Raw genomic sequence first — 51,276 nt, forward strand, 5'->3', positions numbered from 1 at the left:
CGACGCCGCGAGCACGCAGGGCCAGGCACACGTCGCGGCCGTCGGCGTCCGGGAGCCCGAGATCCAGGACGACCAGATGGGGCGCCGGTGCGAGCTGCCGCAGCAGGCTGTCGGCCGTGGCGGCGACGGAGACGGTGTGCCCGTCGTGCTCCAGAGCGCGCTTGAGGACGTCGCGGACCGCCGCGTCGTCTTCGCACACCATGATGAAAGCCACGGGCCGACCCTAGATACTCCCGGCCCAGTTCTCCATCTTCGCTGGTCAACCGTTGACGGTGGGGGAGCAGGCCGCCGCTGTTCTGGCCGTGGCCGCCCTGGTCTGCCTGCTCTCCTTCGTCCTCGGCCGGGTCGCCGCCCACCTCCTGCGGCTGGAGGCGGCTACCGCCTCGTCGCTGACGCTCGCCTGCGGCATGAACAACAGCAGCGCGAGCGCGGTGCTGATCACCGCGTCCCTGCCCGAGAAACCGCGCCAGCTGCTGCCGGTCCTCGCCTACGGGCTGCTGCAGAAGACCGCCGCGAACCGGATCGTCACCCGGCTGCGACCGGCTCCCACCGCGGCAGCCACCTGAACCTTCTTCAGCTGTCGCCCTCGGATCCGGGCTCTTCGCGGCGTACGGGGATGAGCAGGGTGAAGGCGGCTGGACGGCGGCCGGTCAGGGAGAGTCTGCCGCCCAGGGACACGGCTAGGTCGCGGGCGAGGGACAGGCCGATGCCGGAGCCCTCCCCCGCGCCGGTGCGGCCGTGGTCGAACAGCCGGGACGCCTCGCCGTCCACCGCGCCCTCGTCGGTCACATCGAAGGCGACGGCCTCCCCGAGATCGCGGGCCGTGAGGCGCACGGTGCCGCGCCCGTGGACGCGCGCGTTCTCCAGCAGGACGCCGAGGATCTCGGTGACCGGGGCGCCGAGGACGCGAACGTCGTCCCCCGTCTCAAGGGCCGCTGCCTCCACGCGTCTGCCGTCGCGGGCGAACGGTCCGTGCCAGCGCTCCTCGGTCTCGCGCAGCAGCTGTGACACGGGCGTGTCCGGGGCGGGCTGGCGCGGCAGGTCGTGGAAGCGGGTCAGGCGCAGCACCTCCTCCACCGTGCGGTGCAGGCGGCGCGTGGTGGCCAGGGCTTCCTCCAGGGCGGGCCGCAGCCGGGCGTCGTCGTCCTGGGCGAGCCCCGCCTCCAGGGTGAGCTGCAGCCCGGTGAGCGGGGTGCGTAGCTGGTGGGAGGCGTTGGCGGTGAAGTCGCGCTCGTGGCGCAGGAGTTCGGTCAGGCTGTGCAGCATCTCGTTGTGGGTGCGCGCGACCTGGTCGATCTCGGCGACGCTGCTGGGTTCGGCCCGGGCGCTCAGGTCGCCGGCGGTGACGGCCCGGCAGTGCCGGGAGAGGTCCTCCAGCGGCGCGGCCAGCACCCGCGCCTGCCTGCGGGCGACGAGGACGGCCACGGTCAGCGCGAGGGCGCAGACCCCGGCGAGGACCCCCCAGGCGATCAGGACACGGTCGCGTACGGCGGCCGCGGGCGAGGAGGCCCGTACGACGCCGATCACGTGCTCGGCGTGCGACACGGGCACCGCGACGACCAGGTCACCGCCCGGTCGGCCGCGCACCACCTCCGCGGCCAGCGCCCGTCGCACGGCCGTGTCGCCGGTGTGAGGGCCTGTGCCGGCCCGCAGCCGCAGCGAGGGGTCGTAGAGACCGAGACGGCCGTCGGGTGGTGGCGCGGGCAGTTCCACGGGGTCGCCGGTCGCGTAGTCCGGGCTGACGTGTACCGCCCCGGACAGCGCCGCCCGCTCCAGGGTGTCGCGCTGGTCGGCGTACAGGGACGACCTGATCGCCAGGCCCAGCGGGACGGCGAGGAGGACGACGGCGACCAGGGCGGCGGTGAGGGCGACTCGCACCACGCGCTGTCTCATGCCCCCATCCTGCGGGCCCCCGGCCGGTCCGTGAGCGGTCCGCCACGCGCTTTTGCCGTCGTCTAACCGTCGGCGTGCGGGGCGTTAACCGACTGCTCTCTAGCGTCGGTGACATGGCAGGAGAGCAGGACCCGGCAGTTTCTCGGGAGGGCAGTGGCATGCCGTACAAACGTACCTCCGCCGGCCTCGTCGCGGTGACGGTGGTCGCGGCGGTGATCTCGGGGTGTTCCGGATCGTCGTCCGGGGCGCATTCCGGCTCGGGTTCAACGGCCCCAGTGCGTGCGAACCCGGCCCCCACCGAGTCGAACCCGCCCGGGGACATCCCCGACAACCAGGTGTTCGTGGCCTACCGTCCCACCGGCGGCTTCACCGGGTTCACGGTGAAGGTGCCGGAGGGCTGGGCCCGCACCGACAAGGGCGGTACGACCGTCTTCACGGACAAGCTGAACAGCGTCACCATCGCTACGGCCAGCGCCTCCACCGCCCCGACCGTCACCTCCGTCAAGAACACGGTGGTACCTGAACTACGCCGGCAAGTGGCGAAGTTCGCATCGCCGAAGGTGTCGCAGGTGACCCGTAAGGCGGGCCCCGTCGTCCTTCTCACCTACCAGGGCGACTCGGCCAAGGACCCGGTCACCGGCAAGGTGGTGCGGGACGCGTTCGAGCGGTACGCCTTCTACCGGCAGGGCCATGAGGTGGACCTGACGCTGTCCGGCCCGGTCAAAGCCGACAATGTCGATCCGTGGCGGATCGTCAGCGACTCGTTCGCGTGGCGGTGAGTGCGATGCCCGCCGAACCGTCCGACGACGTGGTGCTGGCCGCCCGGGAGCTCTACCGCTTCTACCGGGCCGGTGAGGAGGAGACGCTCGCGTTGCGCGGAGTGTCACTGCGGGTGCGGCGCGGGGAGACGGTCGCCGTCGTCGGCCCGTCGGGGGCGGGCAAGTCGACCCTGCTGGCGTGCCTGGCCGGGCTCGACGAGCCGTCGGGCGGCGAAGTCCGGGTGGCGGGCGTGCGCATCAGCCACCGGCCCGAGACCGAACGCGCACGGCTGCGGGCGCGTCATGTGGGGGTGCTTCTGCAGTCCCGCAACCTGCTGCCGCATCTGACCGTGCGCGACAACATCCGGCTCGCCCAGCACGCGGTGCGCGGCCGTCCCACGGTGCGGGCCGGGGCGCTGCTGGAACAGGTGGGGCTCGGGCGGCGGGCGGGCGCGCTGCCGCGGCAACTGTCCGGCGGTGAGCTGGCCCGGGCCGGGCTCGCCGTCGCGCTGGCCAACTCCCCGGCCGTGCTGCTGGCCGACGAGCCGACCGGCGAACTCGACGGTGCGACCGAGGAGTTGGTGCTGCGGATGCTGCGGGACCGGGCTGCGGACGGTTGCGCGGTGCTGATCGTGACGCACAGCGCGGAAGCGGTGCGGGGCGCCGACCGAGTGATCACACTGGACGACGGGCGGGCGCACGAGGGTCGCGAGGGAACCGCTCGGACCGAGGAGAGCAGCCATGTCCTCCGCTGACCTGCTCGTCTCCTGCCGGGGCGTCGCGCTCACCTTCGGCCGGGGCCCCACCGCCGTGGTGGCGGTGCATGGCGCCGACCTGGACGTCCGCTCCGGCGACCGGCTGGCGATCGTGGGACCGTCCGGGTCGGGGAAGTCGTCCCTGCTCCATCTGCTGGCGGGGCTCGAGCTGCCCACCAGCGGCACGATCACCCGGCCCGGAGTGCGCGGGCCGCGGGACATCGGCCTGGTCTTCCAGGCCGACAGCCTCATCCCCGCCCTCGACGTCACGGAGAACACCGCGCTGCCGCTCGTCCTGGCGGGACGTCCGCAGCAGGAGACCCGCCGTCCGGTCGCCGAGGCGCTCGGCGTGGTCGGCGCGGCCGGGCTGGCCGACCGGCTGCCCGACGAGATCTCCGGCGGCCAGGCCCAGCGGGTGGCCGTTGCCCGCGTGTTGGCGCAGGCGCCGCGGCTGATCCTCGCGGACGAGCCCACCGGCCGCCTCGACCACGCCACCGGCGCCCGTGTCCTGGACGCCCTGCTCGCGGCGGCCGACCGGACGGGCGCGGCCCTCGTCGTCACCACCCACGACGCCGCCGTCGCTGCCCGGCTCACCGTTCGGCAGGGCATGCGCGACGGCCGGCTGCTTGCACCCGAAGCAACGCAAGCGCCGGAGCCACGAGGGAGCCTGTCGTGATCACCGCCTGGGCGGGCGGACTGGCCCGCCACCGCATCGGACGGCTACTGGCCGCCGTCGCCGGGATCGCTCTGGCCGTCGCCCTGGTCGCCGCGCTCGGCTCCTTCCTCACCGCGTCCAAGGCGACCATGACCGGGCGGGCGGTCCGCTCGGTCGCCGTGGACTGGCAGGTCGAGGTACAGCCGGGTGCCGACCCGAACGCCGTCCGGTCGCTGGTGCAGGCCGCCGGCGGCACCCGGGCCGCGCTGCCCGTCGGCTTCGCCCGCACCACCGGCTTCACCGCCACCGTGGGAGGCAGCACCCAGACCACCGGCCCCGGCGTCGCGCTCGGGCTGCCGGCCGGCTACCGCAGTCACTTCCCCGACGAACTTCGCATGCTCTCCGGCTCCGGCACCGGCGTCCTGCTCGCCCAGCAGACCGCATCCAACCTGCACGCCGCCCCCGGCGACACCATCGGCGTGCGGCTGCCCGGCGCCGGACTGCGGCAGGTGCGGGTGGACGGCGTGGTCGACCTGCCCCAGGCCGACTCGCTGTTCCAGATGATCGGCGCGCCCCCGCAGTCCCAGCCGACCGCTCCCCCGGACAACGTCGTCCTCCTGCCCGCCGCCCGGTTCGCCTCCCTCACCCACGGAGCCACCGGCGTCACCACCCAGATCCACGTGGCCCGCGACGCGAGACTGCCGGCCGACCCGGCCGCCGCCTTCTCCTCCGTGACGGGTGCCGCACACAACCTGGAGGCCAAGTCGGCCGGTTCCGCGCTCGTCGGCAACAACCTCGGCGCGGCCCTGGACTCCGCCCGCCAGGACGCCCTCTACGCCCAGATCCTCTTCCTCTTCCTCGGCGTCCCCGGCGCCGTCCTGGCCGCCGCCCTGACCGTGGCGGTCGCCTCGGCCGGCGGCGAACGGCGCTGCAGGGAGCAGGGTCTGCTGCGGCTGCGCGGGCTGCGTCCCGGCCAGATCACCGCGCTCGCGGGCCTGGAGGCCGCACTGGTAGGCGCCGGCGGCGGCCTCGCGGGTCTCGGGCTCGCCGCTCTGACCGGCCGCCTCGCCTTCGGTGCCGAATCCTTCGGCGCGGGCGCGGGCACCTGGGCCCTCTGGTACGCCGTCGCCTTCGTCCTCGGCGTGGCCGTGGCCGCCGCTGCCGTGCTCGTGCCCGCCCTGCGGGATCTGCGCACGGTGACCGTCGCCGACACCAGGCGGGAGCCGCGCGGGTCGCGTTCGCCCTGGTGGCTGCGGTACGGCCTGGACTTCACGCTGCTGATCGGCTCCTGGCTGGTCTTCCGCGCCTCCTCCAACAACCAGTACGCCCTCGTACTCGCCCCGGAGGGCGTGCCCAGCGTCTCCGTCTCCTACTGGGCGTTCCTCGGCCCGGCCCTGCTGTGGCTGGGTGCGGCCCTGCTGCTGTGGCGGCTGACCCTGCTGGTCCTCGCCCACGGCCGACCGGCTCTGGCCCGCCTTGCCCGACCGCTGACCGCGACCCTGTCCGGAACCACGGCGGCCGTGCTGTCCCGCCGCCGGCGGCCGCTGGCCCGCTCCGTGGTACTCCTCGCCCTCGCCGTGTCGTTCGCGATCTCCACGGCCGTCTTCAACTCCACCTACCGTCAGCAGTCCGAGGTCGACGCCCGCCTCACCAACGGCGCGGACGTCACCGTCACCGAACCGCCCGGCGCCCAGGTCCGGGCGAGCGCGGCCGACACGCTGAAGGTCTCCGGTGTCCGGCACGTCGAGCCTCTCCAGCACCGGTATGCCTACGTCGGCGCCGACCTCCAGGACCTCTACGGTGTCCGGCCCGCCACCGTCGCCAGGGCGACCTCGCTCCAGGACGCCTACTTCTCGGGCGGCACGGCCGCGCAACTGATGCGCCGGCTCGCCCAGCGCCCCGACAACCTGCTGGTCAGCGCGGAGACCGTGCACGACTTCCAGCTCTCCCCCGGCGACAACGTCAACCTCCGGATCCAGGACGCCCGTACGAAGGCCCTGCGCACTGTGCCCTTCCACTATGCCGGGATCGTCAAGGAGTTCCCGACCGCGCCGAAGGACAGCTTCTTCGTCGCCAATGCCGCCTATGTGGCGAGGGCGACCGGCAGCGACGCAGTCGGCGCCTTCCTGCTCGACACGGGCGGAAGCCACCAGCAGCAGATCGCCGCCCATCTGCGTCGGCAACTGGGCACCGGTGCCACGGTCACCGACCTGACGCAGACACGCGGCACGGTCGGCACCAGTCTGACCTCCGTCGACCTGGCCGGACTCACCCGGATCGAGCTTGCCTTCGCGGTGCTGCTGGCCGCCGGGGCGGGAGGGCTCGTCCTCGCCCTGGGCCTCGCCGAACGCCGCCGTACCTTCGCCGTGGCCACCGTCCTCGGCGCGAAGAGCGGCCAACTGCGCGGCATGGTCCTCACCGAGGCCCTGCTGCTGGCCGCCGGCGGCCTGGCGGGCGGCGCCCTCATCGGCTGGGCCCTGTCCGAGATGCTCGTGAAGGTCCTGACGGGTGTCTTCGATCCGCCGCCCGCGAGCCTGGCGGTGCCGGGCGGCTACCTGGCCCTGACCGCGGGCGCGGCCGTCGTCGCCGTACTGGCGGCCGCGCTGAACGGCATCCGCAGCGCCGGCCGGCCCGCCGTGGAGGAGCTGCGTGACCTGTGAGCGGACGGAAGCAAACGGGCCGCGCGTGTCGCCCGCTCCTACGCTGTCCAGCATGCGTACGCACGCGACCGCCGACCCGAGCCGTCACCGCGTCCTCGTCGTCGAGGACGACGACACCATCGGCCGCCACCTGGAGACCGGCCTGCGCGGCAACGGCTACGCACCGACCTGGAGCCGGACGGGCTCCGCAGCGCTGGCCGAGGCCACGCGGGCGCCGTACGACGTGCTGCTGCTCGACCTGGGACTGCCCGACATGGACGGTCTGGACGTCGCGCGCGCCGTGCGCGCCCGGCACCCGGACCTGCTGATCGTCATCCTGACGGCCCGCACGGACGACATCGACGTCATCGCTGGGCTGGACGCAGGGGCCGACGACTACCTCGTCAAGCCCTTCAGCCTGACCGTGCTACTCGCCCGGCTCCGCGCCCATCTGCGCCGCCGGGTCGTCGCCACGCCGCCGCAGGAACCCGTCCGGCTGGCCGACCTCGTCCTCGACGTCGTGGCCCGCCGCTGCACACTGCGCGACGCGGACGTCGACCTGCGTCCCAAGGAGTTCGACCTGCTCGCCGTCCTGGCCCGGCACGCCGGGGAGGCCGTCTCCCGGGAGACCCTGATGGCCGAGGTCTGGGACGAGAACTGGTTCGGATCCACCAAGACCCTCGACGTCACCATGGCCGGCCTGCGCCGACGCCTCGCGCAGGCCGCCGGCGCCTCGGTCCCGCCCGTCAGCCTGCCCCGCATCACCACCCTGCGCGGGCACGGCTACCGCCTGGAACTCTGACGGGCCCCGCGGCGCGGCAGCAGCGAGCAGGCCGCCGGTCTTCCCGGCCGCCGCTCATCAGGTTCAGTCCGCGTGGGGCCGGGCGAGGCCGTGGTCGTAGGCGAAGATCACGGCCTGGATCCGGTCGCGGGCCCCGATCTTGGCCAGGACGCGGCCGACGTGGGTCTTGACGGTCGACTCGGAGAGCACGAACCGGGCGGCGATCTCGCCATTGGTCCAGCCCTTGCCGACGGCGACGAGGATCTCCCGCTCGCGGTCGGTGAGGGAGACGAGCCTCGGGTCCTCGGCCGCGTCACCCCGGTGGGCGGGGACGTACTGAGTGAACTCGTGCAGGAGGCGGCGAGTGAGGGCGGGCGCGATCACGGCGTCGCCAGAGGCGACGGCGCGGATCCCCGCGAGGAACTCGTCGGGGCGCGCGTCCTTGAGGAGGAAACCGCTGGCCCCTGCCCGGATCGCGGCGTGGACGTACTCGTCGAGGTCGAACGTCGTGAGCACGAGGACGCGTGAGCGGCCGCCGGCGGCGACGATGCGGCGGGTGGCCTCGATGCCGTCCATGCCGGGCATGCGGACGTCCATCAGGACGACGTCCGGGCGCAGTTCGGCGGCCTTGCGGACGGCCTCCGCGCCGTGGGCGGCCTCCCCGACGACGTCGGTCTCGGGCACGGAGTCCAGGAGCAGGTGGAAGCCGTAGCGTTGCAGCGGCTGGTCGTCCACGATGAGGACGGTGGTCACCGGTCACCGCCCCGGGGCGTGAGGTCGAGGACGGCTTCCACGCTCCATCCTCCGCCGCCCGTCGGCCCCGCGCTGACGGCGCCTCCGTACAGAGCGGCTCTTTCTCGCATGCCCACCAGGCCGTGCCCTTCCTCGTTCGGCGGTCCCGGCTGTGCGGCCGGGCCGGTGTCCTGGACCCGGATGCTCAGCCGGGTGTCCGTCACGGCGACCGCCAGGTGCACCCGGGCGTCGTCGGCGGCGTGCTTCATGGTGTTGGTGAGGGCTTCCTGGACGATGCGGTACACCGTCAGCTGGACCCCGCCGTCCAGGGCCTCGACGTCGCCGGAGGTCCGGTAGATGACCTCCAGTCCGGCGGCGCGCACCGTGGCGCACAGCGCGCCGATGTCCACGATGCCGGGCTGCGGGCTGAGCTCGGGCCCGCCGACCGGGCCGTCCCCGGCCTCGCGCAGTACGCCGAGTACGCGCCGCAGCTCGCCGAGGGCCTGCCGACCGGTGTCGCCGATGAGCTGAAGGGCTTCCTTGCCCCGTTCGGGGGCGGCGTCCGTGGCGTAGGCACCGGCGTCGGCGAGGGTGATGATGACGGACAGGTTGTGGCCGACGATGTCGTGCATCTCGCGGGCGACCCGGGTGCGTTCAGTGGCGGCCGCGAGTCTGCTGCGCTGGTCGCGCTCGATCTCCAGCCGGGCCGCCCGTTCCCGCAGACCGGCCAGCTGGGCCCGGCGGATGCGCACCACAAGGCCGAGTGCGAGCGCCGCGGTCGCCGTGCTCAGCAGGAAGAACAGGGCGTCCCAGACGGAGACGGCCGAGGACGCGCGGACCGCGACCAGCAGCATGGCTCCCGCCATGACCGCACCGGCCCACGGCAGCTGCCGCAGCCGACCGTGCAGGGCCAGGCTGTACAGGGCGACGAAGAGCGCGACGTCCGCGCGCAGCGCCGCGCCCAAGGACCATTGGAGGACGAACACCGCGGCGATGACTCCGAAAGCCACCATGGGCTTGCGCCGCCGCAAGAGCAGGGGCAGTACGAGTCCTGCCTGCAGTGCCAGCATTCCCGCGAGGGGCAACTCGGTGAAGGCGAGCCGGAAGCGGCGCGGGCCGTCGCCGTCGTCCACTCCGTCACGCAGCAGGTCGGGCAGGCAGAACATCAGGAGGACCAGAGCCACGACCGCGGTGTCCAGCACCCAGGGATGTGTCCGGTCGGCCTGCCGCAACCGCTGGCCGCCCCGGGACAGCCGGGCGACCAGCGGTCCCATGCCGCTGATGTCATCGGTGGTCACGGACGTCACCTGTCCATGGTGCGGGCTTCAGGCGTCGGTGCGCGCGAGCCGGTACGCCGCGCCGCCCAGCGCAAGCGCCGTCCAGCACAGGAAGACCAGCAGTCCGGCGCCCGGCGACAGGGACGTCGAGTCGTGGGTCAGCGCGAACATCGACTCACCCGCGTTGGACGGCAGGTAGGGGCTGATGTCGTCCCGCCAGGAACTCGGCAGCAGGGAGACCAGCCCCGGGATCAGCATCAGAGCCGCCACCAGCACCGAGATGCCCCCGGCCACGGACCGCAGCAGCGCGCCCAGCGCGACGCCGATCACCCCGACCAGGCCGAGGTAGAGCCCGGCGCCCAGCAGACTCCGCAGTACACCAGCGTGCGAGAGGCTCATCGCCGCCGGCGTGCCCGAGACGATTCCACTGCCGAACAGGAAGGCCACGAACCCACCCACCGTCCCCACGACCAGTGCGACCAGCCCGAACACGGCCGCCTTCGACCACAGCACGGGCAGCCGGCGGGGGACTGCCACGAGCGTGGAGCGGATCATGCCGGTCGAGTACTCTCCCGCCGTGACCAGCACGCCGAGCACGCCCAGGGCGAGCTGGGCGAAGTTCGTACCGAAGAGGGACAGGCTGACGGCCGTCGAGTCGGCGAAGTCCCGGTCCATGTGGCCGGAGTCGATCCCCGACTTGTAGCGGCTCGCGGAGATCAGGCCGAAGGCCACCAGGAACAGCAGGCCGAGGCCCAGGGTGATCCAGGTCGAGCGCAGGGACCACAGCTTGGCCCACTCGGAGGCGAGCACGCGCCGTCCTGTCACCCGGTAGGCGGGGCGGGCGGGAGTGGTCCTGGGTTCCTCCGCGGTTGCGGTGAGGGTGCTCATGCGGGCCTCCCGAGGGTGTCGATGCCGGTCGTGGTGCCGTGGTACTCCACGGCATCCCTGGTCAGGCCCATGAACGCCTCCTCCAGCGACACGCTTCGCGCGCTCAGCTCGAACAGCGCGATGCCGTGTTCGGCAGCCCTCAGCCCGATCTCGCGGGCGGTCAGCCCGGTCACCTGCAGCTCCTCGGAACCGATCCGGCCGGTGACTTCGACGTCCGGCCCGGCGAGTACGTCCCGCAGCCGTGCCGGATCCTGGGTGACGACCTTCACCGTGTCCCCCCCGGCCTCGCGGATCAGGTCTGCCACGGTCGTGTCGGCCAGCAGCCGCCCGCGTCCCACGATGATCAGGTGGTCCGCGACCAGGGCCATCTCGCTCATCAGGTGGGAGGACACGAACACCGTCCGGCCCTCGTCGGCGAGCCCTTTCAGGAGGTTGCGGATCCAGAGCACTCCTTCCGGGTCCAGCCCGTTGACCGGCTCATCGAGCATCACCGTCTGCGGATCGCCCAGCAGCGCCGCCGCGATGCCCAGCCGCTGGCCCATCCCGAGGGAGAAGGCGCCGGCCCGCTTCTTCGCCACGCTGTCGAGCCCGGCAACGCCGATGACCTCCTCGACCCGGCTGCCGGGAATGCCGTGGGTGAGCGCGAGTGCCTTGAGGTGGTGGTACGCCGAGCGGCCCGGGTGGATCGACTTGGCCTCCAGGAGGGCGCCGACCTCCTGCAGCGGAGCCTGGTGGCGGGCGTAGTGGTGGCCGTTCACGGTGACGGAGCCGCTCGTCGGGGCGTCGAGGCCGACGATCATGCGCATGGTCGTGGACTTGCCCGCGCCGTTGGGCCCCAGGAAGCCGGTCACCGTGCCCGGCTTCACCACGAAGTCCAGCCCATCGACGGCCGTCTTCTCGCCGTACCTCTTGGTCAACCGCCGTGCGTCGATCATTCGCGTTCTCCCTGTCGGGCTCCGGCATCCGTCACTTCGAACGCCTCACCGGCAACGCTAGGTGCCGAATCACCCGGATCCCGTGGTACCAGGAGGCTGTACCGCGGCGGGCGCGTAGTACCGCGGTACTACGTGGCCACCTGCGGTGTTTATCCGATGCCGTCGGCGGCTGGCTCTTCGCCCTCAGGTGGCTCGGCCTGAGCAATGTGGCCCGCTGGCTTCCGGACTGATGGCCCCCCGGCACGGTGGACATGGACACGGACATGGTGCGCGGAAGGCAGCACCGACAGGCAGCACACAGCAGGTGGCCAAGGCACGCGGCACTGAAAGAGCCGGACGTGGTAAGAGAGGCAGGGCCATGCGCCGGGCGATCCTGGTCGTCTAAGACGATCATGCCCTGCTTGACGTGCTCATGCGAGGGCTGAGACGAGGACTTCGACCCCGTACCCACCAGACGGCGCGACCGCCCTGCGGGGTCCGGCCGCCCAGGCGGTCGCCTTCGGGCGGGGCCGTCCTCCGGCCGACGCGGGCGGGCCGGTACCGGCTCGGGGATCTTCTCAGCGCTCATACAGCCGAGTCTCGGCGCGGCCGCCGGCGTGCGGCCTTCAGCCCTAGCTGGCCTGGGTATTGCCCGGGGCGGGGTACCCGCTCGGAGACTTGACCGCTGAGTGCATAATTGCGCCTGGAGCGGCCCGTGGTCCCCCCGTCTGCGGGCCGCTCATTTCTCAGCAGACCTGGTCACTGGCTTCGTCTCCGACCGGATCGGCCAGGGTCACGGCCGCCACGATCCGCTTGCCCACCGGCTCGCGGTGCATTTCGAAACTGCGGCAGAGCGCCATCACGATCTCCAGACCATGCTGGCCGACCCGGCCCGGATCAGCGGCCTGGGCCACCGGCAGGCACGGTTCGCTGTCCCACACCGTCACCTCCACCGCCCCCTCACACAGCTCCAGCGTCAGCAGGTACGGGCCGGGAGCGTATTTGTGGGCGTTGGTCACCAGCTCGCTCACCACCAGCTGCACCGCGCCTTTGGCGCGGTCGGAGACGGACACCCCATGCACGGCCTCCACATCCACCAGGAAGGTGCGGGCCTGGTGACGAGCCTCAGCGATATCCTCGCTGCCCTCGAAAGCCGCGGACACCACAATTGGACGGTCCGCGCGTGGCTCGCGGCCGCCCTCATGGACAGGCAGATCCATGCCGTCCGCCTCACTTCCGAAGCGTCGACTGCAGCTGCGTCCCCCTGTACCCGGGAAACACCAGCACTTGCAAACATGAACTGCTCTTCTGGTATTTGTCGTATGACAACGATCCAGCGGCGGCCCGCCAGCGGCTCTCGGAAGGCACTCCGTGCGACGGGCGTCGTACGGTCGTACGCATGAACGATGCGCCCAGACGTATCGACCCCACAACGGACCGGGCCACCGCGGCGCTGATCCTCGGCTGCCGCCCGAGCCAGGTCGGCTACTGCGCGCGCTGCCAGGGACTCACCGTGCGCTAGGGGTCCCATGCCCAGGTCATCTGCCCCGCCTGCCGCGCGGCCGGGCAGGACACCGGCGGGCAGTCCGGCTGATCACCCGGCGGCCGGCAAGGCACCCTGGCCGAACGCGGGCACGTCCGCGACCGTCACGTCCAGGCGCAGCCGGGCGTAGCGGACAGGGTGGCGCCAGGCGCCGCGTTCCTGAGCGGTGTCGACCGCGATCTCGGCAACCCGGCCCGGCTCGACCAGGGTCACATCCAGGGTCCTGCTGGAGCCCCAGGACGAGGTGAAGCGGACGCCCTCCCAGGGGTGCCCGGGCGCGGCCGGCGTCAACTGCTCGGGCGCGACTGGATTGGTGCGCCGACAACGGAAAGGCTCCCGGGAGCATGTCCTCCCGGGAGCCTTCCGCTGTGCCGCCTGCCTGTGAAGGGTGAGAAGACGATCACGAGGCAGGACGCTAGGGGTGGGCTACGGCGTCACGGCTTGAGCAGCAGGCTGTCGCCGCGCTCCTTGGCGGCGGCGTAGCGCTTGGCCACGTCCTGCCAGTTGACGACCTGCCACATGGCCTCGATGAAGTCGACCTTCTGGTTCTTGTACTGGAGGTAGAAGGCGTGCTCCCAGGCGTCGAAGACCAGGATCGGGGTGGAGCCCTGGCCGACGTTGCCCTGGTGGTCATAGACCTGCTCGACGATGAGGCGACCGCTGAGCGGCTCGTAGGCGAGCACGCCCCAGCCCGAGCCCTGGGTCGTGGCGGCGGCCTTGGACAGCTGGGCCTTGAAGCCGGCGAAGGAGCCGAAGGACTCGGTGATCGCGTCCGCCAGGTCGCCGACGCCGTCCTGCGCCAGCGGCTCGCCGCCGCCGTCCTTCGGGCCGGTCATGTTCTGCCAGTAGATGGAGTGCAGGATGTGGCCCGACAGGTGGAAGGCCAGGTTCTTCTCCAGGCCATTGATCGAGCCCCACTGGTCCTTGTCGCGGGCCTCGGCGAGCTGCTCCACGGTGTCGTTCGCGCCCTTCACGTACGCCGCGTGGTGCTTGTCGTGGTGCAGCTCGATGATCTCCGGGCTGATCACCGGAGCGAGCGCCGAGTAGTCGTACGGGAGCTCCGGGAGCGTGTAGAGAGCCATGTCCTACGTCCTCCGACGTTATTGCGAACAGTATGCAGCTGCACGATAACAGCAGGAACGGTACCTTGCGATCATGCGTTGGACCTAGGACCACCCGTGTTCCGCGAGAACCCGCGGCGAGAAAGGCAGAGCGTGACCACGAGCTTGTCGTCGGCTTCCGGTGCTGCGGTACCCCTGGACGCTTCGGTGCAGCTGCGGCGTCGCGGCCTGCGCTGCACTCCGGGCCGGTTGCATGCCCTTGCCATGCTGTCCTCGTCGGGGGCCCATCTGTCGTCTGCCGAGGTGTTCGCGCAGTTGCGAGCTGTGGGCATTCCGGTGGACCGGGCGACTGTCTACCGGACCTTGGAGACGCTGGAGGCGGCCGGACTGGTGCACGCGGTTCACGGTCGGGGACCCAAGCGCTACGGGATCGGCTCCGAGCCGCACCCCCACACCGTGTGTGAGGAGTGCGGCCAGGTGGGGGATCTCACCGGTGAGCGGCTGGGAGAGACCGTGGAACGCATCATGGAGATGAGCGGCTTGCGGCCCGGGGCGAGCGGCTCGCTGTTGGTCTACGGCCTGTGCGCGCGCTGCGCGGAGTGAACAGGGCCTTCACCCCTGCCCTTCGAGGTCTCCCTCCGCCTCCAGGTACACCTGCCGCAGCTGCTCCAGCACGCCCGGATCCGGCTTGGCCCACATCCCCCGGGACTCGGCCTCCAGGAGGCGCTCGGCGATGCCGTGCAGGGCCCAGGGGTTGGCCTGCTGGAGGAACTCGCGGTTGGTCGGGTCCAGGACGTAGGTCTTGGTCAGCTTGTCGTACATCCAGTCGGCGACCACGCCGGTGGTGGCGTCGTAGCCGAAGAGGTAATCCACCGTGGCCGCAAGTTCGAAGGCGCCCTTGTAGCCGTGGCGGCGCATCGCCTCGATCCACTTGGGGTTGACGACGCGGGCGCGGAAGACGCGGGACGTCTCCTCGACCAGAGTGCGGGTGCGGACCGTCTCTGGCCGGGTGGAGTCGCCGATGTACGCCTCGGGGGCGGTGCCGCGCAGGGCACGGACTGTGGCGACCATGCCGCCGTGGTACTGGAAGTAGTCGTCGGAGTCGGCGATGTCGTGCTCGCGGGTGTCGGTGTTCTTGGCCGCGACGGCGATGCGCTTGTACGCCGTCTCCATGTCCTCGCGGGCCGGGCGGCCGTCGAGGTCGCGGCCGTAGGCGTAGCCGCCCCAGATGGTGTAGACCTCGGCGAGGTCGGCGTCGGTGCGCCAGTCGCGCGAGTCGATGAGCTGGAGCAGTCCGGCGCCGTACGTTCCGGGGCGGGAGCCGAAGATGCGGGTGGTGGCGCGGCGCTCGTCGCCGTGAGCCGCCAGGTCTGCCTGCACGTGGGTCCGGACGTGGTTGATCTCGGCCGGTTCCTCCAGGGAGGCCGCCAGGCGTACGGCGTCGTCCAGGAGCCCGATGGTGTGCGGGAAGGCGTCGCGGAAGAAGCCGGAGATGCGCAGGGTGACGTCGATGCGCGGGCGGCCCAGCTCCTCGTACGGGATGGGTTCGAGGCCGGTGACGCGGCGGGAGGCGTCGTCCCATACGGGACGGATGCCGAGCAGGGCGAGGGCCTCGGCCACGTCGTCGCCGGCGGTGCGCATGGCGCTGGTACCCCACAGGGACAGGCCGACGGAGCTGGGCCAGTCGCCGTTGTCGGTGCGGTAGCGCTGCAGCAGGGAGTCGGCGAGGGCCTGGCCGGTCTCCCAGGCGAGGCGGGAGGGGACGGCCTTGGGGTCGACGGAGTAAAAGTTGCGGCCGGTCGGCAGGACGTTGACCAGGCCGCGCAGTGGGGAGCCGGAGGGGCCGGCGGGGACGAAGCCGCCGTTCAGGGCGTGGACGACGTGGTCGAGTTCGGCGGTGGTGGCGGCGAGGCGTGGGACGACCTCGCGGGCGGCGAACGCCAGGATGGCCGCGACCTGTTCGCCGTGTTCGGTGGGTATGGCGGCCGGGTCCCAGTCGGCGTCCTCCATGGCCTGCACCAATGCCCGTGCCGTCTCCTCCGCCTCGTCGGCCGTGGTGCGGGTCGCCGAGGACTCGTCGAGGCCGAGGGCCTCGCGCAGGCCGGGCAGGGTGGTGGTGCCGCCCCAGATCTGGCGGGCGCGGAGGATGGCGAGGACGAGGTTGACGCGGTCGGGGCCGGTGGGCGGGGTGCCGAGGGTGTGAAGGCCGTCGCGGATCTGGGCGTCCTTGACCTCGCAGAGCCAGCCGTCGACGTGGAGGAGGAAGTCGTCGAAGCCGTCGTCGTCGGGGCGGTCGTCCAGGCCGAGGTCGTGGTCGAGGCGGGCGGCCTGGATGAGGGTCCAGATCTGGGCGCGGATCGCGGGCAGCTTGGCCGGGTCCATCGCGGAGATCTGGGCGTACTCGTCGAGGAGTTGCTCCAGGCGGGCGATGTCGCCGTAGGAGTCGGCGCGGGCCATGGGCGGGACGAGGTGGTCGACGAGGGTGGCGTGGACGCGGCGCTTGGCCTGGGTGCCTTCGCCGGGGTCGTTGACCAGGAACGGGTAGATGAGCGGGAGGTCGCCGAGGGCGGCGTCGGGCCCGCAGGCGGCGGACAGGCCTGCGTTCTTGCCGGGCAGCCATTCGAGGTTGCCGTGCTTGCCGAGGTGGATCATCGCGTCCGCGCCGAAGCCGCCTTCGGACTGCGGGGCGGCGATCCAGCGGTAGGCGGCCAGGTAGTGGTGGGAGGGCGGGAGGTCGGGGTCGTGGTGGATGGCGATGGGGTTCTCGCCGAAGCCGCGCGGGGGCTGGATGAGGATCAGCAGGTTGCCGTAGTGCAGGGCGGCGAGGACGATGTCGCCGTCCTTGTTGCGGCTGTGGTCGACGAACATCTCACCGGGTGCCGGCCCCCAGTGTTCTTCGACGGCTGTCCGCAGGTCCTTGGGCAGGGTGGCGAACCAGCGGCGGTAGTCGGCGGCCGGGATCCGCACCGGGTTGCGGGCCAGCTGCTCTTCGGTGAGCCAGTCCTGGTCGTGTCCGCCCGTCTCGATGAGCGCGCGGATCAGTTCGTCGCCGTCACCGGAGGCTAGCCCGGGGATGTCCTCGGCGCCGAAGTGGTAGCCCTCCTCATGAAGACGCCTGAGCAGGGCGACGGCGCTGGCCGGGGTGTCCAGTCCGACCGCGTTGCCGATCCGGGAGTGCTTGGTCGGGTACGCGGACAGGACGAGCGCCAGGCGCTTGTCGGCGGCCGGGATGTGCCTGAGGCGTGCGTGGCGTACGGCGATCCCGGCGACGCGGGCGGCGCGCTCGGGGTCGGCGACGTAGGCCGGGAGGCCGTCGGCGTCGATCTCCTTGAAGGAGAACGGCACCGTGATCAGGCGGCCGTCGAACTCGGGGACGGCGATCTGGCTGGCCGCGTCGAGCGGGGAGACGCCCTCGTCGTTGGCCTCCCATGTGGAGCGCGAGCCGGTCAGGCACAGGGCCTGGAGGATGGGCACGTCGAGGGCGGTGAGGGCGCCCGCGTCCCAGGACTCGTCGTCGCCGCCGGCCGACGCCTCGGCGGGTTTGGTGCCGCCGGCGGCCAGCACCGTGGTGACGATGGCGTCGGCGGCGCGCAGTTCGTCGATCAGGTCCGGCTCGGGGGCGCGCAGGGAGGCGACGTAGAGCGGCAGCGGCCTGCCCCCGGCCTCCTCGATCGCGTCGCACAGGGCGTGCACGAAGGCGGTGTTGCCGCTCATGTGGTGGGCGCGGTAGTAGAGCACCGCGATTTTGGGGGCGCCCGGGTCTGCCGGGGCCGGCCGCTCCAGCGGGCCCCAGGTGGGGGCCGGTGCCGGCGGATCGAAGCCGTGGCCGGTAAGCAGGACCGTGTCCGACAGGAAACGGGCGAGCTGCTCCAGGTTGGCCGGGCCTCCGTGCGCGAGATAGGCGTGGGCGTCGGCCGCGATACCGACGGGGACGGTGGAGGCGGCCATCAGCTGGGCGTCGGGAGCCTGTTCGCCGGTGAGGACGACAACGGGCCGGCCGTCGGCCAGCAGCAGGTCGAGCCCGTCTTGCCAGGCGCGCAGTCCGCCCAGGAGGCGGACGACGACCAGGCCTACGCCGTCCAGGAGGGCGGGGAGTTCGTCCAGGTCGAGGCGGGCCGGGTTGGCGAAGCGGTATGCGACCGGGCCGTCGGCCGCTCGGGCGCTGAGCAGGTCGGTGTCGGACGTCGACAGCAGGAGGATCATGCGGCGTCTGGCCTTCCTCGGGGTCCGCGCCCCGGGTGGTGTCGGACGGCGGGAGTTCCTGGCTCACCCGTCCATGGAGGTGGCGGGTTCACAGTGGCGGGACCGCGCCGGATTTGCACCGGGCTTCCTCCCCTGTCGCCGTCTTGGCGAGGTGGACCGGATGATCCACCGAGGAGCATAGTAAGGGGCACCACACCAGTGCGGGGCATACCTTCGGTCTGATCATCGGTATGCTCGCCGCCATGTCTACGGCACCCGTACCTCCGTCGCCCGAGGCCGCAGCGGCCTTCCGGGACCGCGGTGACGCCTGCCCGGGGGCGCTGCGTCTGCATGCCGCGGGGGACGGTGCGCTGGCCCGAGTGCGCGTTCCCGGTGGGGTGTTGAGCGTCGATCAGGCTCGGGCTCTCGGGCAGGCGGCACTCGAGTTGGGGGACGGCGAGCTGCACCTGACCTCTCGGGGCAACGTGCAGTTGCGGGGGCTCGCCGGCGGGTGCGGTGGGGAACTGGCGAACCGGCTCACCGCGACGGGGTTGCTGCCCTCTGCGCGGCACGAGCGGATCCGCAACATCGTCGCCTCCCCCCTGTCCGGACTGGACGCAGACGGGCACACCGACGTACGTCCCTGGCTGCGGAAGCTGGACGCTCTGCTGTGCGCGAGCGACACCGCGACGGGCCTGTCGGGGCGTTTCCTCTTCGCCCTCGACGACGGGCGGGGGGACGTCGCCGGCCTCGACGCGGACGTGACGGTGCGCGCGGCACCGGACGGGAACGCCTGGATGCGCATCGGCTCCTGCGGCCGCCTTGCCCGCGTCAGCGCCGACGAGGCACCCGCGGCGGCACTCCTCGCCGCAGAAGCCTTCCTCAAGGCGAGCCGCGGACAGGCGTGGCGGGTGGCCGAACTCCCGGACCGGGGAGACGGCCTGGCCGCCGAGGTGGTGCGCTGGACGCCTGCCGCGAGTTCTGTGGTCGCACCGTGGCCCGTCGGAGCACAGCCACGGCCTGGCGCGATCGCGCATTCGGGGGGTGTGTCCGTCCTCGCCCCGCTGGGCCGCGTCAGTGCCGTCCAGTGGGCGGAGTTGACGGCCGCCGCGTCGCACGAGCTGCGGCTGACGCCCTGGCGGGGCGTCGTGCTGCCCGCGACCCCGGCCAAGCGGCTCACCGATCTGGCCGCCACAGGACTGATCACCGATCCGGCGTCTGCCTGGCTGCGGGTCGGTGCCTGCATCGGGCGGCCGGGGTGCGCCAAGTCGCGAGCGGATGTCAGGGCGGACGCGGTGGGAGCCCTCGGCGCGAGCGGCAGCCTCCCGGTCTACCTCTCCGGCTGCGAGCGGCGCTGCGGCCGGCCGCTCGGCGACCACGTCGACGCCGTCGCCACCGGGGACGGCGGCTACCGGATCACCGCCGTACGAGGCGGACGTGAGGGCACCGCCCGCACCATCGACGATCCCTCGCAGCTCGCTGCCGCCCTGGCTGCGGCGAGCACGGACCCCACGGATGACTAGGAGCACGGTGTTCGAGTACGAGAAGGACGGCGCGGCCATCTACCGCCAGTCCTTTGCCACCATTCGCGCGGAGGCGGACCTCGCGGGTCTGCCCGCTGACGTCTCGCAGGTCGCGGTCCGGATGATCCACGCCTGCGGGATGGTCGACCTGGTCCGGGACCTGGCGTACACGCCGGGTGTGGTGGCCCGGGCCCGCGAGGCGCTGCGCGCGGGCGCGCCCGTCTTCTGCGACGTGCAGATGGTGGCCAGCGGTGTGACCCGCAAGCGGCTCCCGGCCGGCAACGACGTGCTCTGCACGCTGTCCGACCCGTCCGTGGCGGACCTCGCGCGCAAGCTGGGGACCACGCGCAGCGCCGCCACCCTGGAACTGTGGCGCGACCGGCTGGAGGGCGCGGTGGTCGCCGTCGGCAACGCGCCCACCGCGCTTTTCCGCCTGCTGGAGATGATCGAGGATGGCGCGCCGCGGCCGGCCGCTGTCATCGGTGTACCTGTGGGGTTTGTGGGCGCCGCCGAGTCCAAGGACGCCCTCGCGCACCACCCCTCGGGTCTCGAGCACCTGGTGGTCCGTGGCCGCCGGGGTGGCAGCGCCATCGCGGCGGCGGCCCTCAACGCGATCGCGAGTGAGGAAGAGTGAGCGGCAAGCTGTACGGGGTGGGGCTGGGCCCCGGTGACCCGTCGCTGATGACGGTGCGGGCGGTGGAGGTCATCGCCGAGGCGGACGTGATCGCCTATCACAGTGCCCGCCACGGCCGGTCGATCGCGCGGTCGATCGCCGCCGGGCACATCCGCGAGGACCATATCGAGGAGCGGCTGGTCTACCCGGTCACGACCGAGACCACCGACCACCCCGGCGGCTACCGGGGCGCGATGGAGGAGTTCTACGCCGAGGCATCGGCGCGCCTTGCCGCCCATCTGGACGCCGGCCGTACGGTCGCCGTGCTCGCCGAGGGCGACCCGCTGTTCTACGGCTCCTACATGCACATGCACAAGCGGCTCGCCGGCCGGTACGACACCGAGGTGATCCCGGGTGTGACGTCGGTGAGCGCGGCGGCTGCCCGGCTGGGGGCCCCGCTGGCGGAGGGCGAGGAGGTGCTGACGATCCTGCCGGGCACGCTGCCCGAGGAGGAACTGACGGCCCGCCTCGCCTCGACGGATGCCGCCGTCGTCATGAAGCTGGGGCGGACCTTTCCCAAGGTGCGCCGGGCGCTGGAGAGTTCGGGGAAGCTGGGACAGGCCCGCTACGTGGAGCGGGCCACCATGGCCGGGGAACGCCTGGCCGGGTTCGCCGACGTCGAGGCGGAGTCGGTGCCGTACTTCTCGGTCGCGGTGCTGCCCAGCCAGGTCGACGCCGAGCCGGCCGTGCGCGAACAGGGTGAGGTCGTGGTGGTGGGCACCGGTCCCGCGGGGCCGCTGTGGCTGACGCCCGAGTCGCGGGGCGCGCTGGCCGCCGCCGACGACCTGGTCGGCTACACGACGTACCTGGATCGCGTACCCGTACGTGAGGGCCAGCGCCGCCACGGGTCGGACAACCGCGTGGAGGCCGAGCGCGCCGAGTTCGCGCTCCAGCTCGCCCAGCGGGGGCGGCGGGTGGCCGTGGTCTCCGGCGGCGACCCGGGCGTCTTCGCCATGGCCACCGCCGTCCTGGAGGTGGCCTCGCAGGAGGAGTACCACGGTGTGCGGGTGCGGGTGCTGCCCGGGGTGACCGCCGCCAATGCCGCCGCGGCCCGTGCGGGTGCGCCCCTCGGTCACGACTACGCCACCATCTCCCTGTCCGACCGGCTCAAGCCGTGGGAGGTCATCGCCGAGCGGCTGCGTGCGGCCGCTTCGGCAGACCTGGTGCTGGCCCTGTACAACCCGGGGTCGCGCAGTCGTACCTGGCAGGTGGCCAAGGCCCGTGAGCTGCTGTTGGAGCACCGGGCGCCGGACACTGTGGTGGTGGTCGCACGGGACGTGGGTGGCTCGGGTGAGCAGGTGCGTGTCGTGCGGCTGGCCGAGCTCGATCCGGGCGAGGTCGACATGCGCACGATCCTGCTGGTCGGCTCCTCGCAGACGCGTGTGGTGCGGCGGGCGGGCGGTGAGGAGATCGTCTGGACTCCCCGCCGCTATCCGCAGGCGTGAGGACGGCGGTGGCGCCGCCCTGGTGCGGGGCGGCGCCGCGGGCGGCCCTACTCGGCGGCCGGCTCCGCTTCGGCGGGCCGGGCCAGGCCCGCCGTCCACTTCTCCTCGATCCGGCCGACCTTCCACACCAGCAGGGCCACGGCCCAGGTGGCGAAGAACAGGGCCACGATGACGTAGCCGATGACGTTGAGGTCCAGGCCGGAGATCCAGTCCCAGAACGGGCCGTGCAGATGCCCCTTCTCGGCGACCAGGCCGAGGAGTTCCACGGTGCCGATGATGAGGGCCACGGCGACGGACAGGCCGGTGATGGTGAGGTTGTAGTAGACCTTGCGGACCGGCTTGGAGAACGCCCAGCCGTAGGCGAAGTTTATGAACGAGCCGTCGACGGTGTCCAGCAGCGACATGCCGGCGGCGAACAGGACGGGCAGGCACAGGATCGCGTACCAGGGCAGTCCGGAGGCGGCGCCCGACCCGGCGAGGACGAGGAGGGCGATCTCGGTCGCCGTGTCGAAGCCGAGGCCGAACAGCAGGCCCAGAGGGTACATCTGCCACGGCTTGGTGATCGACTTCATGACGCGGCCGAGGAGCCGGTTCATGAAGCCGCGGTTGTTGAGCTGCTCCTCCAGGGCGGCCTCGTCGAAGCGGCCGGAGCGCATCTCGCGGAACACTCTCCAGATTCCCGCCATGATCACCAGGTTGATGATCGCGATGACGTAGAGGAACGTCCCCGAGACGGTCGTGCCGATCCAGCCGGTGATGCTGTGCAGCGTGGAGTTGTCGTTTTCCACGGGAGCGGCCAGCGACTTGACGCCGAGGGAGAGCAGGAAGGCGAGGGCGAAGACGATGCTGGAGTGGCCGAGGGAGAACCAGAAGCCGACCGACAGCGGGCGTTGTCCCTCGTTCATGAGCTTGCGGGTGGTGTTGTCGATCGCGGCGACGTGGTCGGCGTCGAAGGCGTGCCGCATACCGAGGGTGTACGCGGTGATGCCGATGCCGACGCCGAAGGTCTTGGTGCCCAGGCTGTAGTGCTCGGGAGCGACGATCGCGACCAGCGTGAACCAGCCGATGACGTGCAGCGCAAGGATGAAGGCGGCCATGCCGCCGACGCTCGCCCACTCCTTGCGGGTCATGGACGTGCGGATGCGGTGCCAGCTCGACGGACGATTGTTTTCAGCCACACCCTCCAGCTTGCTGCGAGCGATGTGCAGGTACAAGAGATTGGCGGCAAAGCCCGGGTCAGCATTCAGCCATCGCCGGGAAAACCGCGCGCCTGGGTCCGTTCGCTGATCCAGCGGACGGCCTCCTCCGGCTCGGCCACGACCGGCACCCCGTCGGGCATGGCCGGCCGGCGCACCAGGACCACCGGCAGGCCCGCCTCACGGGCGGCGGTGAGCTTGGGCGCGGTGGCCGCTCCCCCGCTGTCCTTGGTCACCACGACATCGATCCGATGCCGGCGCAGCAGCTCTCGCTCTGCGTCCAGGGTGAACGGGCCACGATCGAGCAGCACCTCCGTACGGGCCGGGAGCGGCGCCTCGGGCGGGTCCACGGACCGTACGAGGAACCACAGGCCGTCCAGGGCGGCGAAAGCGGCCAGCCCCGTCCGGCCGGTGGTCAGGAATACCCGCTCACCGAGTCCGGGCAGCATCGCGGCGGCCTCGGTGAGGGAGCCGGCCTCGTGCCACTGGTCGCCGGCGACCGGGGCCCAGCCCGGGCGCCGCAGTGCGAGCAGGGGAACATGGGCGGTGGCGGCGGCCCGCGCCGCGTTGGAACTGATCGCCGAGGCGAAGGGGTGGGTGGCGTCGATGAGCACGTCCACCTCGTGTGCGCGCAGCCAGGCGGCCAGCCCTTCGGCGCCGCCGAAGCCGCCGATGCGTACCTCGCCGGGGGGCATCCGTGGTGCGGCCACCCGCCCGGCCAGGGAGTTCGTCACCCGCAGCGTGGGGGGTGCCCCGTCGGCCAGCAGCTCGGCGAGGCGCCGGGCCTCGGTGGTACCGCCGAGGATCAGTACGTGCACGACAAGTCCTGTCCTTTCAGAAATTCGGTAGTGGCAAGCCATGAGCAGTGAGCCCAGGGGCGGACGCGGCGCCCAACTCAAGCACACCGGTCTGCGGCCCGGGTGGACCACCGGCGCCTGCGCGACCGCCGCGACGACGGCCGCGTACACCGCGCTGCTGACCGGGGACTTCCCCGACCCGGTGACCATCACGCTGCCCAAGGGGCAGACGCCGTCGTTCGCGCTCGCGGCCGAGGAGCTGACCTCGGCCGGGGCGATGGCGGGCGTCGTGAAGGACGCGGGCGACGATCCGGACGTCACGCACGGCGCGCTGGTGCGGGCGACGGTGCGACGGCTCCCTGCCGGTTCCGGCGTCCTCTTCAAGGCAGGGCCCGGCGTCGGCACCGTCACCCGCCCCGGACTGCCGCTGCCGGTCGGTGAGGCGGCCGTGAACCCCGTCCCGCGGCAGATGATGCGCGACCACGTCGCCGCCGTCGCCCGGCGCCACGGCGACAGCGGAGACGTGGAGATCACGGTCTCGGTGGACAACGGTGAGGAAATAGCCCGCTCGACGTGGAACCCGCGGCTCGGAATCCTCGGCGGCCTGTCCATTCTCGGCACCACCGGGATCGTCGTGCCGTACTCCTGCTCGGCGTGGATCGACTCCATCCGGCGGGGTGTGGACGTCGCCCGGGCGGCCGGGCGGACCCATGTCGCCGGGTGCACGGGGTCGACGTCGGAGAAGACGGTCGTCGCCGAGTACGGTCTGCCCGAGGACGCCCTCCTGGACATGGGGGACTTCGCCGGCGCGGTGCTCAAGTACATCCGGCGCCATCCCGTCGCCCGGCTGACCCTGTGCGGGGGCTTCGCGAAGCTGTCCAAGCTGGCCGACGGCCACCTCGACCTGCACTCCGCCCGCTCCCAGGTCGACAAGGACTTCCTCGCCGAGCTGGCCCGGCGCGGCGGCGCACACGAGGCGCTGGCCGCGCAGGTGGCCGCCGCCAACACCGGTCTCGCGGCGCTCCAGGTGTGCCAGGCGGCCGGCGTGCCGCTCGGTGACCTGGTGGCGCAGGCGGCGCGGGACGAGGCGCTGGCCGTACTGCGCGGGGCTCCGGTCGCGGTGGACGTCATCTGCATCGACCGGGCCGGCACGGTCGTGGGACGCAGCACGGTCCGCTGAGCCCGCGCGTCACCGGCCGGCCGGCACGGCCCGCAGGTAGGCGCCGAGCCGGGCGATCGCCGACGGGTTGCGGGGGCTTTCGACCAGGTCGGCGTAGTCCAGGGAGATGATCCGCCGGTGCTTGACGGCGGAGACGCCCCGCAACGGGGCGTAGGAGAGCAGGAACCTCTTCTTCTGCTCGGCGCTCACGTCACCGTAGTCGCAGATGACGATGACGTCCGGGTTGCGCTGCACGACGCTCTCCCAGCCGACCGTGGTCCAGGAGTCCGCCACGTCGTGCATCACGTTGACGCCTCCGGCCTCGCTGATGATCTGCTCCGGGGCGGCGTAGCGGCCGGAGGTGAAGGGCGTGTCCTGGCCGCTGTCGTAGAGGAAGACGGAAGGACGCTGGGAGCCCTTCGGAACCTTGGCCCGCACGTCGGCGATCTGCTGCTTGAAGCCAGCGATCAGCGCGGCCGCGCGCTGCTCCACGCCGAAGAGCCTGCCGAGGTTGGTGAGATCGGCGTACAGGGCGTCCAGGGGCGGCATGATGCCGCGGGAGGACTTGGTGCGGCCGTTGCGGCAGGACTCGGTGAGGATGTACGAGGGGACACCGATCTTCTTGAGGGTGTCGGGGGTGAAGCCGCCGTCCTCGCGGAATCCGTAGTTCCATCCTGCGAAGACGAGGTCGGCGCGGGCGTCGAGGACGTTCTCCTTGGTGAGCTGGTCCTTGGAGAGCCACTTGACCTTGTCGTAGCCGTCTTTCCAGGGCACGCCGCGCAGGTCGCCCTTGTCGTCGGGCATGGCGAAGCCGGCCATGCGGTCCTCCAGGCCCAGGGCGAACATCAGCTCCGTGATGCCGACGTCGTTGGTGACGGCCCGCTCGGGCACCTTGTCGTAGGTCACCTGGCGACCGCAGTTGGTCAGGGTGACCAAGGAGGGGGGTTTCGCGTCCTTGGCCGGCTCCACCGTGGCGCCGCACCCGGTGACGGCGGTTGCGGCGAGACAGAGGGCGGCGGCGAGAAGCTGCTTGCGCATAGGTGTCCTTCAGGTGGTGGACGGGAGCAGGTCGAACAAGAGCTGGACGGCGTCGGTTTCGGGGTGCCGGACGGTGTGGGCCCGGACACCGAACACCTTCGCGAGCAGCGCGGGTTCGAGGACGTCCTGGGGCGGCCCGGAGGCAACGATCCGGCCGCCGTCGAGGACGTACAGGACGTCGCAGTGGGCTGCCGCCAGGTTGAGATCGTGCAGAGCGGCCAGCACGGTCAGGCCGCTGTCGCGGACCAGGGACAGCACCTCCAGCTGGTGGGCGATGTCGAGATGGTTGGTGGGTTCGTCGAGGACCACAACCCTCGGCTGCTGGGCCAGGGCCCGGGCGATGAGCACCCGTTGCTTCTCTCCGCCGGACAAGGCGAGGAAGCTGCGTCCGGCCAGGTGGGCGACGCCGGTGCGTTCCATCGCCCGTGTGCAGATTTCCCGGTCGGAGGCGGCCGTGCGGCCTTGGTGCGGCAGCCGGCCCATGGCGACCACCTCGGCGACGGTGAAGTCGAACTCGGCCGAGGACTCCTGGGGCAGGGCGGCCAGCACCCGGGCCGCGGCCCGCGCGTCCATGGCGTGCAGATCGTCCCCGTCCAGCCGCACCACTCCCCCGGCCGGCCGCAGCGCCCGGTAGAGGGAGCGCAGCAGGGTCGACTTGCCGCTGCCGTTGGGGCCGACGAGTCCGGCGAATGCCCCGCTGCCCACGGTGAGGTCGATATGCTCGACCAGGCGCGTTCCGGCCGCTTCGATCGTCATGTCGTCGATGTCGAGTCGCATGCTCAGCGTCCTCCGAACGCATAAGCGCCCCGCCGCATCAGCAGCAGGAACGCGGGAACGCCGACCACCGCGGTGATCACTCCGACCGGCAGTTCGGCGGGGGCGAACAGCAGCCGGGACAGCACGTCCGCCCACACCAGCAGCACGGCACCGGCGAGCGGGGCGATGGCCAGCGCGCGGCGGTGGTCGGCGCCGACCAGCATCCGCACGACGTGCGGCACCATCAGCCCGACGAACCCGATGGCCCCGCTGACCGCGACGACCGTGCCCGTGACGGCCGCGGTGACGAGGAACAGCTCCCGGCGCAGCCGGTCCGGCACGACGCCGAGCGCGGCCGCGGTCTCGTCGCCCATGGCGAGCGCGTTGAGCGCCTCGGCCCGCCACCGCAGCCAGCCCCACCCTGCCGCCACTGTGACGGCGGCGAGCGGCAGTTGGGCCCAGGTGGCGCCGCCCAGGCTGCCCAGCAGCCACATCATCGCCGACCGGGCCGCCTCACCCCGTGCCGCGCCGAACACCATGACCGTGGTGACGGCCTCGAAGCCGTACGCCAGTGCCGTGCCGGTCAGGATGAGGCGCAGCGGCGTCAGGCCCCGCGGTGAGCGGGCCACGGCGTACACCAGCGCCATGGCCGCGAGTGCGGAGGCGAATGCAGAGGCGGACAGCGCCCATACGCCGAGCCCGGCGAAGGCGCCGAGGAGGATGACGGCGTTGGCGCCCACCGCCGCGCCTGAGGAGATGCCGAGGACGAAGGGGTCGGCCAGCGCGTTGCGCACCATGGCCTGCACGGCCACCCCGACGGTTGCGAGGCCCGCTCCGGTCACGGCGCCGAGCAGGACCCGCGGCAGCCGGATCTCCCAGACGATGGTGTATGACGCCGCGTCACCTGTGGGCAGCGTCTGGCCGGTGAGTCCGGCCCACAGGAAACGCAGCACCTCGCTCCAGCCGACGCCGGCGGCACCGAGCCCCACCCCGCCGACGAGGGAGAGCAGGAGCAGCACTGCCAGAGCCAGGCTGAGCGGCAGCACGGCTGTGCGGCTGGGAGCCGTTCTTCGACGCACGGGAGGCCGTCCTTCACACGGGCCGCCTGCTGGACGTCGCGCAGAAGCAGCCCGTACAGCCCTACCCTGCCGTACGGCGGCCCCTCTCGCAGTCCACGGCGAGCAGTCAACGGGTCGATGCGCCTCCGCAGGCGATCGGGCTCACACGGCGGCCACCGGTTGCGGTGCCGTGCACACCGTTGCGGGTCAGCGCCGGACTCTCACCGGACTTCCCCCACGGGAGGCGAGGGGAGCCTAACAAACGGGCTCCGGCGTGGCGTTCAGCACAGATGACGCTCGCGTTCGGGCGAGTACAGGTGACTGTCGCGGAACTGCTCCGCCCCCAGTGTCCGCCCCACCATGATCACAGCCGTCCGCAGCACACCGGACTCCTTCACCTTGTGGGCGATCTCGTCGAGCGTGCCGCGGATGATCAGCTCGTCGGGGCGGGAGGCGTAGGCGACCACGGCGGCAGGGCAGTCGGCGCCGTAGTGCGGCAGCAGCTCCTCGACCACTCGGTCGACGTACTTGGCGGCCAGGTGCAGCACGATCAGCGCGCCGCTGCGGCCCAGCGTGGCCAGGTCCTCGCCCTCGGGCATCGCGGTGGCCCGGTTCGCCACCCGGGTCAGGATGACCGTCTGCCCGACGGTCGGCACGGTCAGCTCCCGTTTGAGGGAGGCGGCCGCGGCGGCGAAGGCCGGCACACCCGGCACGACCTCATCGGGCACACCGGCCGCGTCCAGGCGACGCATCTGCTCGGCGACCGCACTGAACACCGACGGGTCCCCGGAGTGCAGGCGGGCGACGTCGTGCCCCTCCTCGTGCGCGCGGACCAGCTCGGCGGTGATCTCGTCCAGGGTGAGCTGGGCGGTGTCCACCAGGCGTGCACCCGGCGGGCACTCAGCCAGCAGCTCGCGCGGCACCAGGCTGCCCGCATACAGGCAGACCTGGCAGGAGGCGAGCCTCCGCGCGCCGCGCACCGTGATCAGGTCGGCGGCGCCGGGGCCGGCGCCGATGAAGTACACGGTCATCTGTCAGCTCCTGGTGAGGGGTTGTCGCTCTTCTGTACGGCCCACTGGGTGACCGGCATGGCCTGCCGCCAGCCGGTGAAGCCGCCCACGGGCACGGCATGCGCCACCGCGAGCCGCACCAGCTCGCCACCGTGGCGACGGTAGGCGTCGGCCAGCAGGGCCTCGGACTCCAGCGTCACGGTGTTGGCGACGAGCCGGCCACCGGCCGGCAGGGCGTCCCAGCACGCCTGGAGCAGTCCGGGTGCGGTGAGTCCACCGCCGACGAACACCGCGTTGGGCGGCGGGAGTTCGGCCAGGGCGGCGGGCGCGGCGCCGGTGACGACCTGCAGGCCCGGCACGCCGAGACGGTCGGCGTTACGGGTGATGCGTTCGGCGCGGACGGGGTCGCGCTCGACGGTGACCGCCACGCAGGAGGGGTGGGTGCGCATCCACTCGATGGCGATCGAACCGGAGCCGCCGCCGATGTCCCACAGCAGCTCACCGGGGGCGGGGGCGAGGGCGCCGAGCGTGGCGGCCCGCACATGCCGCTTGGTGAGCTGCCCGTCGTGCTCGTACGCCTCGTCCGGGAGCCCTGGCACCGCGCCGAGCCGCAGGGAGGCGAAGGCGCGGCGGCTCACGGCGGTTGGCGGGGTGGGGCGGGCGGCGGTCACTGCTCGGTACCTCGGTGTTCGGTGGACGACGCAGACGCACTTTACGGGTCGTTGGCCTGCAGCTCCTCGCCCGGGTACACATCCGCCGAGGACTTATTGCACACTACTTGCAACAACCTATGACATGCAGGAAGGGTCGGCGATGGGTTCTCCGATCGTGCTGGGCATCGAGTCGTCCTGCGACGAGACCGGCGCGGGCCTCGTACAGGACGGCCGGCTGCTGGCCCACGTGGTGGCGTCGAGCATGGACGAGCACGCCCGCTACGGCGGTGTCGTGCCCGAGATCGCCGCCCGGGCGCACGTGCACGCCCTGCGCCCGGTCATCCGGCAGGCCCTCGACGAGGCGGGGGTGCGCCTGTCGGACATCGGCGCCGTCGCCGTCACCACCGGACCGGGTCTCTCGGGCGCGCTCCAGGTGGGGCTGGCCGGCGCCAAGGGCATCGCGTACGCCCTCGGCGTCCCGCTGTACGGCGTGCACCACCTGGCCGGACACGTCGCCGCCGACACCCTGGAGCACGGACCGCTGCCCGAACCCTGCATGGTGCTGATCGTCTCCGGCGGCCACACCTCCCTGCTGCTGGTCCGCGATCTGGCCCGTGATCCGATCACCCACCTCGGCGACACCCTCGACGACGCGGCCGGGGAGTGCTTCGACAAGGTGGCGCGGGTGTTCGGACTGCCGTACCCGGGCGGTCCGGCCATCGACCGGGCAGCGCGCGCGGGGGATCCGCGCGCTGTCCCCTTCCCGCGTCCGCTGTCCGGCTCCTACGACTTCTCCTTCTCCGGCCTGAAGACCGCGGCCGCGCGCTGGGCCGAAGCGCACACGGGTGGGGTGCTGCCGGTGGCCGACGGGGCGGCCTCGCTGCAGGAGGCGGTCGCGGACGTCCTGACCCGCAAGGCCGTCGCGGCCTGCACCGAGCGCGGCGCGGACACCCTGGTCGTGGTCGGCGGTGTCGCTGCGAACTCGCGGGTGCGCGCGATGGCCGAGGAGCGCTGCCGGGCGGCAGGCATCGCCCTGCGTGTGCCACCGCTCAGGCTGTGCACCGACAACGGCGCGATGATCGCCGCCGTCGGCGACCTCCTGGTGCGGGCCGGAGCCGCACCGGCTCCACTGAACGTGTCCATCGACCCGTCCGCGCCTCTCGAGTACGCGGCGCTGCACCCGGTGGCGACACGGGCGGCGGTGGCGGCGTGACGACGGCTGACATCCGCCTCTTCCACGGCGCCGAACTGCTCGCACACACCACCGGCCTGCGTTCGGTGTACCGGGACGCATTCGGTGCCCCGCCCTGGAACGAGGGTGAAAAGGAGGAGGCGCAATTCCTGGAACGGCTCGCGGTGGACGTCCGCCGGCCGGGCTTCACGGCCGTGACCGCCGAGCAGGACGGGGAGGTCGTCGGTTTCGCCACCGCCTGGACCACGCCGGCGCCGTTTCCCACCGACCGCTGCTATCCGCAGGCGGCGGCCGGTCTCGGGCCCGACCGTACGGTGCAGTGGCTGTGCGGCGCCCGGCAAGTCGACGAACTCGCCGTGCGCTCCGCCGCCCGAGGAAGCGGCCTCGGCGCCGATCTTCTTCAGGCGGTCACCGGGGACGCGCCCGAGGGCCGGGCATGGCTGTTGACGTCGGTGCGGGCATCACGGGCGATGGCCTTCTACCGCCGCCAGGGCTGGACGCAGGCCACCCACCCCTCCCCCGACGGAACCGGCATCACCGTCTTCCTGGGCCCACGCCACCCCGCCCGCACCCTCGCCGCCCTTCCCCTGTAGCCCCCGCAGCCCCGCCTTGCACGTGGTCGGCAGCCGCACCGAACAGGGCCTGAGCGTCAGGTCGGGTTCAGGGGGGTGATGCCGGTGCCCGCAAACAGTGCGGGTTCCAGGGACAGGACGGTGACCGGTTCTCCGTCCTTCATCGCCTGCCAGGCGATCGCCGCCGCGTGCGCCACCGGCCAGTCCACGTCCTTCCAGGCCATCGCGTTCACCGCGTGCGCTGCGGTGAACGGGACGGACTGGGCGAACCGCAGGGAGACCGCGTGCTTGCCCGCGCCGGCGACCTGCCGCTCGGCGGCCAGCACGGACAGTGAGGGGATGAGGACGCGGCCGGTGCCGCGCGAGGCCTCGATGTACAGGCCGGTGAAGAAGGGATCCGCCCGGTACAGGGCGGCCAGAGCGGTGTGGTCCAGGACGGCCGTGAGGTTCATGCGGCGGCGCCGCCCTGATGGGCGCGGATCTTCGCCCAGGCGTCCTGGCCGGCCTGCCGCACCTGCTCGGTGTACTCGATCCCGAGCTCACGAGCGGCTTCGATGGCCCGCTGCTCCCGCTCCGCCGCGGTCAGCTCACGGCCGGCGAGTTCCTCGAGCAGCTCGGTGATGGTGGTACCGCGCTCCTCCGCGAGGACGCGGAGCCGGTCACGCACTTCCTCGCTGGTCTTGATACTGGTCGGCTTGCCCATGCACACGATTCTACCGCCGGTAGAACACTGCGTCCCCGGACAGTCCCAGGCGTCCGGAACGCGCGCTTGTCCTGTCGCGTGCGAAGGGTGCCCCTTCAGCCCGTCGCACAACCCCTACCCCTCGATGATCACGTCACCCAGAGCAATCTTGGAATGGAGCACCAAGAGGGGGCGGCACTTCGGGCAAAGGCGGACCGTGTACTTGAGTGCTTGCTGCTCGGTTTCTCGCTTCGTCATCCCACTCGTGGTGATCAGCCAGTGCTCATCGTGGCTGGCCATGACAACCTCGCAGTCCCGCAGATGAAGGGTCGGCCGGCGCCAGGGCGGACGTTCCATGTGCCACTGAGCAACTGGCAGTCCGCCATCACGAAGTGCTTGCCGATCATGCTGGGGACGAGCTGCGGCGGCAAAGGCCAGCAACTCCAGTGGTTGGCTCTCGCAGCGCTGTGCGAAGGCCACCGCGAGTCGGAGGATCGTGTCGACGGAACTGAACCGGCCCACGATGGGAAGGAGTGAATCGCCCAGCTGCCGTGGCGGACGAGGAGCGAACTGGAAGGTCTGTGGTCCATCGTCGTCCTCAGGCCTTTGGGGTGTTGTCAAGGCCAAGCGCCGAAGGTGCGGGCCCGAGCAATGCAGGGCGGCCGCTTCCAGCAATGCCGCGGCGTCGACACGCCGTCCAGCGTCTTCGAGCGCACCGTGCAGTCGGGCAACGACCACCGGATCGTGGCGTTCAGCGACCTCGGCGAGCAAGCTGTCTGCCTCTTCGTCCTCGTCGTCGTCGCGCAGGCGCTCCAGCCTTGCGACGATCTCCTCGGCACCCAGCCCTGTGGCGTCGTAGGGCAGAAACTGTCGCGAAAGCTCTGCGGCGTGCTCTGAGTGATCCAGGGCGTCCTGGGTCTCCTGTGCCATCTCCTGCGCGCGCTGGGCGTCGCGCTGCTGGAGATGGAGCAGGGCACCGGTCTGGGCGACCAGTTCCTCCAGCTCTGCGGCTCGCTGCAGTGCGCTGTCCCGCTCCGCGGCCAGCCGGCGTATCTGCTCGTCGCGATCGGCAGCACCGGCTCGTCGAAGCCGTGCAATCTCCTCCTCGGCGCGGCGCCGGTGTTCGCGTTCGTCGAGCAGCTCGGCCTGCAGGGCAGCGAGGGACCGGGCTGTCTGCGCCTGCTGCTCGTGCAGCTTCTCCTGGAGTTCGGCAATTTCATAGGCACGCGCGGACAGCACGCCTTTCGACCGAGCGGCGGCGTACAGCAGCGTCCGACTGTCACGAGCGGCAGTCTCAGCGCAGTACTCGGCATCCCGGTCGGCGAGTAATTGATGCAAGCAGGTGAGAAGCTGCGGCGGCGGCAGGTCTTCACCCGACAGATAACGCGACAGCCGGGTGGCATCCACGCCGAGCGCCACGGCTAGGTCCGAGGAGGTCATCTGGCTGCGTTCACGCAGAGACCGCAGATGCTCAGCGAAAGCCCTCTGCTCTTCCTTAAGGCCGTCCCTGAGGGGTGACAGCGGCCGCAACGACCCCCGCGGCATCGGCACGACAGCCGGCTCCGCCTGCTCTTCGGACACTGTTCCTTCCCGGTTGCGCGGCCCGCAAGATGCGCGAGACACCGCAAGCTGCTCTTGCCCTCTGACGCAACGTGACTGCCCAGATGTGGAGTTGACTCTAGCCGGACCGCCCGGCGGAGAGGAGACCAACATGTCGACCGACCCCTACCCTCGCCACCCTGACCTCCCTGCACGTCTGCGCCGGCCGAAGAAGGAGGAGCGTCATCGCCGGTACCAGCGCCGGGCCAAGGTGCTGCTGTGGCGTGCAGCTCTCGGTGCCGCATATGCCGCGGGGACGGGCGTGATCACGGGCACTGCTCACTGGCTTCTCAACGGGTTCTGACCGGGCAGCAACGAAGGGGGTTGGCTGCCCGCCAATCCCCCCTCCGAGCGATCAAGCCGCTGCCTCGGCCGGCTGGCAGCTGGCCGAGGCAGCGGACGAGGACGTGATTGTGAAGGGCGGTCGCCTACGCGGCGAAAGGCTCTGCAGGGCTTCAGCCGAACGATCGTCCCTGCAGGCAATAGGTGAGGCCCGGGGGACACTGTCCCCTCCACAACCACGGATCGCACAACACACCCCGCCCGGAAGATGTTCCCGCCGCCTCTGCAGGCACACGGGCGCAGTGCCCCCTGGCCGGGTGTTCTACCGGGCGAGCCTGACGGTGATCGGCACGTTGGGGCAGCGGCTGAGGCTGTCCGACAAGGCGGCCTCTTCGCTGGGATCGATGCTCAGGCCCCAGCGCATCTTGTCGGCGATCCAGTCGGTGACGTACTGGCAGCGGTAGCCTGCGGCCGGCGGCAGCCACGTGGTGGGGTCCTGGTCCGCCTTCGACCGGTTCGAGGCGGCCGACACCGCGATCAGCGCGCGGTCGTCGCCCAGGTCGTTGGCGTACGCCTCGCGCTCCGCAGCCGACCAAGCCGAGGCACCGGAGTCCCAGGCCTCGGCCAGCGGGACCAGGTGGTCGATGTCCAGACCACGCGGGCCGTCGAGGTAGCGGTCGTCATAGGGGCTGTACCACTCTCCCCCGCTCAGCGCGCAGCGCGGCCCCTGCTCCGGGGCGATGACGGCCTCGGCCTTGAGGACCTCGGCACGGGTGTTGCAGCCGTCCTTGTCGGCGTCGATCCAGTGTTTGAAGGCGTCGCGCTGGTACCCGGTGCGGTCCTCGTCGACGACGGGCAGCTGGGTTAGAACGTCACGCACTGGGGCGGTGAAGGTCTGCCCTGGATCGCGCACGGTGCTGGCCGGGGCGGCCTGGGCGGTGGCGGGCAGGAAGAGGGCCGTGAGGGCGGCGGCGATGGCTGCGGTATGGACGAAGCGCACGAGGAAGGGTCCTCTCGAAGATCACCGACTGGTCGTGATCTTCGTAGCGGCCCCAGCAGCCGACGCGCCCGGGAAGCGGCGAGGCTCCACTCGACGGGGCGGTAAGTCGGATGGTCTCCCCGGCCCGTGCGGGCGGGGTGTCGGCAAGCAAAGAAAATCGAACACGTGATTGAATTCAGTCATGCGGCCGATTCCCGACGACCTTGCCCAGGCGGTTGACGAGTGGCACGCCACCTACTGCCAGCTCGCAGCCCAGCCGCGTACCGTGCTTCGCAGACGACTCCTCCAACTGTCGGGCGAGGTGCTCTTCCACCCCCACTGGCGCGGCCAGCGCACCCCGGCGGTATTGGTGCTGTACGCAGATGGTTCTCGCGCCCGCGATGTCCCGGCCGCGTCCTGATCCTGGACGGATCAAGTCCATAACTGATGCCGTTCCGGAGGCGGTGCCAGCGCGGCCATGGCGGCTGCAGGACGGACGAGAGCCGATCGTGTGGACCTGGCCTTCGTCTGACCCGCCCGCCCTGTGGGTCATGCCGGCCGGCCCTGGCGGCGTGCCGAAGCCCGGGCCAGGCACCAGGGCGGCGCACTGCCCCGGCCCGACCAACGGGCGCGGCGCCCTGTCCGGCCGGTGCACGACGGCGAGGCTGGCAGCGCCGCACCGTCCTGAGCGTGAACGATGCGCTCAGACATATCGGGCCGACGACGGACCGGGGGACCGCGGCCATTCAGGGCGATGCGGTACGTGCCCGGGGGCGCATGGCTCCCGGGCGGCCGGTCGCCGGGTCGACCCGGTAGGTGACCCCGTACTCGCGGGCGAACCAGTTGGCCTCCGCCACCGAGCCGCTGAGCGCGCGCAGGTAGAAGGCGTAGGCGACCGAATCGATCTGCTCGCTGGTGAGGGTCATGCGCCAGCGATTGCCTGGCCGGTCGAAATAGGCGGTGCGAACCCGCTCGACCAATCCCTCGGCCGGCGCCACGCGCAGGACGGGAGCGAGGTTCGCATAGACACGCAGGGCGTCCATCTGCGCAGGCCGCAGCTCGATCACCTGCTCTGAGGCTGCAGGCGGTGTGCCGTTCGGGGTGGGGTCGGGAGCGGCGTCCAGGTAGGCCAGGACGTCGTGTCCCTGGTCGCTGAGGCGGGCCGCCCACAGCACCGGGCGCCCCTCGTGCGCGGACAGCTCCGCGCGGACCTCCCGGCCGGCGAGCTCGACCAGACCCTGGGCGGCCGCGGTCTGCAGGGACTGCTGCAGACCCGGCGGCACATCAGTGGACAGCACCCAGCCGTAGACGGATCCTGTCTCCCGCTCGCGCAGGGAGCGAAGGACGTCCAGCCGTGACTGCCGCGCGTTCATGCCCACCCTCCACCTTTGGACCCCGTTGTCTGGGGCCGACGCTAGAGGCTGGAGCCGGTACTGGGCGAATGACACCGCGGGCGATCTACGCCTGTGCTACGGGCACCACGAGAGGTGGGGCCACCCCGCCGATCCGGGGTGACCCCACCCTGCTGACGCCGATGCCGGCAGGAGCGTCAGCTCACGCCGCTGGTGCGGCTAGTGGTGGTGTCCGCCGCGGTGGTGGCGGCCCCAGGACAGGTCGTCGATGAAGCGGCCGCGGTCGTTACGCAGGGTCGCGGTGTCACGGTCGTTGTTCCAGACGTAGTTGCGACGGTCCTGGTAGACGTCGTGGCGGGCGTCGCGGCCCTCGCCGGTGTGGACACGGACGGTGGAGCGCCCGTCCAGGCGGTAGTGGCGGAAGGTGTAGGTGTGGCCGTCCTCGTCGCTCAGGGTCCAGCCGTCCAGGTTCATCACCCGGCGGGTGTTGTTGGTGATCTCCACCCACTCGGCGTTCAGGGAGCGGTTGGAGCGGTCGTCCCGTCCCGGGGAGTCGTACTGCACCGCGCTGATCGACACCGCAGAACGCTCACGCCAGTCGTCGTGGTGGTGGTCGGTGGCCATGGCCGGCAGCGCGGCGGCACCGACCAGGGTGGCGGCCACGACAGCGGCGGCGGACAGACGACGGGCGGAAGAAGAAGCGGACACCAAGGTCCCCCTTCGAGGTACGCGCACCGTTCGGGCCGAAACCGCAGGTCCGGCAGGTGCGTTGTGCGGGTGTGAGGCCGGTTGGCCGCACACGCACACCCTGCAGCCACTCCCCCAACATGTGTTGGAAATGCGGAGGCTCATTACGGAGTCAGCAGATTTCTGTGAACCTCGCCTGTAGTGACCATCAATGTGGTGAATGCTCCAGGTTGACGCCCCGATTCACCCGCAGGCGTTGGAGCGCATGGGCCGAGGCGACAGTCCGCCAGAACCCGCCACCCCACCGGCCGGAACACGTTCACCCGAAAGTGAGTAACGTCAGGCGTCACCGAGCAGCCCACCGCGCCCCACAGGTAGCGCGGCCGCACGACCGCCGACCCACCCGAGTCAGGCGCCCTCACCGAAGGGGGACACGTCCGCGGCACTCAGGTCCAGGCGTAGCCGGGCGTAGCGGATGGGGTGGCGCCACGCGCCGCGTTCCTGGGCGGTGTCGACGGCGATCTCGGCGACCAGGCCCGGCTCGACCAGAGCCACGTCGAGCGTCCTGCTGGAGCCCCAGGACGAGGTGAAGCGGACGCCCTCCCAGGGGTGCCCGGGCGCGGCCGGCGTCAGCCGCTCGGCGAGCTGGTGTGCGGCGTCCTTGCGGAGGGGTGTGCTGCGGCCGACCGGGCGCAGGTGGCCGGTGTCGTCGTAGCGGCCCAGGATGAGTGTCTGGGGGCGCTCCAGGCTTCCGGTGATGGCGCCGACGATGGCTTCGGTGGTGTCGCGGCGCCGGACCTTGTACAGGGCACGGGCGCCGCGCAGGTAGTCCTGCTCGGTGCCCCTGATGATGAGCCCTTCCACGCCCGGGACGCGGGTCCAGGACGTGAGCCATTCCTGCGCCGTCGCCGGGTCGTCCGTCTCGGGGCACAGCGTCCACGGCGCGTGCAGATCGTGATCGGTGAAGAGCTGTTCCAGGCGGGCGCGGCGCTCGAAGTAGGGGGCGTGCAGCAGCTCGCGGCCGTCGGCCTGGAGGACGTCGAACACGATCAAATGGGCAGGCAGCTCCTGGGCGAGGAGGGGCGCGCTGAGGTGGCCGGCGGCCGCGCGCCGCTGCAACGCCTCAAACGACACCCCCTCCCCCGCCCACACGACCAGTTCGCCATCGAGGACCAGACCGTCGGGCAGATCCGCGGCCGCGTGCACCAGCTCGGGAAAGCGGGCCTGGATGAGGCTGCCCCGGCGGGACTGGAGGCGTACGGGGCCGGTGAAGAGCAGCGCGCGATAACCGTCGAACTTCGGCTGAAAGATCAGGCGGCCGGGCAGCGCGCCGGGCGCAGGCACCCTGTCACGGGCCTGCGCCAGCATCGGCTCCACGGGCGGATGCAACACCATACGACCGGTCTACGGCCCGGTCACGACGGGCGCGACCGGAGGCGCGGCCGCCTGCTCTTTGGAGCAGGTGCACGCCAAGATCACCCTGCCGGGCATAGCTGCCGCTCGTTGGCCAGGCCGTGACCGATAACCCGATGCACCGGCTGGACCGTCTCGCCTACGCGGCTGAGTTGAGCGACGAGAGCGCGGAGAAGGTGACTGCTCTCATGCGGGAGCTGCGCCAGGCGCACGGCAATGATGAGGCAGTAGAACGGGCATTCAGCGGCGCGGTGCGAGCCGCGTGGGTGCAGGGCGAGGCATGGGCGAAGGAGTGGGTCGAGCGAGCCGCGGGACCCGGCTGCAGCAACTGATCATTCGTTGTCGGCGTGGGCGGCCAGGGCGGCGAGCGGCAGGCTGGCGAGCGTGGTGATCTTCTTCGTGACCGGTCTCAACGACCGGGCTTCGGCAAGGGTGGGATGGCTCCGCCGTACGAAGCCACCGAAGCTGCCGGAACCATGCCGGCCGACGGGCCGGGGTGCGCACCTGCCGTCAGCGGGCGAGCTCCACGGTGACCGGCACGTTGGGGCACCCGCTCAGGTTCTCCGCCAGTGCGGCTGCCTCGCTTTCGTCGATGCTCAGGCCCCAGCGCATCTTGTCGGCGATCCAGTCGGTCACGTACTGGCAGCGATAGCCCGCGGCCGGCGGCAGCCACGTGGTCGGGTCCTGGTCCGCCTTCGACCGGTTCGACGCAGCCGACACCGCGATCAGCGCCCGGTCATCGCCCAGATCGTTGGCGTACGCCTCGCGCTCCGCCGGCGACCACTGCGAGGCGCCGGAATCCCAGGCCTCGGCGAGCGGCACGAGGTGGTCGATGTCCAGACCGCGCGGGCCGTCGATGTACCGATCGTCATACGGCGAGTACCACTCGCCCCCACTCAGCGTGCAGCGCGGGCCCTGCTCGGGTGCGATGACAGCCTCGGCCTTGAGGACCTCGACGCGGGTGTTGCAGCCGTCCTTGTCGACGTCGACCCAGTGCTTGAAGGCGTCGCGTTGGTAGCCGGTGCGGTTCTCCGCCGCGATCAGCAGCTGCGCCAGAACGTCCCGCACGGGCGCGGTGAGCGTCTGCCCCGGATCCCGCACGGCGGCGCTGGCCGGGGCGGCCTGGGCGGTCGCGGGGAGCAGCAGGGTGGTGAGGGTGGCGGCGATGGCGGCGGTACGGGTGAAGCGCACGAGGAGGGGTCCTCTCGAAGATCACCGACTGGTCGTGATCTTCGTAGCGGCCCCGGCAGCCGACGCGCCCGGGAAGCAGCGAGGGCTCCACTCGATGGGGGGTTTAGAGATCGTCTCAACTGGCTCGATCAGTAGGCTGCCGGGCGTGATAGCGATGGTGGAGCGTCTGGTGCCGGACGGGTTGTGGAAGTTGTTCCAGCGGGTGGTACCCGCCGCTCCGGTTCGGCCTCAGGGTGGTGGCCGGCGCAGGTACGGGGACCGACAGGTGCTGGCGGCGATCATCTTCGTGGCCACGACGGGCTGTACATGGCGCCAGCTGCCGACGGGTTTCGGCCCGTCCGGACCGACCGCGCACCGATGGTTCACCGAGTGGAGTCGGGCCCGGGTGTGGGGCAAGCTTCACCGCCTGGTGCTGGACGAGCTCGGCGCTCGCGGCGAGTTGGACTGGTCGCGGTGCGCGATCGACTCGGTGAGCATGCGGGCGATGAAAGGGGGACCTGACGGGCCCGAATCCCGTAGATCGCGGAAAGAAGGGCTCAAAGATCCATTTGATCACCGAGCGGACCGGTCTGCCCCTCTCCGTCGGCATCTCCGCGGCGAACACGCATGACAGCCAGGGTCTGGAACCCCTCGTGCGGGGTATCCCACCGATCCGCTCCCACCGCGGACCGCGCCGTCGGCGGCCCGCCAAGCTCCACGCCGACAAGGGCTACCACTATGACCACCTGCGCCGATGGCTCCGCACTCGACGCATCGTCCCGCGCATCGCTCGCAAGGGTGTCGAGTCCTCCCAGCGGCTGGGCCGCCACCGTTGGACCGTGGAGCGGACGGTGGCGTGGCTGGCCGGGTGCCGCCGCCTGCACCGTCGCTACGAACGCAAGGCCGACCACTTCCTGGCCTTCGTCGGGATCGCCGCCGCTCTGATCTGCTACCGCAGGATGGCGACCTGACCGGCGAGGACGGCAGGCTGACATGATCCATAACGCATTCGGCCGATCCCGCCCTGCCGCAGGCCTGCTGCCCAGCAGTGATCCATACCAACGAGGTACCCCATGACCGACTATCTGGCTGCCACCATGGCAATGCTTGGACCGGCCCACAACCGCTGTGCAGAGCCCTCGGCATGGGACCGCCTCCACGCCGATCTCGGCATACGGCTGTCGGCCGACTACCGGGTGATCGTCGACGCATACGCCCCGATCCAACTCAACGGGCATCTCTACTTGTCTCACCCCTCGGCCGAGCGGTGGAACCTGGTCCAGTGGATCCGGGACACCATCCAGACCTGGTCAGAAGTCCCCTGGGATGAGCTCGACCTCGACGCGGACGAGGACCCCCGCCAGCTCTTCGGGCTCGAAGAGTTGAGCTTCGGCACCCGCAACGGCCTGTGGCCGATCGCGAGCACCGACCGAGGAGAGACGATCTTCCTTGACGCAGCCGCCGATGCCACCAGGCTCGTGGTCAACTATGACGAAGCCTGGGCAGAGCACCGTATGAGCTTCGCCGAATGGCTCTACCGCTACCTGGTCGGCGAAGACATGACCGGCCCCGACAGCTCAGCTTTCTATCCAGGTCCTGTGAAACTGCAGCACCTCCCGATGTCTGCCGGCGAACGTCCCGAGCCTTGGTACGGCCCAGACCGAGGCATGGAAGACGGCGGTGTGCCGGACGGCCGGGTGCGTGCGCTGCACGTCGGCCTGCACCAAAACGGCGAGCACGGTCCGGATCAGCGGCAGGCACGGATGCGCCGGGCCTTCCTCGAGGCGGCGGGACGAGGGGTAGGCAGTGCGCCGCAGGGCCAGGAGCAGCTCGGCGGCCTCATAGGTGGGCAGCTGGGCGGCGGGAAGCCGGGGGGTGCGCTCTCGGGTCTCGTCGCCGGGCAGGTCCCCGTCCTCGGTGGCTGTCCGGAACTCCTGGTCGTGCTCGGTACGCACGAAGGCGGCCAGCAGCATCTCCACCGTGCGGATCCAGTCCTCATCGCGCTCCGCCAGCGGGATGTCGCCTGCCCAGTCGGCGGCCAGCCGTAGCAACCAGCCGTCCGCCGCCTTAGGCTCGCGCCCCTCGCGGGTCAGGGCGGACACCACGGTGCGCACCTTCGGGTTCAGGCCGATGCCGGGTCGGGCGGCCAGGCGCAGCAGCGCGCCCGTGGCCTCCGGGCCGGCCGCCGCTATTTGTGCGGCGCGCTCGGCCAGCCATGTCCGTGCCTGCTCGGGGGCGACTTCGGTGAGATGGTCGAGGTAGGGGCGGCGGGCCAGTGGCCTTCCGGGCTGGTGGTGTCGGGCAGCAGCCAGACCTCATCCAGCAGGTCCAGCCAGGCCGCGGCCGGACGGGAGAGGAAGAAGTACCGCATCGCGCGCGGATCCGCCCACGCCGCCAGCCTCTCGGCGTCCTCGGCCGTGGGACTTCGCAGGCCGGTCAGCTCCAGAACCTCCGCAGCGCGCCCGGGAAGCGGCACGAACACCTCGCGCGCCAAACGCAGAAGCTGCCGGTAGCGGGCGCGGGCCTGGCTGGAAGGGCCGCCGTGCAGGACGTCCGACGTGCCGCCGTAGAGCTCGCCCCAGCCGTCCAGAGCACTCTCCTGCGCTGCGCCCAGGCGCTGGCCCATCAGCCGCTCGGCCACGCCCATCGCCCGACGCCGGTGATGCCCGCCCGGCCGTTCCAGTTCGGGGTGCAGCGCCTCGGCTGCCTCACGGATGCGGCGCAGGGCCGCCTGCGGGTCACGGAAGCTGCGCTTCTTCCTTCTGCCCTCCCCCGCTGCCGGTTCCTCGCCCGAGGGCTGGTAGGCATCCACGGCGTCCAGCAAGGCGCGGGCCGCGCTCTTCAGGCCGACCGGCTCACGCCCGTCTTTCCGGGACCCGGGGAGCTTCAGCAGCGCTTCCGCCGCGCCCCTTATGCACGTTTCGGCGATCTCCGCCGGCCGCTCGTAGCGCTCGTCCCCCAGCATCCGGTGCGCGTCCCGCAGCAGCCCCAGCGCCCGGGCCCCGGCCTCGCCCTGCTCCAGCAGTGCTGCGGCCAACGCCTCGTCCACCGGCTCGAGTTCAGCTTCGCGGCTGGGTGGGGCGGCAGTCGCCAGGGTCGCGTCGTCCATACAAGCCACCGTAGACGACACGATCCCGTGAACCGGCGGGTAGCACTCGATGTGCGGTGCCCAGGGCCGGTCACTCGGCACTCGCGGCTGGCCTTCTCCAGCGGTCGGGGTAGGGATGGCAGGTGGCCGTGGGCGTCGACCTGTTGGCGGCCCCATGGGGCCAGGACGTTGGCCGGGAAGTACGGAGCCTGGCCAACGCCCGTACGGCGTGGGTCACTGCGGCGGGTGTCCTGGCCGGCCAGACGCGGAGCCGGGGATGTCTGCGGTCTCGACCGGGTCTGAGCTCGTCGCGGACACCCGCGCCGCCGGCGATGCGTGCGGCAGGTGGCACGACTGGGCCGTCTCTCCGGGCGGTGTCAGTGCCGCGTGCCACACTGCCGGCCATGTCGCTCGCTGATCTCACTCTCGACCTGTGGCGGACCTTCGACGAGGTCACCGCTCGGCGGATCGCCCAGAAGGCCGCTGACCACGTGGGCGGCCGGGTGTCACTCGTCGAGGCCACGGAACACTGCGGTGCCCGGCTGCACCGCGTCCGGATTGAGCGGGACGGGCAGGAGTTCGCCCTGATACCCGGAGGCCAGGTGTCCCTGGGCTTCGACCTCAACACCTGGAAGCCGACCACGCAGCAGGCCGCCGACTACGCCGAGAGCCTGGAACAGGGCTACGGTTACGGGCCCGATCTGCAGGCCCACCTCGCGCGGATCCTCAGTACCCGCCGCAGCATTCACCTGGACACCATCCTCATGGCCGTGGAGGACGAGAACCTGACCGCACCTCCGGCCGACATACCGGCTGCCCTCTCCGTCCGTGGTCTGCGGATGCCGAGCTCCGACGAGTGGGAACACGCCTGCGGCGGCGGGTCGAACACCCTGTTCCGGTGGGGCGACGACTGTCCCCTCGACCGCATCCCCTACGGCGACGACACCGGCCCGCACAACGGGCTGAACGCCTTCGGCCTGCACATCACCTACGACACCTACCGCGCCGAGCTGACCAGTGATGTCACCGCGGTCCACGGCGGCGACGGGGGCGAGTCGGTGTGCGGCGGCTACGGCCACCTGCTGGCCTGGCTCCCCCTGGCGACCGCCAACCGTAACCCCAGCATGGCCGAGTTCGTGTACGGACCGGACGGAGAGGACATGTACGAAGACTTCTCCACGCGACCGGTGCTCACACTCTGAGCGACCGCACGCCGTCCGGTCGATGACCGCCTCGCAGCTGGTGGGAGAGACTCGCTCCCCCGCCCCGTGGTGAGGGCGAGGAGCGACTGGCTCACCGACCACCAGACGCCTGCCGGTTCAGCCCCGGCGAGCACCTGCGCCCGGGGGGCTCCCGTCCCGGCTCGGGGATTACACGAAACGGGAGCCCTCTGTCCATCTTCCTCGCCGTGCGGGCCGGACACACGGCCAGCACGCTGGTCCGGCAGTTGCAACAGAGGTCCATTTGGCGCGAGCCCGTCCATTCACTGCCGTGGGCGCGGCCGAGCGACGCGGGCCTCCCAGGCATGCATGGGGCCTTCCCGGCGCCGGGACCAGGCCGCCCGCTGAGGCACCTGAGCCCGTACCTCAAGCGCACGTTTCGCGTCCCGAATGTGAGCAGACGGCGTGCCCCGGCCCCACATAGCGCGTGCGCGCGGGGCGCCGAGCCGCCACTCGTTCCTCTATCAGAGTGGCCGCGATCGTGCATCCGCCCAGGTCCCCGAGCCCGGAGGGGTGCTGGTCGTGGCCTCCAACCGGGCCGCCGACTGGCTCGCCGGGTTGCCGGTGGAGGCCATGTACGGCATCGGCCCCCGGCAGGCGGACACGCTCCATAACTAGGCTGGGCGGACGAGCCGGCCTCCTGGCCCGCGAACGGGCCCGCAGCGCCGATCGCCGTCCGGTCGTCCCGTGCTCGCTGCCCGCCTCCGCCACCGTCAGCTGCACCTTCACCCGGCACACCCTGGACGGCGCCGACGTGCGCGCCGCATTGCTCGGCCTGGTCATCCAGCTCGGGCGGATGCTGCGCGGCCGCGGACAGTCGCCCCAGGCCCTGATGCTGACGCTGACTTTCGCCGGGACCGGCCGCTGGAACAAGACCCACCGTCTGCCTGAGCCTTCCGCACACGACGACCTGCGCGCCGCCTTGTGGCCGCCGTTAAGAACTGACCACTGACCGTCTGCAGGCGAAGCTGCGGACGGTATAGACCCCACTAGGTCGGCGGTCGGGTCAGAGTCCAGCGTGCTGAAGCAACCTTCGGACAATGCTGGTGATGATCAGCATTCTGAAGCGCGCCTCGTCCGCGTTGGAACGGCCGGGGTGGGGGCCCTCCGGGTGCGAGATGTCCCAGGCTCCCTGCATGAGGCGGCCCCACTTTTCGGGGACGACCTTCTTCTGGTCGACCATGAAATTGATGGCGTTGCCGCCTGAGGTGCCCGTGTAGCCGTACTTCTGCGCGACTCGAAAGGTCACGTCTTCGAGCATCGGGCGGAGGGCACCGTTACTGGCCTCGTAGTTGTGGTGGTTGAGGTTGTCGACAGCCTGCTTGTAGTGGTTGAGGGCGACCTCGAAGCCGGCGGCGTCGAGCTGCGCCTCCAATGCGCTGATCTCCCCACCCATCTCGGTGCCCGGGGCTTCGGTCGGGCGGATGTGATAGACGACGGGCCCCCTGTCGATCTCGATCCAGCTGTCGGAGCCGGTGTCCGTCCGGATGGTCGGGTCGTCCCACTGGAGGTCGTAGCCGTCCGCGAGGAGGGCTTCCTTGAGCTGGAACAGCAGACTCTCCGGGCCCAGCTCGTCGGGGCTCCGGAAGCCGCTCGTCTGCTCCTTGGCGAACGTGAGCAGGCCGCGGTGGGCGTCCTTGTCGCCTTTCTGTGCCGCCCGCCGGGCGGCCATCAGGACCGTCTGGACGAGCCTCTCCTTGGAGGACGTCACGGTGATGAACCGATCGAGGTTGGCGGCGAGCAAGCTTGTGTTGATCTCCTTCATCGTTCGCTCGATAGCGATCTTGGTGAGAACGGCCAGAGTGGGACTCGAGAGGGTCTGCATCACAGCGAGACATCCTCGGGGGCTGACGGTCATTCCGTCCCGTGATTTTCCGAGATCCGTGCTTGGGTTCGTTCAACCTGGCGAGGCTGCGGCCGCCGATCGGGTTGACCGTCGAAGCCAGCCGAGCCCGCTCGCGGTCTCGGAAGGTCACTCGGGATCAGGCTCTGCCAGGGTCACGAGCGTCTGAGCCAGGCGTCGCATCGGGTCCCACTCGCTTCCGACGGCGCCCTCGCCGGCTTCCGCGGCTCGGAGCATCTCCTTAATGCGCTCCTGGACGTAGGGCTTGTTGACGAGTTCGCCTTGGTAGTCGTTCATCGAGTCGTTGTGGCTCTTCCAACGGACTGGGATCAGCTTCCCGTCGGTTCCGCGCAGGCAGTCTTGTCCGAAGTAGAACTCCACGGAGCAAGCACGACCCGCCACGTCGTCGACGGAAGCGCCTGAGGGGCCGAGGGTCGGATAGGCATGCGCGTAGTCGAGGTCGGGCAGCCTGCAGACCGCGTAATGGTCAGGCAGAGGTGTGCCGGCGAGTTGCTTCTCAGCATGGCGCCCTGCTGTGTCGTCGTCCAGGATCCCGATCACTCGGTTCATCACGCCGGCAGCTGCGAAGCTTCTCATGTTCTTGACGACTTGATCGGTGCCACCAGCGGCCTTCGTAGTTTCGATGTCCCAAAAATTGAAGTATCCGGCGATTTCAGGACGGACCAGCCTGAGAGCACGCGGTAGGACCTGCGCGTCGAACTTTCCCTCGGTTATCACGATGATGGGGCCTGTATTCGCGGTGATGAAGCTCAGCTCGCGGATGGCTTGAGCGGACAGGTCCTCGAAGCTGCTGCAGTAGTCGGCCGCCAGCAGATCTGACAAGTCCATCGTCAGTACCGACTGAGGGTCTTGGCCGTGGAGAAGAGCACTCAGAATAAAGCGAGGATCGTCAGTGCCGTCTTCAAAGTAGAACTCCAGCTCATCAATGCAATTCAATTCCACCAGGTCAAGGTCCTCCCCCTCCTCTTCCTCCTCTTCCTCTCCCTTGAAGTCGAGCTCATGGTGCGCGGTGCACCCCTTGATGTAAGCGGCAAGCCCAGTGAGGATCACCTGCTCGCATGACATCTCGTGAGGTGTCCCCTGAACTCCGTGGGCTGGGCTGACGAGGAGGATGTTTTCGTCCATCCCATACTCCCTCAGCCCCGACCTGCGGATCTCTGCCATCGACCGCACGCTGGCCTCGGGCGTGAAGCCCATGAGCTTCAAGCGGGCGAGCACGGTTGCGACTGTCGTGCGATAGCCAAAACGATCAAGCGTGTCGACGTCATCGCCCCCCTCCGCAAACACCTGAAGCTCTGGCGGGATCTCTTGCCCCGAGGGGACCTGGTTGAGCTGGTCGACGCCCTGAGCCCAGTCGTCCTGCATGTACTTGTCTTCTTCTTGGAAGACGGTCATGAGTCGGGACGGAAAATCGTTCTTTCCGGACAAAATCTGCCGTTCTCCCAGTAGCAGTCGCCATCTGTCTCCCATGAGCGCCTCCGTCTCGGTGCCGACAGCGAGTCATGATGATGCCAAGGATGGTCGAGGCGAGTCATAGCCTCCGACGCTGCCGGCCAAGCTGACGTCGATCGGCAATCGGCGAGACCCTCGCTTGGATCTCCAGCGCATCCTGCATCTTGGCAACACGCAGAGCCAGGTGTTGGATCTGCGCCGCCGCCAGGGCGAGCTGGGTGTTCAGCTCGCGGTTGCGTCGGCGGAGCTTCGCGTTGCGAGCGACGAGCCTGTCGTGCTCGGTCGGCCCGCTGCGCAAGGTGGTGGGGACGGCCCGGTGATCGGCGATCTCTCGAGCGATCTCGGGGTAGCGCCGACGGAAGGTGGTGTTGGTCAGGCCGAGCCGGCGGGCCAGCATGAGGACGCTGGGGGCGGTGTTGGTCTCGCGGCAGCTTTCCAGCGCCTCCTGGAGGTCTTGCGGACCAGCGCCTCGGGGAGGTCGGGGACTCGGCGGGTCATGCGGGGACGGCCTCCTGTCCGTTGGCCTTCAGGAACTCCACGACCTCGGCCCGCCGGCGCTGGAGTCGCTGCCGGAGGCGGGGAGCCAGGGTCGGTCGGGACGCGAGCCGTTTGTCGATGCGGGCGATCTCTCGTTGCAAGGCGGAGGTGTTCTCGGCGGTCAGCGCAACGTTGCGGCAGGCCAGGGGCAGGCAGCCACCGTGCGAGGGAAGTCCCTCGCTGTTGCCGCGCCGGGCTTTCTCGCAGAGGGCTTTGGCCGGGTCGTTGACGCAGGTGATGTATTCGCCGGGATAGACCGCGGGATCATGCCTTTTCATGATCCTTTTCAGGCGGTGCTTGTCCAGGGCGACCTGGCCCTGGAACTGCGCGCGGTCACCGAAGTCCTTCAGCCGCCGGGCGGCTTCCTCGGCGGAGGGGCCGGCGAGGTCGAGGTGCTGATGAGCTTCGATCATCTCCATGTAGACCTCGCCGCGGGCGATGGCTTGCTCGCTTTCGACCTCGGCCCGGAAGCCGGAGTCGCTGGTGCCGGCATAGCCTTCGAACATTTGAATACTGTGGTGCCGATATTGCAGGGCGCCAGCGATGACCCCGCCGGGACGCCGGGCGACATACCAGGCCAGGTTGTGGACGGGGTTGAACACTGACCTTTGACCGCACTCGGCCTTGGCCCCGAAGGTCGGGAGCGCCATAGCACAGGATCTTGTTCTTGCTGGTTCAACGGCGGAGTTCGAAGAGGCACCCACCCACGGCGTTGACCCACTCCACCTCGCGCTCGTCTTGGGCATCGACGAAACGACCGCCATCCGCTACGCGGACTCGGCACGGCAGCTTCTCCAGACCGACATCGAGTGCAACCCGGCCGCTTCGGGTGAGAGTGCGTGCCCATGACAGCTGAGCAGAGTGCACCATGCGTCACGACGGACATTGAGTCCACCCTCGGGCACATGCTCTACCAGGCGGCATCCCTGGAAATGGTGATGCGTTTCGCTGACAAAGAGGCTCGCCATGGCTGATTACCGTGGCCGCTCAGCCCCTGAGGCCAGGCCGTCACTCCTTCCGGTTTCGCACTGCGAGCACGGCGCCCGCGAGTCCGGCGATCCCGCCGCCGATCATGGGCACGACCTGCATCGATACCTTGTGGTCCACGGCGTAGAATCCCAGCCAGACGAAGGCCACGCCGAACCCCACCACAATCACGTGCTCAAGCAGCCGGAACCCGTACCCCACCCACTGGTCGAGGCGCTCGCGGCGCAGCTGGCGCTCGACGAGGTCCCGCCGCCACGCGAGGTGGTGCGGGTCGATCTCCAGCCACTTCCGAGCCTCGTCGGCCTCGGGGAAGGACGGCACCGTCCAGGCGGGCGTCCCGGCGGGCGGCGTCTCCTGGTCAGACATCGGTCGTCCCCCTGCCCTCACCCTTGCCTGGCGACGCGGCCGCCACACGTCGGTCGACCGTCAACAGCGCCTTGTCCACGGCCCGTTCGGCGGCGACACGGCGCCGGTCCCGCTCCTCGTCAGTCCACGGCGCGGGCGGCGCGAGTGACCGGACGTACCACCGCCATACGGGCACCCGCTCGCGGGCGCGCTGCCGCGCGAAGGCCGCGCGTGCTTGCACGGCGAGGACGCAGAGACAGAGGGCGAAGAGTACCCAGGGCAGCAGGACCACGAAGAAGTCCGCGACATTGGCCGCGCTGATGTGGGCCCGCGCCGAGGCCAGCGCCACCGCGATGACCACCAAGAGGAGCCCCCAGCTGGCCGCGCTAACCGCGTGGTTGGTTGACGTCTTGCGCATCGCTGCGGGGGCCGGTTTCGCATCGGCGTTGGTAACAGGCCGGCGTGGAGCCGTGGCCGGCATCGTGGCGGCGTGGGCGGGCTCGGGGGTTCGGCCGAGTTGTCGCAGTGCCTGAGCGAGGTCGGCGGCGTTCGGGTAGCGCTGGGCGGGGTCCTTGCGCAGCAGGGTCAGCACGAGGTCGTCCCAGGCGGGTGGGATGCCCGTGGATACCGAGCTGGGAGTGGGGGGTGCCTGGGTGAGGTGTGCCGTGAGGTAGCCGACGGAGTCGGGGGCCTGGAACGGCAGCTGGCCAGTGATCAGCTCGAAGAGCACGCAGCCGAGGGCATACAGATCGCTGCGCGGTTCTGGGAAGCCCCGCGCTTGTTCGGGGGCCATGTACGGGGGCGTGCCCACGATGAAGCCGGTCTGGGTGAGGCGGTCCGCGGTCGCGTAGGGGTCGGCCGCCCTCGCGATGCCGAAATCGAGGACCTTCACGGTGCCGGAAGGCGTGATGAGGATGTTGGACGGCTTGATGTCCCGGTGCATGATTCCGGCGGCGTGCGCGTCGGCAAGTGCGTCAGCTATCTGTGCGCCCCATCGGGCCGCGTCCGCCAGGGTGACGACACCTCGGCGCAGCATCGTGTCCAGACCCTCGCCTCGGACCAGTTCCATCACCAGGAACGGGACCCGTTCGTTTCCCGCGCCGGTCTCGCCGAGGTCGTGGATGGTCACGATATTGGGGTGATGCAGTTGGGCAGTGATCCGTGCCTCGCGCAGGAACCTGGCGCGTGCCTCGTCGCCGCGGATTCCGCCACCGGCAAACAGCGAGATCACCTTGACCGCGACAGGCCAGCCCAGCGTCTCGTCCCGCGCCTCCCATACCTGCCCCATTCCGCCCTCGCCGAGCTGCCGCACCAACCGGTAACGACCCCCGAGAAGCTGGTCTCGCACTGCTACGCCTCCCCCGTTTTGAACATTCCTGTTCCTCCTGCTGTCGCACCGGCGCCATAGGGATCATGACGCGACCGCGAGGGCGGCATGCCCGTTATCCAGAAACCCGCCAAACGGCAGGGGTGTTCGCCAAGGCGGCCACCCTGTTCGGATCCCCTTTCCATGCCCGGCGCGTCTCCGGCTGCGGAGCGGTGCCGTCGAGTGCCGCTCGCGTAGGGTTTCCGCTTTGTCCAATAACTTCGACCTGCTGCGGGACGGGAGTCAAGGTCATTGCGCGTCTCCTTGGCCCCGAAGGTCGGGAGCGCCAAAGCACAAGAATCTCGTTGTTGCTGGTTCAACGGTGGACAGTCCTGCTGGTGATACTCGTGACGTTCGACGCTTCCTCCAGTGCCTTCTGGAGCCGCTCACTGCGCAAGGCAAGGTGCTGGATCTGTGCGGCAGCGAGGGCGAGTTGAGAGGTCAGCTCTCGGTTGCGACGGCGGAGCTTCGCGTTTCGCACGACGAGTCTGTCGTGCTCGGTCGGCCCGCTTCGCGGGGCGGCGGGGACGGCTCGGTGATCGGCGATCTCCCGAGCGATCTCGGGGTAACGGCGGAAGGTGGTGTTTGTCAGACCGAGCCGCCGGGCCAGCATGAGGACGCTGGGCTGCTTGTTGGTCTCGCGGCAGGTGCCCAGCACCTCCTGGAGGTGCTTGCGGACCAGAGCCTCGGGCATGTCGGGGACGTTGCGGGTCATGCCGGAACGGCCTCCTGCCCGTTCGCCGTCAGGAACTCGACGATCTCGGCCCATCGGCTCTCAAGGAGTTGGCGAAGGCGGGGCGGCAGCATCGGCCGCGAGGCGATGCGCCCGTCGATGCGGGCGATCTCGCCTTGCCAGGCGGTGATGTTCTCGGGGGTGAGCGTGACGTTGCGGCAGGCCGACGGCAGGCAGCCGCCGTGCGAGGGAAGTCCTTCGCTGTTGCCGCGGCGGGCCTTCTCGCAGAGGGCCTTGGCCGGATCGTTGACGCAGGTGATGTACTCGCCGGAATAACTGATCGTTTCAGAATGCGGTGCGTAGCCGTCTCAAGCAGATGATGGCGCAGGCGAGTTGGAGGAGTCCGTGGTGTAGGTCGGCGCGTATCTCG

At 70.8% G+C, this 51,276-nt stretch carries 51 protein-coding genes, 2 pseudogenes and 2 riboswitches; of the genes and pseudogenes, 20 read left to right on the plus strand and 33 right to left on the minus strand.

Annotated elements, in window-relative coordinates; all coding sequences use genetic code 11:
- Positions 1-214, minus strand: a 214-nt coding sequence (locus ACF1AL_RS38230; protein WP_391781297.1) for a response regulator transcription factor, incomplete at its 3' end; no start/stop codon positions are given.
- Positions 215-287: 73 nt separating this feature from the next.
- Between ACF1AL_RS38230 and ACF1AL_RS38235 the strand changes: the two are divergent.
- Positions 288-566: pseudogene (locus tag ACF1AL_RS38235) on the plus strand (sodium-dependent transporter); the annotation flags it as partial.
- Between the two features lie 7 nt (positions 567-573).
- Here the strand turns inward: ACF1AL_RS38235 and ACF1AL_RS38240 are convergent.
- Positions 574-1,893 (minus strand): histidine kinase dimerization/phospho-acceptor domain-containing protein, encoded by a 1,320-nt coding sequence (locus ACF1AL_RS38240; protein ID WP_391781296.1) that lies wholly within the window; start codon positions 1,891-1,893, stop codon positions 574-576.
- 275 nt (positions 1,894-2,168) lie between these two features.
- On the opposite strand from ACF1AL_RS38240, the gene ACF1AL_RS38245 reads away from it, so the two are divergent.
- Genes ACF1AL_RS38245 through ACF1AL_RS38265 form a run of 5 tightly spaced genes read left to right on the plus strand, consistent with a single transcriptional unit; the run spans position 2,169 to position 7,502 of the window.
- A complete protein-coding gene (locus ACF1AL_RS38245; RefSeq protein WP_391781295.1) occupies positions 2,169-2,672 on the plus strand; it encodes a hypothetical protein in 504 nt (167 codons plus the stop codon).
- Between the two features lie 5 nt (positions 2,673-2,677).
- Complete coding sequence (locus ACF1AL_RS38250; RefSeq protein WP_391781294.1) at positions 2,678-3,406, plus strand: ABC transporter ATP-binding protein; 729 nt, start codon at positions 2,678-2,680, stop codon at positions 3,404-3,406.
- The gene (locus ACF1AL_RS38255; RefSeq protein ID WP_391781293.1) at positions 3,393-4,082 is read left to right on the plus strand and encodes an ABC transporter ATP-binding protein; all 690 of its coding nucleotides are present in this window, start codon (positions 3,393-3,395) and stop codon (positions 4,080-4,082) included. The genes ACF1AL_RS38250 and ACF1AL_RS38255 overlap by 14 nt, the downstream gene beginning before the upstream one ends.
- A complete protein-coding gene (locus tag ACF1AL_RS38260) occupies positions 4,079-6,721 on the plus strand; it encodes an FtsX-like permease family protein (protein WP_391781292.1) in 2,643 nt (880 codons plus the stop codon). The genes ACF1AL_RS38255 and ACF1AL_RS38260 overlap by 4 nt, the downstream gene beginning before the upstream one ends.
- Positions 6,722-6,773: 52 nt before the next feature.
- A complete protein-coding gene (locus ACF1AL_RS38265; RefSeq protein WP_391781291.1) occupies positions 6,774-7,502 on the plus strand; it encodes a response regulator transcription factor in 729 nt (242 codons plus the stop codon).
- 63 nt (positions 7,503-7,565) lie between these two features.
- On the opposite strand, the gene ACF1AL_RS38270 is transcribed toward ACF1AL_RS38265, so the two are convergent.
- From ACF1AL_RS38270 to ACF1AL_RS38290, 5 genes are all read right to left on the minus strand, one after another.
- Positions 7,566-8,234 (minus strand): response regulator, encoded by a 669-nt coding sequence (locus ACF1AL_RS38270; RefSeq protein ID WP_391781290.1) that lies wholly within the window; start codon positions 8,232-8,234, stop codon positions 7,566-7,568.
- Positions 8,231-9,511: a sensor histidine kinase gene (locus ACF1AL_RS38275; protein ID WP_391781289.1), complete on the minus strand. Its 1,281-nt coding sequence runs from the start codon at positions 9,509-9,511 to the stop codon at positions 8,231-8,233. The genes ACF1AL_RS38270 and ACF1AL_RS38275 overlap by 4 nt, the downstream gene beginning before the upstream one ends.
- Positions 9,512-9,538: 27 nt before the next feature.
- The gene (locus ACF1AL_RS38280; RefSeq protein WP_391781288.1) at positions 9,539-10,378 is read right to left on the minus strand and encodes an ABC transporter permease; all 840 of its coding nucleotides are present in this window, start codon (positions 10,376-10,378) and stop codon (positions 9,539-9,541) included.
- Entirely contained in the window at positions 10,375-11,313 is a 939-nt protein-coding gene (locus tag ACF1AL_RS38285) for an ATP-binding cassette domain-containing protein (RefSeq protein WP_391781287.1), read from the minus strand. Before ACF1AL_RS38285 ends, ACF1AL_RS38280 begins: the two co-directional genes overlap by 4 nt.
- A gap of 725 nt (positions 11,314-12,038) precedes the next feature.
- Positions 12,039-12,512, minus strand: a complete 474-nt coding sequence (locus ACF1AL_RS38290; protein ID WP_391781286.1) for an ATP-binding protein — start codon at positions 12,510-12,512, stop codon at positions 12,039-12,041.
- A gap of 179 nt (positions 12,513-12,691) precedes the next feature.
- Between ACF1AL_RS38290 and ACF1AL_RS38295 the strand changes: the two genes are divergently transcribed.
- A complete protein-coding gene (locus ACF1AL_RS38295; RefSeq protein WP_391781285.1) occupies positions 12,692-12,814 on the plus strand; it encodes a hypothetical protein in 123 nt (40 codons plus the stop codon).
- 72 nt (positions 12,815-12,886) lie between these two features.
- Here the strand turns inward: ACF1AL_RS38295 and ACF1AL_RS38300 are convergent, their stop codons facing one another.
- Together ACF1AL_RS38300 and ACF1AL_RS38305 are read right to left on the minus strand one after the other, a co-directional pair.
- Positions 12,887-13,126 (minus strand): hypothetical protein, encoded by a 240-nt coding sequence (locus ACF1AL_RS38300; RefSeq protein ID WP_391781284.1) that lies wholly within the window; start codon positions 13,124-13,126, stop codon positions 12,887-12,889.
- A 143-nt stretch (positions 13,127-13,269) separates the two neighbouring features.
- On the minus strand, positions 13,270-13,917 hold the full coding sequence (locus tag ACF1AL_RS38305) for a superoxide dismutase (RefSeq protein ID WP_391781283.1): 648 nt from the start codon (positions 13,915-13,917) through the stop codon (positions 13,270-13,272).
- A gap of 132 nt (positions 13,918-14,049) precedes the next feature.
- Here ACF1AL_RS38305 and ACF1AL_RS38310 point away from each other — a divergent pair, with 132 nt between their 5' ends.
- Complete coding sequence (locus ACF1AL_RS38310; protein ID WP_391781282.1) at positions 14,050-14,499, plus strand: Fur family transcriptional regulator; 450 nt, start codon at positions 14,050-14,052, stop codon at positions 14,497-14,499.
- A gap of 9 nt (positions 14,500-14,508) precedes the next feature.
- Here the strand turns inward: ACF1AL_RS38310 and cobN are convergent, their stop codons facing one another.
- Complete coding sequence (gene cobN / locus ACF1AL_RS38315; RefSeq protein ID WP_391781281.1) at positions 14,509-18,099, minus strand: cobaltochelatase subunit CobN; 3,591 nt, start codon at positions 18,097-18,099, stop codon at positions 14,509-14,511.
- Between the two features lie 31 nt (positions 18,100-18,130).
- A riboswitch (cobalamin riboswitch) is annotated at positions 18,131-18,285 on the minus strand.
- Between the two features lie 44 nt (positions 18,286-18,329).
- On the opposite strand from cobN, the gene ACF1AL_RS38320 reads away from it, so the two are divergent.
- From ACF1AL_RS38320 to ACF1AL_RS38330, 3 genes are read left to right on the plus strand one after another with little or no spacing between them, the layout of a single operon-like run.
- Positions 18,330-19,601: a cobalamin biosynthesis protein CobG gene (locus ACF1AL_RS38320; protein WP_391781280.1), complete on the plus strand. Its 1,272-nt coding sequence runs from the start codon at positions 18,330-18,332 to the stop codon at positions 19,599-19,601.
- Positions 19,594-20,235, plus strand: coding sequence for a precorrin-8X methylmutase (locus ACF1AL_RS38325; RefSeq protein WP_391781279.1), 642 nt, complete (start codon positions 19,594-19,596; stop codon positions 20,233-20,235). Before ACF1AL_RS38320 ends, ACF1AL_RS38325 begins: the two co-directional genes overlap by 8 nt.
- Positions 20,232-21,719 (plus strand): precorrin-2 C(20)-methyltransferase, encoded by a 1,488-nt coding sequence (locus tag ACF1AL_RS38330; protein WP_391781278.1) that lies wholly within the window; start codon positions 20,232-20,234, stop codon positions 21,717-21,719. The genes ACF1AL_RS38325 and ACF1AL_RS38330 overlap by 4 nt, the downstream gene beginning before the upstream one ends.
- A gap of 47 nt (positions 21,720-21,766) precedes the next feature.
- Here ACF1AL_RS38330 and ACF1AL_RS38335 read toward each other — a convergent pair whose 3' ends face one another.
- Positions 21,767-22,849 (minus strand): HoxN/HupN/NixA family nickel/cobalt transporter, encoded by a 1,083-nt coding sequence (locus tag ACF1AL_RS38335; RefSeq protein ID WP_391781299.1) that lies wholly within the window; start codon positions 22,847-22,849, stop codon positions 21,767-21,769.
- Between the two features lie 113 nt (positions 22,850-22,962).
- On the minus strand, positions 22,963-23,733 hold the full coding sequence (locus ACF1AL_RS38340) for a cobalt-precorrin-6A reductase (protein ID WP_391781277.1): 771 nt from the start codon (positions 23,731-23,733) through the stop codon (positions 22,963-22,965).
- 40 nt (positions 23,734-23,773) lie between these two features.
- Here ACF1AL_RS38340 and ACF1AL_RS38345 point away from each other — a divergent pair, with 40 nt between their 5' ends.
- The gene (locus ACF1AL_RS38345; RefSeq protein ID WP_391781276.1) at positions 23,774-24,892 is read left to right on the plus strand and encodes a cobalt-precorrin-5B (C(1))-methyltransferase; all 1,119 of its coding nucleotides are present in this window, start codon (positions 23,774-23,776) and stop codon (positions 24,890-24,892) included.
- A 9-nt stretch (positions 24,893-24,901) separates the two neighbouring features.
- Here ACF1AL_RS38345 and ACF1AL_RS38350 read toward each other — a convergent pair whose 3' ends face one another.
- The 5 genes and pseudogenes from ACF1AL_RS38350 to cbiT all read right to left on the minus strand — a co-directional run.
- Positions 24,902-25,909, minus strand: a complete 1,008-nt coding sequence (locus ACF1AL_RS38350; RefSeq protein WP_391781275.1) for an ABC transporter substrate-binding protein — start codon at positions 25,907-25,909, stop codon at positions 24,902-24,904.
- A 9-nt stretch (positions 25,910-25,918) separates the two neighbouring features.
- Positions 25,919-26,686, minus strand: a complete 768-nt coding sequence (locus ACF1AL_RS38355; RefSeq protein ID WP_391781274.1) for an ABC transporter ATP-binding protein — start codon at positions 26,684-26,686, stop codon at positions 25,919-25,921.
- Positions 26,687-26,688: 2 nt separating this feature from the next.
- Positions 26,689-27,744 (minus strand): FecCD family ABC transporter permease, encoded by a 1,056-nt coding sequence (locus ACF1AL_RS38360; protein ID WP_391781273.1) that lies wholly within the window; start codon positions 27,742-27,744, stop codon positions 26,689-26,691.
- 108 nt (positions 27,745-27,852) lie between these two features.
- Positions 27,853-27,988, minus strand: a riboswitch (cobalamin riboswitch).
- A gap of 16 nt (positions 27,989-28,004) precedes the next feature.
- Positions 28,005-28,754 (minus strand): precorrin-4 C(11)-methyltransferase, encoded by a 750-nt coding sequence (gene cobM, locus ACF1AL_RS38365; protein ID WP_391781272.1) that lies wholly within the window; start codon positions 28,752-28,754, stop codon positions 28,005-28,007.
- A pseudogene (gene cbiT, locus ACF1AL_RS38370) lies at positions 28,751-29,350 on the minus strand (precorrin-6Y C5,15-methyltransferase (decarboxylating) subunit CbiT); the annotation flags it as partial. The pseudogene cbiT and the gene cobM, both read right to left, overlap by 4 nt.
- A 196-nt stretch (positions 29,351-29,546) precedes the next feature.
- Here cbiT and tsaD point away from each other — a divergent pair.
- Positions 29,547-30,599 carry a tRNA (adenosine(37)-N6)-threonylcarbamoyltransferase complex transferase subunit TsaD gene (tsaD, locus tag ACF1AL_RS38375; RefSeq protein WP_391781271.1) on the plus strand — a complete coding sequence of 351 codons (1,053 nt, stop codon included), beginning with the start codon at positions 29,547-29,549 and terminating at the stop codon, positions 30,597-30,599.
- The gene (locus tag ACF1AL_RS38380) at positions 30,596-31,171 is read left to right on the plus strand and encodes a GNAT family N-acetyltransferase (protein ID WP_391781270.1); all 576 of its coding nucleotides are present in this window, start codon (positions 30,596-30,598) and stop codon (positions 31,169-31,171) included. Before tsaD ends, ACF1AL_RS38380 begins: the two co-directional genes overlap by 4 nt.
- 56 nt (positions 31,172-31,227) lie before the next feature.
- On the opposite strand, the gene ACF1AL_RS38385 is transcribed toward ACF1AL_RS38380, so the two are convergent.
- The 3 genes from ACF1AL_RS38385 to ACF1AL_RS38395 form a co-directional block, all read right to left on the minus strand.
- Positions 31,228-31,602 (minus strand): PIN domain-containing protein, encoded by a 375-nt coding sequence (locus ACF1AL_RS38385; protein ID WP_391781269.1) that lies wholly within the window; start codon positions 31,600-31,602, stop codon positions 31,228-31,230.
- Positions 31,599-31,853, minus strand: a complete 255-nt coding sequence (locus ACF1AL_RS38390; RefSeq protein WP_391781268.1) for a hypothetical protein — start codon at positions 31,851-31,853, stop codon at positions 31,599-31,601. The genes ACF1AL_RS38385 and ACF1AL_RS38390 overlap by 4 nt, the downstream gene beginning before the upstream one ends.
- Before the next feature lie 114 nt (positions 31,854-31,967).
- Positions 31,968-33,413, minus strand: a complete 1,446-nt coding sequence (locus ACF1AL_RS38395) for a helix-turn-helix domain-containing protein (RefSeq protein ID WP_391781267.1) — start codon at positions 33,411-33,413, stop codon at positions 31,968-31,970.
- Between the two features lie 130 nt (positions 33,414-33,543).
- On the opposite strand from ACF1AL_RS38395, the gene ACF1AL_RS38400 reads away from it, so the two are divergent.
- Positions 33,544-33,735 (plus strand): hypothetical protein, encoded by a 192-nt coding sequence (locus ACF1AL_RS38400; protein ID WP_391781266.1) that lies wholly within the window; start codon positions 33,544-33,546, stop codon positions 33,733-33,735.
- 300 nt (positions 33,736-34,035) lie between these two features.
- Here the strand turns inward: ACF1AL_RS38400 and ACF1AL_RS38405 are convergent, their stop codons facing one another.
- From ACF1AL_RS38405 to ACF1AL_RS38420, 4 genes are all read right to left on the minus strand, one after another.
- On the minus strand, positions 34,036-34,713 hold the full coding sequence (locus tag ACF1AL_RS38405) for an HNH endonuclease family protein (RefSeq protein WP_391781265.1): 678 nt from the start codon (positions 34,711-34,713) through the stop codon (positions 34,036-34,038).
- A 725-nt stretch (positions 34,714-35,438) separates the two neighbouring features.
- Positions 35,439-36,065, minus strand: coding sequence for a DUF6417 family protein (locus tag ACF1AL_RS38410; protein WP_391781264.1), 627 nt, complete (start codon positions 36,063-36,065; stop codon positions 35,439-35,441).
- A 198-nt stretch (positions 36,066-36,263) separates the two neighbouring features.
- Positions 36,264-36,752 carry a lamin tail domain-containing protein gene (locus ACF1AL_RS38415; RefSeq protein ID WP_391781263.1) on the minus strand — a complete coding sequence of 163 codons (489 nt, stop codon included), beginning with the start codon at positions 36,750-36,752 and terminating at the stop codon, positions 36,264-36,266.
- 387 nt (positions 36,753-37,139) lie between these two features.
- The gene (locus ACF1AL_RS38420; RefSeq protein WP_391781262.1) at positions 37,140-38,126 is read right to left on the minus strand and encodes an ATP-dependent DNA ligase; all 987 of its coding nucleotides are present in this window, start codon (positions 38,124-38,126) and stop codon (positions 37,140-37,142) included.
- A gap of 134 nt (positions 38,127-38,260) precedes the next feature.
- On the opposite strand from ACF1AL_RS38420, the gene ACF1AL_RS38425 reads away from it, so the two are divergent.
- Complete coding sequence (locus ACF1AL_RS38425) at positions 38,261-38,476, plus strand: hypothetical protein (protein WP_391828750.1); 216 nt, start codon at positions 38,261-38,263, stop codon at positions 38,474-38,476.
- A 178-nt stretch (positions 38,477-38,654) separates the two neighbouring features.
- On the opposite strand, the gene ACF1AL_RS38430 is transcribed toward ACF1AL_RS38425, so the two are convergent.
- Entirely contained in the window at positions 38,655-39,335 is a 681-nt protein-coding gene (locus ACF1AL_RS38430) for an HNH endonuclease family protein (RefSeq protein ID WP_391781260.1), read from the minus strand.
- Between the two features lie 154 nt (positions 39,336-39,489).
- Here ACF1AL_RS38430 and ACF1AL_RS38435 point away from each other — a divergent pair.
- Both ACF1AL_RS38435 and ACF1AL_RS38440 read left to right on the plus strand, forming a co-directional pair.
- A protein-coding gene (locus tag ACF1AL_RS38435; protein ID WP_391781298.1) for an IS5 family transposase occupies positions 39,490-40,285 on the plus strand; the annotation gives its coding sequence in 2 pieces (ribosomal slippage) (positions 39,490-39,833 and positions 39,832-40,285; 798 coding nt in all).
- 102 nt (positions 40,286-40,387) lie between these two features.
- Positions 40,388-41,362, plus strand: a complete 975-nt coding sequence (locus ACF1AL_RS38440) for a hypothetical protein (RefSeq protein ID WP_391781259.1) — start codon at positions 40,388-40,390, stop codon at positions 41,360-41,362.
- A 140-nt stretch (positions 41,363-41,502) separates the two neighbouring features.
- Here the strand turns inward: ACF1AL_RS38440 and ACF1AL_RS38445 are convergent, their stop codons facing one another.
- Positions 41,503-42,423, minus strand: coding sequence for a hypothetical protein (locus ACF1AL_RS38445; protein WP_391781258.1), 921 nt, complete (start codon positions 42,421-42,423; stop codon positions 41,503-41,505).
- 383 nt (positions 42,424-42,806) lie between these two features.
- On the opposite strand from ACF1AL_RS38445, the gene ACF1AL_RS38450 reads away from it, so the two are divergent.
- Together ACF1AL_RS38450 and ACF1AL_RS38455 are read left to right on the plus strand one after the other, a co-directional pair.
- A complete protein-coding gene (locus tag ACF1AL_RS38450; RefSeq protein ID WP_391781257.1) occupies positions 42,807-43,604 on the plus strand; it encodes a hypothetical protein in 798 nt (265 codons plus the stop codon).
- A 772-nt stretch (positions 43,605-44,376) separates the two neighbouring features.
- Entirely contained in the window at positions 44,377-44,574 is a 198-nt protein-coding gene (locus tag ACF1AL_RS38455; protein WP_391781256.1) for a hypothetical protein, read from the plus strand.
- A gap of 54 nt (positions 44,575-44,628) precedes the next feature.
- On the opposite strand, the gene ACF1AL_RS38460 is transcribed toward ACF1AL_RS38455, so the two are convergent.
- The 7 genes from ACF1AL_RS38460 to ACF1AL_RS38490 form a co-directional block, all read right to left on the minus strand.
- Positions 44,629-45,450, minus strand: a complete 822-nt coding sequence (locus tag ACF1AL_RS38460) for a hypothetical protein (protein WP_391781255.1) — start codon at positions 45,448-45,450, stop codon at positions 44,629-44,631.
- A 144-nt stretch (positions 45,451-45,594) separates the two neighbouring features.
- Complete coding sequence (locus ACF1AL_RS38465) at positions 45,595-46,881, minus strand: hypothetical protein (protein WP_391781254.1); 1,287 nt, start codon at positions 46,879-46,881, stop codon at positions 45,595-45,597.
- A gap of 136 nt (positions 46,882-47,017) precedes the next feature.
- Positions 47,018-47,335 carry a hypothetical protein gene (locus ACF1AL_RS38470; protein ID WP_391781253.1) on the minus strand — a complete coding sequence of 106 codons (318 nt, stop codon included), beginning with the start codon at positions 47,333-47,335 and terminating at the stop codon, positions 47,018-47,020.
- Positions 47,336-47,432: 97 nt separating this feature from the next.
- Positions 47,433-48,125 (minus strand): hypothetical protein, encoded by a 693-nt coding sequence (locus ACF1AL_RS38475; RefSeq protein WP_391781252.1) that lies wholly within the window; start codon positions 48,123-48,125, stop codon positions 47,433-47,435.
- A 358-nt stretch (positions 48,126-48,483) separates the two neighbouring features.
- Positions 48,484-48,828, minus strand: coding sequence for a hypothetical protein (locus ACF1AL_RS38480; protein WP_391781251.1), 345 nt, complete (start codon positions 48,826-48,828; stop codon positions 48,484-48,486).
- Complete coding sequence (locus ACF1AL_RS38485) at positions 48,821-50,155, minus strand: serine/threonine-protein kinase (protein WP_391781250.1); 1,335 nt, start codon at positions 50,153-50,155, stop codon at positions 48,821-48,823. The genes ACF1AL_RS38480 and ACF1AL_RS38485 overlap by 8 nt, the downstream gene beginning before the upstream one ends.
- 334 nt (positions 50,156-50,489) lie before the next feature.
- Positions 50,490-50,888 (minus strand): hypothetical protein, encoded by a 399-nt coding sequence (locus ACF1AL_RS38490; RefSeq protein WP_391781249.1) that lies wholly within the window; start codon positions 50,886-50,888, stop codon positions 50,490-50,492.
- Positions 50,889-51,276 lie beyond the last annotated feature (388 nt).

Origin of the sequence: Streptomyces sp. NPDC014801 (assembly GCF_043082085.1) — a bacterium.
In the GTDB taxonomy this organism is placed as follows: domain Bacteria; phylum Actinomycetota; class Actinomycetes; order Streptomycetales; family Streptomycetaceae; genus Streptomyces.

Bases quoted from the DNA above. Each gene is read 5' to 3' on its own strand.
- ACF1AL_RS38425 (WP_391828750.1), top strand. From the start codon at position 38,261: ATGCACCGGCTGGACCGTCTCGCCTACGCGGCTGAGTTGAGCGACGAG.
- ACF1AL_RS38490 (WP_391781249.1), bottom strand. From the start codon at position 50,888: ATGACCCGCAACGTCCCCGACATGCCCGAGGCTCTGGTCCGCAAGCAC.
- ACF1AL_RS38400 (WP_391781266.1), top strand. From the start codon at position 33,544: ATGTCGACCGACCCCTACCCTCGCCACCCTGACCTCCCTGCACGTCTG.
- ACF1AL_RS38305 (WP_391781283.1), bottom strand. From the start codon at position 13,917: ATGGCTCTCTACACGCTCCCGGAGCTCCCGTACGACTACTCGGCGCTC.
- tsaD (WP_391781271.1), top strand. From the start codon at position 29,547: ATGGGTTCTCCGATCGTGCTGGGCATCGAGTCGTCCTGCGACGAGACC.
- ACF1AL_RS38295 (WP_391781285.1), top strand. From the start codon at position 12,692: ATGAACGATGCGCCCAGACGTATCGACCCCACAACGGACCGGGCCACC.
- ACF1AL_RS38255 (WP_391781293.1), top strand. From the start codon at position 3,393: ATGTCCTCCGCTGACCTGCTCGTCTCCTGCCGGGGCGTCGCGCTCACC.
- ACF1AL_RS38440 (WP_391781259.1), top strand. From the start codon at position 40,388: ATGACCGACTATCTGGCTGCCACCATGGCAATGCTTGGACCGGCCCAC.
- ACF1AL_RS38250 (WP_391781294.1), top strand. From the start codon at position 2,678: ATGCCCGCCGAACCGTCCGACGACGTGGTGCTGGCCGCCCGGGAGCTC.
- ACF1AL_RS38280 (WP_391781288.1), bottom strand. From the start codon at position 10,378: ATGAGCACCCTCACCGCAACCGCGGAGGAACCCAGGACCACTCCCGCC.
- ACF1AL_RS38345 (WP_391781276.1), top strand. From the start codon at position 23,774: ATGAGCAGTGAGCCCAGGGGCGGACGCGGCGCCCAACTCAAGCACACC.
- ACF1AL_RS38325 (WP_391781279.1), top strand. From the start codon at position 19,594: ATGACTAGGAGCACGGTGTTCGAGTACGAGAAGGACGGCGCGGCCATC.
- ACF1AL_RS38470 (WP_391781253.1), bottom strand. From the start codon at position 47,335: ATGCTGGCCCGCCGGCTCGGCCTGACCAACACCACCTTCCGTCGGCGC.
- ACF1AL_RS38385 (WP_391781269.1), bottom strand. From the start codon at position 31,602: ATGAACCTCACGGCCGTCCTGGACCACACCGCTCTGGCCGCCCTGTAC.
- cobN (WP_391781281.1), bottom strand. From the start codon at position 18,099: ATGATCCTCCTGCTGTCGACGTCCGACACCGACCTGCTCAGCGCCCGA.
- ACF1AL_RS38355 (WP_391781274.1), bottom strand. From the start codon at position 26,686: ATGCGACTCGACATCGACGACATGACGATCGAAGCGGCCGGAACGCGC.
- ACF1AL_RS38480 (WP_391781251.1), bottom strand. From the start codon at position 48,828: ATGTCTGACCAGGAGACGCCGCCCGCCGGGACGCCCGCCTGGACGGTG.
- ACF1AL_RS38420 (WP_391781262.1), bottom strand. From the start codon at position 38,126: ATGGTGTTGCATCCGCCCGTGGAGCCGATGCTGGCGCAGGCCCGTGAC.
- ACF1AL_RS38450 (WP_391781257.1), top strand. From the start codon at position 42,807: ATGTCGCTCGCTGATCTCACTCTCGACCTGTGGCGGACCTTCGACGAG.
- ACF1AL_RS38390 (WP_391781268.1), bottom strand. From the start codon at position 31,853: ATGGGCAAGCCGACCAGTATCAAGACCAGCGAGGAAGTGCGTGACCGG.
- ACF1AL_RS38410 (WP_391781264.1), bottom strand. From the start codon at position 36,065: ATGAACGCGCGGCAGTCACGGCTGGACGTCCTTCGCTCCCTGCGCGAG.
- ACF1AL_RS38335 (WP_391781299.1), bottom strand. From the start codon at position 22,849: ATGACCCGCAAGGAGTGGGCGAGCGTCGGCGGCATGGCCGCCTTCATC.
- ACF1AL_RS38285 (WP_391781287.1), bottom strand. From the start codon at position 11,313: ATGATCGACGCACGGCGGTTGACCAAGAGGTACGGCGAGAAGACGGCC.
- ACF1AL_RS38475 (WP_391781252.1), bottom strand. From the start codon at position 48,125: ATGGCGCTCCCGACCTTCGGGGCCAAGGCCGAGTGCGGTCAAAGGTCA.
- ACF1AL_RS38445 (WP_391781258.1), bottom strand. From the start codon at position 42,423: ATGGACGACGCGACCCTGGCGACTGCCGCCCCACCCAGCCGCGAAGCT.
- ACF1AL_RS38290 (WP_391781286.1), bottom strand. From the start codon at position 12,512: ATGGATCTGCCTGTCCATGAGGGCGGCCGCGAGCCACGCGCGGACCGT.
- ACF1AL_RS38465 (WP_391781254.1), bottom strand. From the start codon at position 46,881: ATGACCGTCTTCCAAGAAGAAGACAAGTACATGCAGGACGACTGGGCT.
- ACF1AL_RS38265 (WP_391781291.1), top strand. From the start codon at position 6,774: ATGCGTACGCACGCGACCGCCGACCCGAGCCGTCACCGCGTCCTCGTC.
- cobM (WP_391781272.1), bottom strand. From the start codon at position 28,754: ATGACCGTGTACTTCATCGGCGCCGGCCCCGGCGCCGCCGACCTGATC.
- ACF1AL_RS38350 (WP_391781275.1), bottom strand. From the start codon at position 25,909: ATGCGCAAGCAGCTTCTCGCCGCCGCCCTCTGTCTCGCCGCAACCGCC.
- ACF1AL_RS38320 (WP_391781280.1), top strand. From the start codon at position 18,330: ATGCTCGCCGCCATGTCTACGGCACCCGTACCTCCGTCGCCCGAGGCC.
- ACF1AL_RS38240 (WP_391781296.1), bottom strand. From the start codon at position 1,893: ATGAGACAGCGCGTGGTGCGAGTCGCCCTCACCGCCGCCCTGGTCGCC.